At 41.6% G+C, this 53,942-nt stretch carries 48 protein-coding genes and 1 tRNA gene; 28 read left to right on the forward strand and 21 right to left on the reverse strand.

The annotated features are described in order from the left end of the window. Window positions 1-800: CHAT domain-containing protein (locus H7844_11560; protein MEO5357919.1), on the reverse strand; the 800-nt coding region annotated here is incomplete at its 3' end. Window positions 801-1,262: 462 nt separating this feature from the next. Here H7844_11560 and H7844_11565 point away from each other — a divergent pair. From H7844_11565 to H7844_11585, 5 genes are all read left to right on the forward strand, one after another. Continuing rightward, window positions 1,263-2,933, forward strand: a complete 1,671-nt coding sequence (locus H7844_11565; GenBank protein ID MEO5357920.1) for a glycosyltransferase family 39 protein — start codon at window positions 1,263-1,265, stop codon at window positions 2,931-2,933. Between the two features lie 96 nt (window positions 2,934-3,029). Beyond that, complete coding sequence (locus H7844_11570) at window positions 3,030-3,821, forward strand: adenosylcobinamide-GDP ribazoletransferase (GenBank protein ID MEO5357921.1); 792 nt, start codon at window positions 3,030-3,032, stop codon at window positions 3,819-3,821. A gap of 41 nt (window positions 3,822-3,862) precedes the next feature. Beyond that, entirely contained in the window at window positions 3,863-4,516 is a 654-nt protein-coding gene (locus H7844_11575) for a histidine phosphatase family protein (protein ID MEO5357922.1), read from the forward strand. Window positions 4,517-4,529: 13 nt separating this feature from the next. Continuing rightward, window positions 4,530-6,014 carry a cobyric acid synthase gene (locus H7844_11580; protein MEO5357923.1) on the forward strand — a complete coding sequence of 495 codons (1,485 nt, stop codon included), beginning with the start codon at window positions 4,530-4,532 and terminating at the stop codon, window positions 6,012-6,014. A 153-nt stretch (window positions 6,015-6,167) separates the two neighbouring features. Further along, window positions 6,168-7,379, forward strand: a complete 1,212-nt coding sequence (locus tag H7844_11585) for an MFS transporter (protein MEO5357924.1) — start codon at window positions 6,168-6,170, stop codon at window positions 7,377-7,379. A 7-nt stretch (window positions 7,380-7,386) separates the two neighbouring features. Here the strand turns inward: H7844_11585 and H7844_11590 are convergent, their stop codons facing one another. The 8 genes from H7844_11590 to rsmA form a co-directional block, all read right to left on the reverse strand. Beyond that, entirely contained in the window at window positions 7,387-7,938 is a 552-nt protein-coding gene (locus H7844_11590) for a hypothetical protein (protein ID MEO5357925.1), read from the reverse strand. Window position 7,939: 1 nt separating this feature from the next. After that, window positions 7,940-8,917, reverse strand: a complete 978-nt coding sequence (moaA, locus tag H7844_11595; GenBank protein ID MEO5357926.1) for a GTP 3',8-cyclase MoaA — start codon at window positions 8,915-8,917, stop codon at window positions 7,940-7,942. Between the two features lie 3 nt (window positions 8,918-8,920). Further along, window positions 8,921-10,036 carry a molybdopterin-binding protein gene (locus H7844_11600; GenBank protein ID MEO5357927.1) on the reverse strand — a complete coding sequence of 372 codons (1,116 nt, stop codon included), beginning with the start codon at window positions 10,034-10,036 and terminating at the stop codon, window positions 8,921-8,923. 275 nt (window positions 10,037-10,311) lie between these two features. Continuing rightward, window positions 10,312-10,830 (reverse strand): Uma2 family endonuclease, encoded by a 519-nt coding sequence (locus tag H7844_11605; protein ID MEO5357928.1) that lies wholly within the window; start codon window positions 10,828-10,830, stop codon window positions 10,312-10,314. Between the two features lie 181 nt (window positions 10,831-11,011). After that, complete coding sequence (locus tag H7844_11610; GenBank protein ID MEO5357929.1) at window positions 11,012-12,112, reverse strand: glycosyltransferase; 1,101 nt, start codon at window positions 12,110-12,112, stop codon at window positions 11,012-11,014. Window positions 12,113-12,203: 91 nt separating this feature from the next. Beyond that, the gene (locus H7844_11615) at window positions 12,204-13,145 is read right to left on the reverse strand and encodes a cysteine synthase family protein (GenBank protein MEO5357930.1); all 942 of its coding nucleotides are present in this window, start codon (window positions 13,143-13,145) and stop codon (window positions 12,204-12,206) included. Between the two features lie 304 nt (window positions 13,146-13,449). After that, window positions 13,450-13,647, reverse strand: a complete 198-nt coding sequence (locus tag H7844_11620) for a DUF1858 domain-containing protein (GenBank protein MEO5357931.1) — start codon at window positions 13,645-13,647, stop codon at window positions 13,450-13,452. 142 nt (window positions 13,648-13,789) lie between these two features. Next, window positions 13,790-14,557: a 16S rRNA (adenine(1518)-N(6)/adenine(1519)-N(6))-dimethyltransferase RsmA gene (rsmA, locus tag H7844_11625; GenBank protein ID MEO5357932.1), complete on the reverse strand. Its 768-nt coding sequence runs from the start codon at window positions 14,555-14,557 to the stop codon at window positions 13,790-13,792. Window positions 14,558-14,782: 225 nt separating this feature from the next. Here rsmA and H7844_11630 point away from each other — a divergent pair, with 225 nt between their 5' ends. From H7844_11630 to H7844_11675, 10 genes are all read left to right on the forward strand, one after another. Next, window positions 14,783-15,703 (forward strand): hypothetical protein, encoded by a 921-nt coding sequence (locus H7844_11630; GenBank protein MEO5357933.1) that lies wholly within the window; start codon window positions 14,783-14,785, stop codon window positions 15,701-15,703. Window positions 15,704-15,914: 211 nt separating this feature from the next. Then, complete coding sequence (locus H7844_11635; GenBank protein ID MEO5357934.1) at window positions 15,915-17,183, forward strand: MFS transporter; 1,269 nt, start codon at window positions 15,915-15,917, stop codon at window positions 17,181-17,183. Window positions 17,184-17,252: 69 nt separating this feature from the next. Continuing rightward, complete coding sequence (locus tag H7844_11640; protein ID MEO5357935.1) at window positions 17,253-18,386, forward strand: glycosyltransferase family 9 protein; 1,134 nt, start codon at window positions 17,253-17,255, stop codon at window positions 18,384-18,386. Further along, window positions 18,367-19,464, forward strand: coding sequence for a glycosyltransferase family 4 protein (locus H7844_11645; protein MEO5357936.1), 1,098 nt, complete (start codon window positions 18,367-18,369; stop codon window positions 19,462-19,464). The genes H7844_11640 and H7844_11645 overlap by 20 nt, the downstream gene beginning before the upstream one ends. Then, window positions 19,464-20,630: a glycosyltransferase gene (locus H7844_11650; protein MEO5357937.1), complete on the forward strand. Its 1,167-nt coding sequence runs from the start codon at window positions 19,464-19,466 to the stop codon at window positions 20,628-20,630. Before H7844_11645 ends, H7844_11650 begins: the two co-directional genes overlap by 1 nt. Window positions 20,631-20,774: 144 nt before the next feature. Continuing rightward, window positions 20,775-21,257, forward strand: a complete 483-nt coding sequence (locus H7844_11655; GenBank protein ID MEO5357938.1) for a hypothetical protein — start codon at window positions 20,775-20,777, stop codon at window positions 21,255-21,257. A 150-nt stretch (window positions 21,258-21,407) separates the two neighbouring features. Continuing rightward, a complete protein-coding gene (locus tag H7844_11660; GenBank protein MEO5357939.1) occupies window positions 21,408-22,610 on the forward strand; it encodes a P-loop NTPase in 1,203 nt (400 codons plus the stop codon). A gap of 694 nt (window positions 22,611-23,304) precedes the next feature. Then, window positions 23,305-24,054: a hypothetical protein gene (locus H7844_11665; GenBank protein ID MEO5357940.1), complete on the forward strand. Its 750-nt coding sequence runs from the start codon at window positions 23,305-23,307 to the stop codon at window positions 24,052-24,054. A 399-nt stretch (window positions 24,055-24,453) separates the two neighbouring features. Continuing rightward, window positions 24,454-24,861 (forward strand): DUF5618 family protein, encoded by a 408-nt coding sequence (locus H7844_11670; protein MEO5357941.1) that lies wholly within the window; start codon window positions 24,454-24,456, stop codon window positions 24,859-24,861. A gap of 520 nt (window positions 24,862-25,381) precedes the next feature. Next, window positions 25,382-25,858 (forward strand): hypothetical protein, encoded by a 477-nt coding sequence (locus H7844_11675; GenBank protein MEO5357942.1) that lies wholly within the window; start codon window positions 25,382-25,384, stop codon window positions 25,856-25,858. Between the two features lie 322 nt (window positions 25,859-26,180). Here the strand turns inward: H7844_11675 and H7844_11680 are convergent, their stop codons facing one another. From H7844_11680 to H7844_11695, 4 genes are all read right to left on the reverse strand, one after another. Next, complete coding sequence (locus H7844_11680) at window positions 26,181-27,287, reverse strand: glycosyltransferase family 4 protein (GenBank protein ID MEO5357943.1); 1,107 nt, start codon at window positions 27,285-27,287, stop codon at window positions 26,181-26,183. A 195-nt stretch (window positions 27,288-27,482) separates the two neighbouring features. Then, window positions 27,483-28,334 carry a cyclic nucleotide-binding domain-containing protein gene (locus H7844_11685; protein MEO5357944.1) on the reverse strand — a complete coding sequence of 284 codons (852 nt, stop codon included), beginning with the start codon at window positions 28,332-28,334 and terminating at the stop codon, window positions 27,483-27,485. Window positions 28,335-28,563: 229 nt separating this feature from the next. Then, window positions 28,564-29,298, reverse strand: coding sequence for an FHA domain-containing protein (locus tag H7844_11690; GenBank protein MEO5357945.1), 735 nt, complete (start codon window positions 29,296-29,298; stop codon window positions 28,564-28,566). 3 nt (window positions 29,299-29,301) lie between these two features. After that, on the reverse strand, window positions 29,302-30,099 hold the full coding sequence (locus H7844_11695) for a Stp1/IreP family PP2C-type Ser/Thr phosphatase (protein ID MEO5357946.1): 798 nt from the start codon (window positions 30,097-30,099) through the stop codon (window positions 29,302-29,304). Between the two features lie 247 nt (window positions 30,100-30,346). On the opposite strand from H7844_11695, the gene H7844_11700 reads away from it, so the two are divergent. The 5 genes from H7844_11700 (at window position 30,347) to H7844_11720 (ending at window position 37,431) form a co-directional block, all read left to right on the forward strand. Beyond that, window positions 30,347-31,681 (forward strand): serine/threonine-protein kinase, encoded by a 1,335-nt coding sequence (locus tag H7844_11700; GenBank protein MEO5357947.1) that lies wholly within the window; start codon window positions 30,347-30,349, stop codon window positions 31,679-31,681. 307 nt (window positions 31,682-31,988) lie between these two features. Beyond that, window positions 31,989-32,273 (forward strand): hypothetical protein, encoded by a 285-nt coding sequence (locus H7844_11705; protein ID MEO5357948.1) that lies wholly within the window; start codon window positions 31,989-31,991, stop codon window positions 32,271-32,273. Beyond that, a complete protein-coding gene (locus H7844_11710; protein MEO5357949.1) occupies window positions 32,222-34,567 on the forward strand; it encodes a PAS domain S-box protein in 2,346 nt (781 codons plus the stop codon). Before H7844_11705 ends, H7844_11710 begins: the two co-directional genes overlap by 52 nt. 70 nt (window positions 34,568-34,637) lie before the next feature. Then, complete coding sequence (locus tag H7844_11715; protein MEO5357950.1) at window positions 34,638-35,939, forward strand: diguanylate cyclase; 1,302 nt, start codon at window positions 34,638-34,640, stop codon at window positions 35,937-35,939. A gap of 40 nt (window positions 35,940-35,979) precedes the next feature. Continuing rightward, on the forward strand, window positions 35,980-37,431 hold the full coding sequence (locus tag H7844_11720) for a PAS domain S-box protein (GenBank protein ID MEO5357951.1): 1,452 nt from the start codon (window positions 35,980-35,982) through the stop codon (window positions 37,429-37,431). Between the two features lie 48 nt (window positions 37,432-37,479). Here the strand turns inward: H7844_11720 and H7844_11725 are convergent, their stop codons facing one another. Next, on the reverse strand, window positions 37,480-37,797 hold the full coding sequence (locus tag H7844_11725) for a hypothetical protein (protein MEO5357952.1): 318 nt from the start codon (window positions 37,795-37,797) through the stop codon (window positions 37,480-37,482). A 514-nt stretch (window positions 37,798-38,311) separates the two neighbouring features. Continuing rightward, the gene (locus H7844_11730) at window positions 38,312-39,526 is read right to left on the reverse strand and encodes an HD domain-containing protein (GenBank protein ID MEO5357953.1); all 1,215 of its coding nucleotides are present in this window, start codon (window positions 39,524-39,526) and stop codon (window positions 38,312-38,314) included. Window positions 39,527-39,923: 397 nt separating this feature from the next. Here H7844_11730 and H7844_11735 point away from each other — a divergent pair, with 397 nt between their 5' ends. Both H7844_11735 and H7844_11740 read left to right on the forward strand, forming a co-directional pair. Then, window positions 39,924-41,423 carry a leucyl aminopeptidase gene (locus H7844_11735; protein ID MEO5357954.1) on the forward strand — a complete coding sequence of 500 codons (1,500 nt, stop codon included), beginning with the start codon at window positions 39,924-39,926 and terminating at the stop codon, window positions 41,421-41,423. Beyond that, on the forward strand, window positions 41,401-41,799 hold the full coding sequence (locus H7844_11740; GenBank protein ID MEO5357955.1) for a cupin domain-containing protein: 399 nt from the start codon (window positions 41,401-41,403) through the stop codon (window positions 41,797-41,799). Before H7844_11735 ends, H7844_11740 begins: the two co-directional genes overlap by 23 nt. Window positions 41,800-41,851: 52 nt before the next feature. Here H7844_11740 and H7844_11745 read toward each other — a convergent pair whose 3' ends face one another. The 6 genes from H7844_11745 to recN are packed head-to-tail and all read right to left on the reverse strand — an operon-like array spanning window position 41,852 to window position 46,541. Further along, a complete protein-coding gene (locus tag H7844_11745; GenBank protein MEO5357956.1) occupies window positions 41,852-42,460 on the reverse strand; it encodes an ABC transporter substrate-binding protein in 609 nt (202 codons plus the stop codon). Between the two features lie 26 nt (window positions 42,461-42,486). Further along, a complete protein-coding gene (mlaD, locus tag H7844_11750) occupies window positions 42,487-42,936 on the reverse strand; it encodes an outer membrane lipid asymmetry maintenance protein MlaD (protein MEO5357957.1) in 450 nt (149 codons plus the stop codon). A gap of 48 nt (window positions 42,937-42,984) precedes the next feature. After that, window positions 42,985-43,734, reverse strand: a complete 750-nt coding sequence (locus H7844_11755) for an ABC transporter ATP-binding protein (protein MEO5357958.1) — start codon at window positions 43,732-43,734, stop codon at window positions 42,985-42,987. A gap of 44 nt (window positions 43,735-43,778) precedes the next feature. Next, the gene (locus tag H7844_11760; protein MEO5357959.1) at window positions 43,779-44,558 is read right to left on the reverse strand and encodes an MlaE family lipid ABC transporter permease subunit; all 780 of its coding nucleotides are present in this window, start codon (window positions 44,556-44,558) and stop codon (window positions 43,779-43,781) included. Between the two features lie 24 nt (window positions 44,559-44,582). Continuing rightward, window positions 44,583-44,798, reverse strand: coding sequence for a 4Fe-4S binding protein (locus H7844_11765; GenBank protein ID MEO5357960.1), 216 nt, complete (start codon window positions 44,796-44,798; stop codon window positions 44,583-44,585). Window positions 44,799-44,807: 9 nt separating this feature from the next. Beyond that, entirely contained in the window at window positions 44,808-46,541 is a 1,734-nt protein-coding gene (recN, locus tag H7844_11770) for a DNA repair protein RecN (GenBank protein MEO5357961.1), read from the reverse strand. Window positions 46,542-46,879: 338 nt separating this feature from the next. Between recN and H7844_11775 the strand changes: the two genes are divergently transcribed. The 6 genes from H7844_11775 to H7844_11800 all read left to right on the forward strand — a co-directional run bounded on the left by H7844_11775 (window position 46,880) and on the right by H7844_11800 (window position 53,555). Next, a complete protein-coding gene (locus H7844_11775) occupies window positions 46,880-48,805 on the forward strand; it encodes a ferrous iron transporter B (protein ID MEO5357962.1) in 1,926 nt (641 codons plus the stop codon). A gap of 19 nt (window positions 48,806-48,824) precedes the next feature. After that, window positions 48,825-49,574: a metal-dependent transcriptional regulator gene (locus H7844_11780; GenBank protein ID MEO5357963.1), complete on the forward strand. Its 750-nt coding sequence runs from the start codon at window positions 48,825-48,827 to the stop codon at window positions 49,572-49,574. Window positions 49,575-49,766: 192 nt separating this feature from the next. Continuing rightward, window positions 49,767-51,509 (forward strand): hypothetical protein, encoded by a 1,743-nt coding sequence (locus H7844_11785; protein MEO5357964.1) that lies wholly within the window; start codon window positions 49,767-49,769, stop codon window positions 51,507-51,509. Between the two features lie 89 nt (window positions 51,510-51,598). Then, on the forward strand, window positions 51,599-52,366 hold the full coding sequence (locus H7844_11790; GenBank protein MEO5357965.1) for a UbiA family prenyltransferase: 768 nt from the start codon (window positions 51,599-51,601) through the stop codon (window positions 52,364-52,366). 44 nt (window positions 52,367-52,410) lie between these two features. Continuing rightward, on the forward strand, window positions 52,411-53,442 hold the full coding sequence (locus tag H7844_11795) for a glycosyltransferase family 4 protein (protein MEO5357966.1): 1,032 nt from the start codon (window positions 52,411-52,413) through the stop codon (window positions 53,440-53,442). A gap of 40 nt (window positions 53,443-53,482) precedes the next feature. Beyond that, window positions 53,483-53,555, forward strand: a tRNA-Val gene (locus tag H7844_11800). Window positions 53,556-53,942 lie beyond the last annotated feature (387 nt).

Consider the following 53,942-nt stretch of genomic DNA (forward strand, 5'->3'; position numbering starts at 1 on the left):
AAGAGCTTGCCGGTTATGCCTCTTAGAATCCGCTCGGAGCCGCCCTGAGCGGTTTGACACGATGACAGCACAACAAGCGGGATTTTATAGTTGGGATTTGAATTAATCACTTTTGCAAATTCATCTTCATCTACAAGCTTTTTCTTTAGATTATAATGGTCTTCCAAAAGCAAGTAACCCCGCCCTTCATGAAATGTCCCGTGGCCTGAAAAGTGCAAAATGTGGTATTTGTTGGTCTTGATTTTTGATTTCAGCGCCTCAAGTGAGCCGTCATCAGTGTAGTCTATTTCGACATGGCCGGTTTTAAGAAGCGGCTCGAAGGCTTTCAGTATATCATACTCTTCTTGTTCATATGAAAGCCGTGATTTGTAATCCAAATCAAGCGGGGAGGAAATCATAATAAGAATTTTTAACGGGGCTTCTATATGCGGTGTAAAATCTGATAAGTTTTTATCAATTACAGCAGCCGGCGTTTTTAATATATGGAGGCTTTCAATACTGCCAAGCGGAGTATCTGTCTCTGATTCCTCAGCCATTGACCACGGGAGATTCAGGATTTCGCTGTCGGAGTCTATGAGCCGCAGAGCGTAATGATTGCCGGTTGCAAGTGCATCTTTGACAATGGCCTTGACCTCAGAGTTGGCGTTGATGATGTATGAAAGCTCTTCTTTTAGCGGCTCAAGGATTTTTTTATCAGCTCTCCCCCTGCTTTCCATCTCTCCGGCAAATAGCAAGCCGAGTTCTTTTAAAACTTTCCTTTGCTCGCCGGAAATATTAAGTGTAACGCTTATCCATGGCATTGATACCCTCCTCCCCTGTCATAGTTAACATCATGCGAATTTAATTTAAACAGGAACACATTTCATACCAAGCTGAATTTATTAAGTATATCACAGGTGGCTGGGAACAGGCAACTTGGTATTACTTCTTATTATCTCCTTTAATTTCAACTCCTTTACTCGTTTTGCTTACCTCTATGTCGGTTTTCGGAATTGAAGTTGTTTGCAATGGCATTTATTGCTTGACAAATTATAAACTCATCATCTTTTCTATAGAAAAATCAATATATATTGTCTCATTATTGATGTACTTATTATATTTTTTAAGGAGGAAAGCCTTTGATCTAAATGAGCAAAAAAATCTATAAATCACTCTAAAATTTGAGAAATCCAATCGAGAAATTCCCAACTTTCCACACAACATAGTCAGTATGCGCTTCCGATTTCTTTTTTTAATAAAAAATATATTACAATAAAATGCAAATGAATTTATCTAAGCCCGATACACGCCGCACTGAGTTTTACACATGGCTGTTGCTTATAGTTGCAATGGCCTTTATAACGGCTGTAAGAATCAGGTTTCTGGATTTTCCCATGGAGCGGGATGAGGGGGAGTATGCCTACATAGCAAGGTTGATTCTTGAGCGCCTTGAGCCCTATAAGTACGCATACACTATGAAATTACCCGGCACGGCACTAATATATGCTTTCTTTATGTCTATTTTCGGTCAAACCGTAAGAGGTATCCACATTGGGCTGCTTATTACCAACCTTGCCACAATCGTTGTCATCTATATGCTGATTAAACATGTATATAATGCAACCACCGGTGTTGTTTCAGCAATGTCCTATGGGTTTTTCACCCTTAGTTATTCTTTTTTAGGTTTTTCCTTTCACGCCACTCAACTAATCGTCTTGTTTTGTACACTCGGGCTGTATTTCTTAATGATAGCCCTTAGAAAACAAACCTCTACATTCTATGCAATTGCCGGTTTTTTTCTGGGCTGCGGTTTTTTAATGAAGCAGCACGGCATATATTTTCTGTTTTTTGCCGTATGCTATTTTTTATATCACAACCGGTTAAACAGCCCACAAACCCCTGTCATATTATATATTAAGCAAAATGCTAAATATGAGTTTTCAAAACTATGCTATCTGCTTGCAGCTTTTTTTATACCCCTTATTTTAGTTGTTATGTGGGTTTATTCCATGGGGGATTTCCAGAAGTTTTTCTACTGGACTTTTGTTTATGCCAATAAATATGTTTCAAGTGAAACTATCAGTTCTTCAGTTCCCAGAATTAAGGTATCCTTGCGAGCTGTCTTTAAAGGTTTCCATCTGCTTTGGATATTGGCTTTGTTAGGATTTATTTTACAGTTTTTTATAAAATTACCAGCTGTGAAAAAGGTTTTTACCAATTTGCTCTTTTTTTTTACCGTCTTTGCCGTTTCAGCAGGGCTATATTTCAGACCACACTATTTTATAATGATGCTGCCCGCTGTGGTTATTTTTATCGGCATAGCTGTACAACGCCTTAATGAGTTTCTTACTGAAAAATTTAAACTTCCCAATGTTGCCTTTATAATATTTTTAATTATTGTTGCCACAGGATTTTGGGCAGATAGAAATTACTTTTTTAAATTGCCGCTCCCCCTAATCTGTAATACGATTTACAAAAACAATCCATTTAATGAAGCACCGCAAATTGCGGAACTCATCACCGCCCACACCGGTAAAGACGACCGTATTGCAGTCTTTGGCTCGGAGCCGGAAATACTTTTCTTATCAGACAGATTATCTGTTACCGGATATATATATACCTATGGGCTTATGGAAATCCATGATGGAAACATGATTATGCAAATGGAGTTAATATCTGAAATCATGGCAAATCCTCCTAAACTGATAGTTTATTGCCATGTTTATAAATCATGGACTCCTCGTAAAAACTCTCCACAGTATATATTTCAATGGTTTGACAAAAACATTTATAGCAGGTATGAAAAAATAGCTGTCATTGATTATGTGGAAAACGGCAAATACTCTTATATACAAGGTAATGATGCAAAAGAATATAGCCCTGTATCTGAGGACTACATTGAAATATTAAAACAAAAAGATGGAATTAATAAAAACTTTATCTGGCTTATGTAATAATAATTTTGAATTCTATATCGGATTTCGAGGGCGAGAAAACCCTTTCCCCAAATTCAATTTTTATGTTAATATCCACCAGCTTTTTGTACATCAATGATAATCAGAATTATAAAACGAATAACGGCAGGGTTTCAGTTTTTAACGATAATTCCGCTGCCTCAGTTTCTATACTGCGATGATACGGTAGAAATCGGCAAGAGTTCTGCATGGTTTCCTGTTACAGGTTTGGCTATTGGTCTGATGTCTGCTATGGTTTGGTTTGCTGCAAGGAGTGCTCTCCCTCTGGAGGTATCCTGTTTCATGGTGGTTGCTGCAACGATTTTAGTAACCGGAGGGCTTCACCTTGACGGCCTCTCCGACACATTTGACGCTATCGCTGCACGAAAGCCGCAGCAACAACGCCTCGCTATTATGAAAAGCGGCTCTGCCGGCCCTATCGGAGCCACCGCCATTGTAGTGGTTATTATTCTTAAGTATCTCCTTTTAAAAAATGCAATTGCTCAAACCGGCCTATCCCCTTTATATGTTCTCTCTGTGTTTCCCGTTGCTGGAAGGTTTGCCGCTACATCATGTTTGTTTCTGGGAAGGAGCGCAAAAGAAGACGGACTGGGGTATATTTTTATTTCCAACACAGGGCTTGCCGAAATTCTTCTCTCCGGTTGCATCTCCGTACTGATAACTTCTGCGGCTAATTATATTTTTAACGCTCAGACGGACCCTTTTAGCATCACAGGCCCGCCTGTTTTGATTTTTACTGCGGTGTATCTTTTCAGTGTGGTTGCCACAGTGTTTTTGCAAAGCAAGTTCGGCGGGTTAACCGGAGATCATGCCGGGGCTATTATTGAGGGCGGTGAACTTATCTTTCTGTTTGCTTGTAACTGTTGAAAAGTTATCAAAAATAGTGCTATGATTTATCAATAGTAACAATGGCAACCAGAGTATATCTGATAAGACACGGCGAGACACTTGGCGCTGAAAAACGCATGTACAAGGGACAGACCGATGTGCCGCTCTCTTCAGAGGGTGAGGCGCAGGCGGTAAAGGCCGGTGAATTTATAAGAGGTCACCTAAAAAGCCGCACCGGTTACTCAGGATTAAGCGAACGCTCAGCACAAACCACAATTGAGGCCGTTTATTCCTCTGACCTAAGCCGTTGTGTAAAAACCGCTGAACTTGTCGGTGGTTTTTTCAATCTCAACCCTGTGCCGGTACCCGAATTTCGTGAAAGGAATTTCGGCCTCTGGGAGGGAATGACCTTTGAAGAAATAGACAAAAAATACCCTGACGACTTTGCAAACTGGGCAAAAAACCCGCTTAAATTCAGTCCTGCCGGTGGGGAAAGCACAGAAGACGTCACCAGGCGTACAATGCCGGCACTTAAAAAACTCGTTAAACTTCACTTAAATAAAACAATTGTAATCGTAGCCCACGGCGGCGCAAACAGAGTCATACTCTGTAATTTGCTGAAAATCCCGCTTCGCCATATTTTTCGGATTGAGCAGGATTTTGCCTGTGTTAATGTCGTGGAAATTCACAGGAATCTCCCTGTAGTACTGTTGTTAAATCACACTCATAGGTAGAGCAGGCAATACGGTGGCCTCTGCAATAATGGTTCAGGGTACCGGCTCGGGAGCCGGTAAGAGCCTTATAGCCGCCGCACTGTGCAGACTATTTAAAAATGCCGGATACAGGGTTGCACCATTTAAATCACAGAACATGGCCTTAAATTCATTCGTCACGGCAGAGGGTGGAGAGATTGGACGGGCACAGGCGCTTCAAGCCTGGGCGGCAGGGATTGAACCCTCAGTTTATCATAACCCCATACTGTTAAAATCCGAGGGAAGCGCCGGTTCTCAGGTGGTAGTCATGGGTAAGCCATTTAAGACAATGTCCGCCTCTGATTACTATAAAAACAAGGAGCTGTTTTGGCCATATGTGGTAAGCGCATGGGAGGAGTTAGACAGACGGTACGATGTAGTTGTCATAGAGGGGGCCGGAAGCCCTGCCGAGATAAACCTCTCTGACAGGGAAATCGTCAACATGGCGGTAGCAAAGCTAACATCTGCTCCGGTTTTGCTTGTCGGGGACATTGACAAGGGTGGTGTGTTTGCCTCATTATACGGCACTGCAGCACTGCTTAAAGATGATGCAGCGTTTATAAAAGCCTTTATCATTAATAAGTTCCGCGGAGATGTAAATATTCTAATCCCAGGCAACGAGATGATTCACAATCTAACCGGCATTCCAGTGATAGGGGTAGTGCCTTATACAGGTGGTCTGCAGCTTGAGGAGGAGGACGGTCTGTCACTGGGCAGCCGGTTCACAGGCGGGAATACAAGCACTGCCGGCTTGAAAATCACTGTCTTACGGCTCAATTATATATCCAATTTTACGGATTTCCATGCTCTTTCCTGTGAGCCCGGAGTTGAGCTTGTATATAGTTTAAGGCGCACTGACATTTTGAATTCTGATTTAGTGATAATTCCCGGCACTAAAAACACAGTGAAGGACCTGTTGTATCTTAAAGAGACCGGCGTGTCGGACTCACTAAAGAGGGCGGCTGAGACGGGAATTCCAATAGTGGGGATGTGTGGTGGTTATCAAATGCTGGGCAGCGTGATAAGGGACCCTGATATGGTAGAAAGCAGGCACACCGAGGTAGCAGCTCTGGGCTTACTTGACATTGAAACGGTATTTGAACCCACAAAGGTGACATCTCGTGTAAAGGCAAAAAAAGCGGGCATCATACCTTTTATAGACGGCGAGTTTGATAATCTGGACTGCTATGAGATACACATGGGGAAAACTCAGGAGGGAAACCTTTTTGAGGTAAAAGACGGCGGGCGGACTTACTCAGACGGTCTGGCAAAGGGTAACGTCTGGGGGACATATCTTCACGGGATATTTGATAATGACGGCTTCAGAGATGCCCTGCTTAACGGTCTCAGGGCTAAATGCGGGCTGAAAAGCACCGTAAGCGGTATCAACTATAAACAGCTCCGTGAAGATGCGATAGAGCATTGGGCTGCCATTGTTGCCCGCTCACTGGATATGAATTTCATATATTCTCTGTTGTAATTACAATTCTAACTCAAAAGTAAACGCAGGCGGCTGGGAACAAGCGACGCCTCCCCTGATTCCCCTTTAAGGGAGACGCCCCGGAGCTTGTGACAAAGCCAACAAAGTTAGACAAATGAATTAGAATAGGAATTAATGGTAAGATAATGGAAAATGGTAGTATCAACAACAGAGAATAAACCCAGGTTTTCAGCATTATATGTAAAAGAGTTTAGACACTATTTTATAGCGCAGGCGATATCACTCTCAGGGACGTGGATACACCAGACGGCGGCAGGGTGGCTTGTGTACTCAATGACGAAATCATCACTCTATCTGGGGCTTTTGGGTGTGTCTCTTTCACTTCCTATTTTGCTTTTTACCCTTATAGGGGGGGTCTTAGCTGACAGATTTAAAAAGAGAGAGCTTCTTATTCTGACCCAGGCGCTCTCCATTATACCTGCCACTGTTTTTGCCCTGCTGTTGGCTTTTAACATTATAAATATATGGGAAATCTTAGCAATTTCTTTTTTTCTGGGTGTTATAAACTCAATAGACACTCCGGTTAGACAGTCGTTTCTTATTGAAATTGCAGGAAGAAACAATATTCTCAACGCCGTTGCTCTAAGCTCTGTTATTTTCCATATGGCACGTATGGCAGGCCCTGTGATTGCCGGATTTGTGATAAGCCATTTTGGTTTTTCGATTTGCTTTATCTTAAATGCCGTTACCTTTCTGCCTGTCGTATATGTGCTTATAAAGATGACACTCAGGTGTGACGATAAAAAGCCGGCCAAACAAAGTCTGTTGAAGGACTTTTCCGATGGCCTGGTGTATGTTATCAGGTTTCGTCGTATTGCCTTTATTTTGGTGACAATAACGGTTTTCAGCCTCTTTTGCATACCATATGGTCATTTCATGCCGGTTTTCGTTGACAGGGTGTTTCATTCAGACGTTGTAGGGCTCGGATATCTGATGTCTGCAACAGGAGCAGGCGCTTTTGCCGCCGGTTTTGTGATTGCATATGCCGGTGATATAAAAAATAAGAGAAAACTTATGTCCATAACAGGACTTATCTTTCCGCTTTCTCTTTTTGCATTTTGCTTTGTTAAAAACTTTACACTTGCAATGTTTCTGCTGGCCCTGGCAGGCTTTAACCTGGTCTCTTTTTTAGCCGCCGCCAACAGCTACATTCAGCTTAAAGTACAGGATTCAATCAGGGGCAGAGTTATGAGTGTTTACACTTTGATGTTTTTGGGAATGGCACCGGCAGGCTCTGCGTTGATTGGCTCTCTTGCCCAGGTATGGGGGATAGAGAAAACACTGGCTCTTACCACAAGCATCAGTCTCACCGGTTTTCTGATTTTCAGAAGAAAATGGAAATGATAAGTTATCACCGTGCCTTTATGAAAATCCTGATAAAAAACAGCACAACAAGTGAATATACGACATTAATTATAGTAAAGGTTACAACGGAATTCACCAGTTTAACTCTTGTCTCAAGCAGGTGTTGAATTGAAAATACTGTTTCGTTAGCCACATTCCAGCATTCCTCACTTTTTTTAACAACTTCCCTCACTGTGGCACCGGGCATATTATTTTTATGGTTTGACAGCAATGTTTTAAGTTCCACCCATGATTTGTTTAGTTTTGTTATGCTCCTGTCATACTCGTTTTTGTTTTTATCGCTTAGGTGGATACTGTCTTTTTCCAACAGAGCTTTAATAATCCAATCCACATCAGTAGCCAGTTTTTCGTAATCTTCCTCATTCATTTCCAGTTTAACGATTCTCTGAATAGTGCCTCTTGCCATACCGGCATAGTTTATAATCCGGTGGTCGTTCTCGATTTCGCTCACTTTTACAAAAACAAATAATGTATTTGATAACAACATCAGAAACATCAGAAAGGCAACTAACCAGATTCTATTAGAAGGGGTAATCATTTTAGCCTCCTATGTGGGAAAGATTTGACAGGTTAAACTTTGCATCATGTCTTTCCGGTTTTAGTTTTGCAGTGTTTAAAATAAGTGATTTAAGGGTCTCTTTATCGGCGCCGTTTCTAAGAGGAGTTTTGAAGTCAACTTCAATATTGGAAAAAAGACATGGGCGGAGTTTGCCGTCTGAGGTAAACCGCAGTCTGTTACATTCGCTGCAAAACTGACAGGTAACGCCGCTTATTACACCTATTACACCGCCGGAGTTTTCAAATGTATAGTATCTTGCCGGACCGTGTCTTCTTAGCTTTACAGGTATAATGGGGCCCATCGCTTTTAACCGCTCCATGATTTCACCCATTGATACCAGTTGACTGTCCTCACCGCCGCCGCTTATACATACAGGCATCAGCTCGATGAATCTGACTTGATAGTCACTCTGCATGGCAAGCCGTGCGAAGTCCTCAATTTCATCATCATTTACTCCCCTCAGAGGTACCATGTTGAGTTTAATGGGTAAAAGCCCTGCCTCCTTCGCTTTTTTGATCCCATCAAGCACGCTCTCCAAAGAGCCGCCGCGGGTTATATCACTGTATTTACCGGGGTTTAGCGTATCAAGACTAACGTTTACACGGCTAAGGCCGTTGTCATGGAGTTGTTGTGCATATTTTGCAAGCAACTGGCCGTTTGTGGTCAGACTAATATCGTTTATTGTGCCGGGGGATTTTATTGCTCTTATAAAATCATGCAAATCCTTCCTCAGTAATGGTTCTCCGCCGGTTATCCGTATTTTTTTTATTCCAACATCCGAGGCCGCCTCAATGAACCTGAGAATTTCCTCAAAGGACAGAATATCATCTTTTTTCAGTACATCCGTGCCGTCCTCCGGCACACAGTATATACATCTGAGGTTACATCTGTCCGTTATGGATATTCTGATGTAATCAATGACCCTTCCAAAGGAGTCTCTCAGGAGCGAATCTTCCAAGTGTCATTTCCCAAACGGACATACAGGATATTTACACTCCGGGCAGCTCAGGCAAAACCCGCCGTGTGCCATCTCAGCTAAAGCACGCCTGTCTATAATCTCTCCGGAAAGTACCCTCGGTAAAAGGAGATCAAACACTGTTGTTTTGTTATACATCCCGCAGGCCGGCATACACATTACCGGGATGTCGGCGCCTCCCAAATTGCCATACTTATCGCCCCCGACATATGCTATTAAGAACATTGCCCCCGGCAGCACAGACGTTCCGTAGTTGTACAGATTAACTGGGAGGTTTTTTACCGCTATCGGTGTGATGTCATCGGGATCAACCGACATCCCGCCGGTTGTTATCAGCAAATCAGCGCCGGCATTCAGTAAATACATGAGTTTGCCGTAAATATAGTCAACATCATCGGGAGCATATATATGCTCCATTATTGTACCTCCGAAGGCGGCTAATTTGCGTTGTATTACCGGCAGGAAAGCATCCTTTATCCGGCCATAAAACACCTCGTTACCCGTAATAACAACACCGGCACGCGGTTTTCTAATCTCTCTTATTTTAAGTACCGCCCCGCTTTCGGCGCTCTTTGCCGCAGCCACTGCCTGCTCAACCAGACTGCGTTTTATAACAAGTGGTATCGCTCTGACGCCACCCAGTTTGACGCCCGTTGTGACTACTGTATTGGTGTGCAATGTAGCACACATCACATCTTCAGCCATATTAAAACTTGTGAGGGCGGCTTTATCAATTATTACAAGGCCGTCCCTGCCTGCTATAAAATCAATCTTGCCCTCTTTGGGCTCTCCTGATGGATAAACGCCTGTTTCCTTTGAGTTTCCTATAAGCGCATTTGCCAGTGTGTGTGCGGCGTCGTCCTCGTGAAGTTCATCATCACCTATTTGCAACAGATAGATGTTGTCCTTGCCAAGCCTCTGTAAATGCTCTATGTCTGCCTTAGTTATTACGTGGCCTTTTTTAAATGCCCTTCCTTTAAACTCCCCCGGCCTTATTTCCGTTATGTCATGAGCTAATATGCAACCTTCCGACATGTGCACGGGAAGTGTGGCAAAACCCTTTTTGTTTTTCTTTGAGTTTATGTTATCTGATTCACACATTGTTGATTCACTCGCTATACTCACTTACATTAACATATTACAAAGGTATTTTTGTTACATGTGAGCTGGAGAATTTTTTTAATCATTATATCTAATACCAAGTTGCAGTTGGAAGTATAAGAATTGGCTGCTCTCCGGGCATCCTCGCGCAGCGGCAGGGCAGTGCTACCCCCTACAGTTTGATAGAAACAGCATAGACAAATAAACTTGGTATAAACGCTTGTGTTGTGGCGTTGGGATATCCGGAACTCTACCTTTAGACGGTAGAAAGGGAGTTACTCAAAAACATCAGTAATGTTGACTTGAAGGCCTTCAATGACTTTAGATATAACAAATCCTTCAATAGCCGCAAAGGAGTGTAATTTATACTTATCACCAATGATGGTTAATACCTCTATAGTCTGTGGCTCCGGCATAACTATCCAGTACTCAGGCACCCTGTAGTTCTCATATATCACCTTTTTAACTACCGTATCCATCTCATAACTGCCTGAAGATATTATCTCACAAACCATATCCGGTACGCCTCTTATCCAATCCTTAGCAATACTCAGGTTTTCCTTTTTTATAAACAGTATATCAGGTTGAAGCCTGTTAATCCCTTCTTCAAAGATTATGTCAAGCGGAGAAAAAAACAATTTCCCCAATTTATTTTTTCTGATATGTTGGTTTAGTATATTATACAAATTAGCCGCTATATCCTGATGTTTAAAAAATGGACTAGGTCCCATTATTTCCTCTCCATTAATAATTTCAGTTAAGTCTAAATCTGTAAATATAGTTTCCGTAAGCATGTTTTATCTTAGCGTCAAACTAACGGTTTTGTCAATTATAGTATAGTGGATTCCAAAAGTGAGACAATCAGTTAAAATAGAGCTGGTTGTAATCATTGTTTTTCGTATGATTGTGTAAAAACTGATAAAGACATCTGATTAGCCTATGTGGTGAAAATACCCCAACCCACTGCTGAGGGGTTTAAACAACCGGCTTTTTAAATCCGACGGAGTCCAGCATGCGTTTGATTTTATTTTTTCTTAAGCTCTCTGCTACTAATATTGCCTCTATATCCCCAAAATCTCCGCCGATAAAATCATTGATGTCATGCAGGGGAAGCCCGTTAAATGAGTTAGCTTTAACTGAGATGTCTATGAAAAACTTAACATCCATACCTTTTTTTCTGCACTTTTGGAGATACATCACGCCCTCGGGGCAGGCTCCAAATATAGCAATAGTCTTAGCAAACCTCAGAACAAGAAACCGTTGAATAAACTCGGCAGTGTTTATGATTTTAAACTTCAGGGCATATACCAAATTGGCCGCCTTACCGATTAAGCGGTTAAAACGTATGATATCTATATAATTAAATTCTATAAATATCTTAAAATGCTCAAAAGCCGGCAGATGCTTCCAGTATGTTTTGGAAAAGACATAGGAATTCATTTTAAACCGTACATTTTCTTTGGACTTTGTAAAATCAAAGCGGCGATAAGTAGCAAGCAAGGCGTCAATTTTGTAAAACCTGTAGTGCAGGGCGGATTTCAGAAGAAAATCCCAGTCCATGTTATAGTGGTTTGCGGTATTAAACGGCCCCACAGTGTCAAGCACCTCTCTCAGAAAGAAATATCCTCCCGGGTTATGGCAAAATGCGTTAAATTTCCACCATCTGAGCATTGTACTAAAATCAACCGAGGGGGTGTTAATCCAAAATGTTCCGTTTTCATTAAGTACCCGTACATTTCCAACGACAAACTTCTCACCCCTGAGAAAATATGGCACTACGGAGTTAAACGCTTCCGGCTCGAAATAATCATCGCTGTTTAAGTAAACGATAATGTCTCCTTTGGACATAGCAAACCCTTTGTTCATTGCATCAGATTGCCCATTGTCGGGCTCTGAAATCCACCTCAGGTGTGGGTAGTTGTTGAGCACTTCTGTTGTCCCATCCGTTGAACCGCCATCTGCCACTATATGTTCAAAATTTGGATACCCCTGCCGAAGTACGCTCTCTATGGCGTCCCTTATATATGCAGCGCTGTTTAAAGAAGGTGTTATAACTGATATAAGCGGAGTGTTCACCGGTGGTTGTCCATTATTTGGACAGGTGAAAACATTGCTGTGCCCTTAGGTAACAAACTTATTGTAGCAATGTGCATAATTTTATAGTTATTTAGGGCGGGCAATCTGCGCATATGGACTTAAACAGTGTGGTGCTCAGGTATCTATCTCCTCTGTCAGGCAATATCACTACAATTACGCCGTCGCTCATGCCCTCTGCGACTGTTACGGCTGCTGCGACCGCCGCCCCGCTGCTCATACCTACAAACAGCCCCTCCTTTACCGCCAGGGTACGCGCCATTGTAAAGGCAACCTCATCCTCTACATTTATCTTGTCATCCAGTTTTGACAGATCCAGTATTCCTGGCACTATGGACTCCGCCATGTTTTTGAGTCCCTGAATTTTATGTCCCAGCAGAGGTTCCACCCCGATTATCCGAATCGAGGAGTCATACTCTCTAAGCCTCCTGCCCGTACCCATGAGCGTTCCGGTAGTTCCCATGCCGGCCACAAAGGCACTTACCTCCCCTCTGGTTTGCTCATACACCTCCACCCCGGTTGTTTCGTAGTGTGCCCTGATGTTGGCAGGGTTGTTAAACTGATCCGGCATAAAGTAGCATTGTCTGTTGTCATCATATATCCTGTGTGCCATGCGGATGGCACCGTCTGTGCCTTCACTGCCGGGACTTAGAATCAGCTCCGCCCCAAACGCCTCCAGAGTCATCCGTCTTTCCATGCTTACACACTCAGGCATGACAAGCTTCACCCTGTAGCCCCTCGTTGCCCCTACCATGGCTAACCCTATACCGGTGTTACCACTTGTGGGTTCAAGGATTATTTTGTCTTTTGTCAGCACCCCCCGGTTCTCCGCATCTTTTACCATATACCACGCTATCCGGTCCTTAACGGAGCCGCCCGGGTTGTTGCCCTCCAGTTTGGCCATGATTTTTACTTTACGGTTGGAGGTTACGTTTTTAAGGGATATAAGCGGAGTATTGCCTATTGCGCTTATAACACCGTCTGAGACTGTCTCTATCATTTTTCCCGGCTCCATTGGGCTCTCTTATCTATTTCCGGCTCAGAGCCGAAAGCCGGCTTCTTTGAATATTAACATAAAGGCTCTCCACCTGCTCCTGAGTTTAAAACACAATGCTATTATAGCATTTACAACATCAGCATTTCAAAGCTCAGAAGTCTATCAGGCAGGGAATGCTTAACTAGTGTGCACCGTGAATAAGAGGCGGCAGGCAGCGCACACAGACAACCTTCTTCTGCCCCTCATGATAACAGTCAAAATACACTCTCTGTGTGTCCTGGGTCCCGCATACGAAACATTTTAATTCCATTGTCATAGCTCCTTATAATGAGTTTATTTCATCCACTATCTTCTGGGGATCCAGATTGTGCATCATAGCGCCGAAAGATATTGATTCCACGTTAATCCCCTGGCATGTGAAGCAACCGTTACCAAAGTGTTTTTCTATCACATCCCTTGCCCCCGGTACATCCTTTATAACCTGCCCAATCAAAGAGTCTTTCGTTATTTTCTCAGCCATAGCCACCCTCCTAAAGGTTATCACAGTTTTTATATCTATATTTTAATAAATCTGTCAGTACATACATATGAGCTGTATCATACTATGAAGGTTTTTGTCTTTTTGTAAAAGTGGTCTTGACAAAGGGGGGGCGCTATGCAGCTTATGAATTATTATAAAGGCTGTTTGCAATAGCGCCAAACTCATGCACTGAGAGAGTTTCCGGCCTTGCCTTTTCATTAATTTTTAATTCTGAAAGGACGTCTCTTATAGAGGGAAACGGTGCTTTTAGACTGTTTAAAATGGTTTTTCTCCTTTTAGAAAAAGCAGTTTTTACAGTTTTATAAAATATTGTTTCATCATGTAACTTTATTGCCGGCTCCTTTAGCATATCAATCACAATAAAGGCGGAATCAACCGCAGGTACAGGCCTGAAAGCGCTTGCCGCAATGGTAAACATAACCCTCGGCAGGGAAATGTACTGGAGCACCACAGAGAGTGCGCCGTAGGTTTTACTTCCCGGAGGGGCTGCTATACGCTGTGCGACCTCCTTTTGCATCGTAAAGGCCATTGAAAGCAGTTTCGGCCTTTCCGTAACAAGTCTGAAAATCAAAGGTGTCGTTATATAGTAAGGGATATTACCGGCAGCCTTAAAATTTGCAATGCGACAATAGTCAAAAGTCATGGCATCCCCGTGGACTAATTCAATATTACTCTGAGTTGAAAACCGTTCCCTTAGTCTTTCATAAAGATGGCGGTCAAGCTCGATGGCAATGACATTACCGGCTTGTTCGATGAGTTTGGCTGTCAGGGAGCCGGTTCCCGGGCCTATCTCTACAACCATGTCATCAGTTGTAATGCCTGATGCGGAAACAATATTTGACAAAATCGCCTCATCATAGAGAAAATGCTGGCCTAGTTTTTTTCCCATATGCTCCACCCCTTCAGAACAATAATGCCAAATAAAATATTTTTAAGATGCCATGTCAATTATATTTCTTTTTACTGATTTTATACAAATAAGATACTGTTGAGGAAAACATTCTGAAATTAAAAAATTTCCCCCCCAATGATTATGTAGCTCAATGTTCTATATCGGATTTCGGGGGGAAATATCTGATAGCATTTTTCTAAATAATTTTGATATAATGTATCTATGTCTGTAACAATGATACCGGAGATATTAACTGAAAATCTTGGACAGGAGGCTTCTGAAGCTCTTGCGGGGCTTATCAACGAAGTAAATATTGAAGCACGTAAGGATGCTCTGGCTTTAGCGGAGGAGCGCCTTGAAAGAAGACTTACCGTTGAGATTGGAAAAGTTAGAGAAGATATGGCACGTTTTGAGGGCAGGCAAAACGAGGCTTTGTTAAAATTAGAGGGTAGGCAAAACGAGGCTTTGTTAAAATTAGAGGGCAGGCAAAACGAGGCTTTGTTAAAATTAGAGAGCAGCCAAAACGAGGCGATAGCAAAGTTAAGAGAAGACATGGCACGTTTTGAGAGCAGGCAAAACGAGGCTATCGCAAAATTAAGAGAAGACATGGCACGTTTTGAGGGCAGGCAAAGCGAGGCTTTGTTAAAATTGGAGAGCAAGCAAAATGAGGCTTTGTTAAAATTAGAGAGCAGACAAAACGAGGCTTTATTAAGGTTAGAGCATAAGCAAAATGAGGCTATAAGTAAAGTCAGAGAAGAAGTGGCACTTTTGGAAGGCAGGCTTCTCGATGCTATAACAAAGTTAGAGAGCAGACAAAACGAGGCTTTATTAAAGTTAGAGCATAAGCAAAATGAGGCTATAAGTAAAGTCAGAGAAGAGGTGGCACTTTTGGAAGGCAGGCTTCTCGATGCTATGACAAAGTTAGAGAGCAGCCAAAGCGAGGCAATGCTAAAATTAGAGAGCAGGCAAAACGATGCTTTATTAAAGTTAGAGAGCAGACAAAGCGAGGCAATGACAAGGTTGGAGGGAAATCTGCGTTTAGACATTGAAAAATCCGGCAGGGAAAATATTAAATGGATGTTTTTATTTTGGATCGGCCAGCTTGCTGCAATCGCCGCTATCTTTAAATTCCTGATTAAGTAAGCATTTCTTATTTGGTGCTATAAATCATATTACTCAGTTTGCAATTATACCAGGTTGCATTCATCCGATTAGCTTTGTTGGCTTCGTTGAAAACTCCCAGCCGCCTCGTTACTCGTTTGACTGCAACTTGGTATAAAAGCAATCCCCCTCAAAAAACCGGAAGTGATTAATCGCAGTGATTTAATATAAAATCAATATGTAGTTTTACTTTATGAAAGAAAGAAGAGCGAATCTGCAAAACTCCTTTTTTGACGGAGTCTTTTTTGCCCTTATGACGGGTTTTACACAGGATTTCTTTGTGCCATTTCTGCTTAACATGGGCGGCGGCACACGCCATGCAGGGTTGATATTTGCCATCCCTAACCTTGCAGCTTCCATTTTACAGGTTAAAGGGGCGGACCTTGTTGAAAAATTAAAATCCAGAAAACTTGCTATTACCATTTTTGTCTCTCTACAGTGTGTAACATTGGCTCTTATCGCTTATTTTTCCTTTACGCCTGGGGTTTCTATATGGGTTTTCATAGTGACGGTTACAGTCTTTACCGGTTTTGGCTCTCTTTCACTTCCTCCATTAGGAAGTCTTGTAACTGAATTTGTACCAAAACGGCGGTGGGGAAAGTATTTTGGATGGCGAAACAGAATTATGGGTCTCATTACAGTAGGAGCAGCCTTTTTAGCCGGTTACATACTAAAATTATGTAAACCCATTGAACTGATTCTGGGTTTTTTCATTATCTTCGTTTCCGCTCTGCTCTTTAGGCTCATCTCCCTCTTTTTTCTTGTTAAGCTCAAAGAACCGCCCTTTCACGCAGAAAAGGAACACTATTTTTCCTTTAAGGATTTTCTTAAAACCGGTGGAAATTTTAAGAAATTTGTTTTTTTTACCGCTTCCATGAGCTTTTCCATTCACATGGCAGCCCCCTATTTTGCTGTTTTAATGATAAGGGATTTTAACTTCAGTTACCTTCTTTATACGGCAATAATCAGCACCGGCAATCTCGCTATATTTTTTATGACTAAACGCTGGGGGCAGGTTGCAGACTCTGTCGGCAATGTAAAAATTATGAAATTAACCTCACGCCTTATCGCCTTTGTGCCCCTGTTCTGGATATTTAACCACAACCCTGTGTTTCTCTTTGCCGTACAGCTCTTTGCCGGTACCCTCTACGGAGGATATCTCCTTGCTACAACAAACTACGTCTATGACCTGTCCTCCTCCCAAAACCGCTCACGCTCTATCGCTTACTTTAACGCTTTTAACGGTATTTCTATATGCGCAGGAGCCCTGCTTAGCAGCTTTTTGGTTAACTACCTGCCCCCTGTCTTTGGTTTTAAAATTCTCACTCTGCTTTTGCTCTCATCCCTTATGAGAATTACCGTCACATTTTTTATCCCTTTTAAAATTGAAGAGGTTCGGGCGGTTAAGAATGTAAATAGTTTCAAACTTTTCTTTTGCATACTGTCAGGTAAAAAAACATAGCCCTGCACGGTTTTAACGAAAAGACCGCTTCCTTTCATTATTCAAAAATGATATACTAACAGCCGTACCATGAGGTTGAATCCTGTTGACGGCATTGTTTATATTTTAATGAGGCTGGTTAAAAAATTCTTTGACGGAAGGTTAAGCGGAATTGAGCATTTTGATCAGACGCTGGTTAAAAGAATTTTAGTTGTCTCATCAACAGCTCTTGGTGATACGCTGCTTTCCACCCCTGCAATAGCAGCTCTGAGAAAACGCTACCCGGATGCTAAAATCATGGCCCTCATCCACCGCAATTACATGGAGCTCTTTACCACCAACCCCCACATTGACGAGTTTCTTCCCTTTCACGGCGGATATAAAAGGTTCATGGCAACCGTAGTGCATCTTCGTAAATTCAGCCCAGATACCGCATTTATTCTTCATGGCAACGAACCTCAGGCAACCCCCCTGGCTTATATGTCCGGTGCACGGTTTATTTTTAAAATTCCGGTTCCCTCTCAATATGGGTTTCTATTAAGTAATAAGAGCAATGGTTTTGACGACAGTCCATGGTTGCATCATGCCACAGCCGTGCGTCTTAAAACGGCCTCATTTGCAGACTGCCGGGAGGATGATTTTAAAATGGTGCTGCCGGTTAACCCCAGGGACTCCGGTGTTGTAAGAGGCCGCCTCAGCGATCTGGGATTTCAGGGCAGGCATATCCTAATCGGCTTTCAACCCGGTGCGGCTCTTAGTTATAAAATGTGGCGGCAGGAGAATTTCACCGCTCTTGGAAAAAAACTCACAGAGCTTAGCTCTGATATCAGAATAGTAATTACCGGCAGCAAAGGTGAAAAAAAACTCTGTGCCAAAATTGCAGAGGATATAGGTGAAAAGGCGGTGGCACTCTGTGGGGAGCTTCCGTTAAAATGTCTGGGTGCTCTTATAAAAGAGCTGGACGTCCTTGTAACAAACGACACCGGCACTATGCATGTGGCAATTGCCGTTGGCACAAAAACTGTGTCTCTCTTCTGTCCGTCTAACCACTGGGGGGTCGGTAGAGCCTATGATTTCCATTTGCACAAGATAATCTATAAGGAAAAACCCTGTAATCCGTGTGTTACAAAAAACTGTAAACACCCGCACTGTATGGAGCAAATCGCTGTGGTGGAGGTCTTTGCAGCCGTAGAGGAGTTATTACGTGAAAATAGCAATATATAACCTGACAACCACAACTAAAGCCGGAGGGGTGGAAACCTTTGTTTGCGGCATAGCATGCGGGCTTGCCAAAAGAGGACATGAAATTCACCTCTACGGGGGAAAGTCCGATAATAATTTGCAGATTGACGGTGTTAAAGTTTTTACATATCCGTATCTAAGCAGAGAGTCAATACCGCTTTTGGGCTCACGTCTCAGAAAATTTATTGAACGGCTGTCGTTTAGCTTCTTTGCCCTTGCACCTCTTATGAAACACTCCTATGACGCAATTTACATACATAAGTCTTTTGACCTTCCGGCAGCTCTCTTAGTACGAATGATAACTAAAGCAAAGGTTTTTTTCCATAGCCATGGGACGGAGTTTTTCCCGGGCTATGGTAATCTTGTAAGATGTGTTGACAAGTTTTTTTCGTGCAGCCGCTTTAATGCCTCAGAAGTAGAGCAGGCGGCAAAAATTACGCCGACTGTCATTTATAACGGCATAGACACGGATTTATTTAAACCCTCGGAGCCTGATGAGAGTTTTGTAAAAAAATATTCTCCGGCAGGAGAGAGAATTCTTATCAGTATTTGCAGACTGGTCGGCTGGAAAGGGTTACAATATGCCATAGGGGCGTTGCCCGATATTTTGAAAAAGCACAGGGTCAGATATTTGATAATCGGAGACGGTGCGTACAGGAAATCACTGGAGAAACTGGCAGCGGAACTTAAAGTTGACGAAAATGTTATGTTTTTGGGTACAATAGCAAACAAGGAATTGCCGCAGTACTATGGACTGTCTCATGTGGCGGTGTATCCGAGTGTTTCTGATGAAACCTTCGGGATATCGATAGCTGAGGCTATGTCTTGTGGTGTGCCGGTTGTGGCTGCGGGGGTCGGCGGAATCCCTGAGGTACTCTCGGAAGATGCCGGAGTACTAATTGCCCCCGGAGATGAGCAAGCCATAGTAAAAGCTGTTGACACTCTGCTTTCAGATGACTCATTACGCATCACACAGGGTGCAAATGCAAGGCGGCGGTGTCTGAGTAATTTCAACTGGGACACCATCACAGAGTACTTTGAAAAGGAGGCACAAACATAGTGGTTAAACGGGTGGTAATGGTAGCCCCGCCTTTTCACGCAGTGCCTCCCCTTAAGGGCGCAGCAGTTGAAATGTGGATGTGCGAGGTCTCAAAGAGGCTTTTCTCATATGAACCACATATAATTTCCATCTCCACCCCCTGCTACCCTGATTATGAGTACCGTGACGGAATTTACCACCACCGCATTCACTTTGGAAAGCTGTACAAACGGTTGTTTCAAAAACTGACCCGCTTGGATCCGCTTTCTTACCCTAAACGAATTTTAAAAATAATCAGAGAACTTAACCCTCAAATCGTTCACCTGCATAACTCGGTTAAGTGGTTTTTGCCGGTATTGAAATCTTTAGAGGGGCAGCCAGTAAAAACAGTGCTGCATCTTCAAAATGAATACCCAGTGGAGACGGCAGTCAATGTTGACGCTTTTTGGGCTTGCAGCCGCTACATTATGAACCATTACGAGGGCTCATCAATTAATGCACGCAGCAGTGCATGTGTTTATAACGGCGTGGATTTGGCTAAGTACCGCTATTTTAAAGATGTGCCCGCTGAAAGGGAGGAAATACGTGAGCGGTTTAATATAAAAAGCGGCGATTTTGTTGTTTTATACGTGGGGCGGGTGTCAGAGGAAAAGGGGGTAGAGCACTTCATAGAAACAGCGGCAGTTTTTCGGGATATAAAAAATGTGAAGTTTTTTATAATCGGAGAACTTCAGCAGGGGGATTTAAGGAGCAGCAGGGTAAGGTATGGCATGGAAATGGTAAAAAAAGCGGAAAATCATGGTAGTAGAGTAGTCTTTACAGGAGTGTTTCCTCCGGAAAAAATGCATCTCCTTTATCTTTTGGGGGACGTCTTTGTGCTGCCGTCAAACTTTGCAGACCCCTTTCCGTTTGTAGTGCTTGAGGCAATGGCCACAGGCCTTCCTGTCATCGCACGAAAAAAGGGCGGGGTGCTGGATTATCTCACAGAAGGAGACAATGGTTTTTATATAGATGAAAATGATATATGCGGCAGCATTTCCGGCAATATCAGAAAATTACTTCAGGACAGCGCCTTGAGAGAGAGAGTTGGGCTAGCGGGGCGGCAAACCGTTAAGGAACGTTTTAGCTGGCAACGCATAGCAAGGGATTGTGAGGACAATTACCAAACACTTACAGAGAGCAACTAATACCAAGTAGCAGTCAAAAGAGTAACGAGGCGGCAAGGAGAAAGCGACAAAGGCGTACTATTTCGTACGTCAAGGAGCTTTAGACGAAGCCAACAAAGTTAATCGAATGACTGCAACTTGGTATAACGGAGGTGGCAGAGCCATATGAAAGAAAACAGATATGAAGAGGCACAGGTGGATGTGCGTGCCCTTGTGGGGGAAATTGTGGCGGAGTATATGCCGGAGCTTATAAATGTAAACATAAAAGTGCTGTTTGATGTTAAAAAGAGGACGAGCAGGGGGGCTTTGGTTTTCAGCAGACTTCAAAAGTGTAACGACCTCCTGAGATTTTTGACCAAAGATGAGGCCGGAGGCGGCGAGGGCTATGATTTTATATTGTATCTTGATAAAATTACATTTAACCACGTTGACCGGGATGACAAGATACGCATTATAAGACATCAGTTGCGGCACATTGAGGTTGACATAGAAAACCCTGAAAATCCATATAAAATGGTTCACCCCGATGTGCGGGATTTTTTCATAGAGCTGGAACTGAACAAGCACGATATAAGATGGGCTGAGCGTGTCTCGGAGGTGGCAGCCTCACTTTATGAGGCAAAAACCGAGGCTGAGGCAAAGATTTGATGATTTTCACGGGACCCTTTAATCACCTTCCCCCAGCCTCTCCCGTCAAGGGATGGGTGAAAGGAAAGCAACATCACCATCAGTGGAAGGATGGGGAATTATCCTAAGAAAAACAATGATTTGGAGGGAGTTTCTCAGGAGGGTGCATCCATGAAAATTGACCGGAAAGCAAAACATATCCTTGCCGTGGCCGGTGGTAAGGGTGGTGTGGGCAAAAGTGTATTTTCTATAACACTTGCGACCTTGTTGGCAGGTATGGACAATTCCGTATGCCTTGTTGACCTTGACCTTGGAGGGGCAAATCTTCACACATATCTGGGCATTATGGGCAAAACCATGTCATTAGCCCATTTTTTCCAAAAGAAAGTAAAAACCCTTCAGGACGTTGTTGTTGAGACCCGCATTAAGAATCTTAGTTTAATAAGCGGAGTGCATTATTTGCCGTCAATGTCAAACCCTGCCTCGGCGGTTAAGATAAAGCTTCTGCGTCATATAAGAGCACTTGATGTTGACTTTGTAATAATTGACCTTGGTGCCGGAATGGATTTAAGTACCATGGATTTTTTTATAAATTCCGATAAGGGATTTATTGTTACAGTACCGGAGCCTGGAGCAGTTATGAATGCATACAGATTTATAAAGGGAGCTCTTTTCAGAAAACTCCACGGTGTGTTTAAAAACCACGTTGAACTAGGTCCTGTTATTGAGTCTATGGCTGAGACCTCAACATATGATGATTCCCTTATGCTTAACTGGTTTATAGAGAAAGTGCTAAAAACCGATCCTGAAGTCTATCCGCTTGTTATGGAAGTAAGTGAGAGTTTTGAGCCTTTTTTAGTTCTTAACAGGGTAGGGCGGCAAGAGTCCAACCGTCTGGTAAGCAGCCTGCTAAATCACTGTTTTACAAAGTACGGAGTTAAGTTAAAATATGTTGGAAATATTCCGGATGCCCGTGAAATAAGTGCTTACCTGCTTGACATTCCGTCTTTCTTACAGGCTAAATCGGGAGCACCTTTTCATAGCGCATTTAAGAGTATAACCAGAACGTTTCTACTTGATTTTCATGACTCAAAGGTTATCACAGAGCGTCTCAAAATGAGAGCGGAGTACGATGACCATGACATAGATGAGCTGTCAAACATTATAGAGAGGCAAACCGCAGACATATTTACCGGCTCCAGTAAGAAACTCTGGAAGTTACGGTTATTTTTTAAACCTCTTGACGTTGTGCGTTACTTAATAAGCAAGGGTGTAAAAGAGGAAATTTTTTTTGAAGTAAAGCACGGCACTTTTTCCAGAAAATCTGATACTAAAGAGGGGAAGCCCCAGAGCCCCTACGCGGGTTCACAATGATGGCAAGTGCCTGTTATTGCAGTATTTTTGTTCGCCATTGCGAGGGCCATTAGCGACCATGGGGAATCCCATTTAGGGGAGGGCAATCTCAGCCTTTAAAAATGAACGGAATTATGCACATCGCTATAATTAAGATTGTTTTAATAAAAAAAATAAAAACACTTGACATACTTACTATCTTTTTGATATAAATTAGAAATGCGTAATGTTCTAAATTATTTTAAGGTAATTTTTAATTTAGTGATTTTTTTAGTTGACAAATCATAATAGTTTCTATACAATAGCAAATATGAGGTTTTTAATGAGGTTTTTGATAAGAGCAGTTAACATAGGCCCGGAGACGGTAAGGTTGTTGATATGAAAGGCACCGTTGCTTCAAAGGTGGACAGTTTCCGGATGATGAGAGGCGTTATTTGAAAGTGATGTTTAATGATGTTTGGGATAGTGTTTATTCATGGAAAGTAGGGAAGAGAAAATTAGTATTGATTTATTTTAGTGTGCTATTGACAAACAGTGAGCGTTTAGGTTACAGTTCTGCTTAGCGGAGCTGAAGGGTGGAAATATAAATAGATTAAGGAAAATACATGATAAGAAAGGGGGTGCAAGGGTCCAGATTAAATTAAAGCCTGCGTAGCAGGATAATTTTATGTAGCTTGAATGTTAGGGAAAATCAAAAGTTTAAGGAGGCATTCTAATGAAGAGAAGTTTGGTTTATGTTTTATTGTTAGCACTTGTGTTAACTGGAGTGGGAATTTATGGCGCAGGCAAGGTTGATGCAGCCAGTTATGTAAGATACTTTCTGCCTTATCTTCACACCAATACCAACAACGTTGTATATTGTGTTGTTTCAAACAACGGCGGCATGTTTGATAACGTAACTACTGCTACATTTAGGGTTGCTGCCAATTCAGCCGGTACAGCAACATCAACAACCGGTGAAACACCTAGCCAGAACCCGGCAGCAACGTATCGTAATTTCGACTATAAGAAGACTTCACAGATCTCATTTACCGGTCAGGCCATCTACGTAGGAACCAGCACAACTGCACCATGGGATCTCAGCAACGTTACAGATACCAGTGGCGGATATAGCGGCGAGCTTACATTTGTATCAACATTGGTTGGCTCAACCGGTACCACCACCGGTGACAAAGTGGCCTCTCTGCTGAACTGTAAAAAACTTGGTATGGCTTGTTTCCAGGGCACAACATCACCAAAACGTAATCTCGTAGGTTATACTTGTGAGGCCGGTACTTATGACGGTACTACTTTCAGGGTTTATAAGAGCATTTCCATTGTATCATCCTTCTCTCCTACTTCAACAACGGGTGGTACTGGATTCGCAAGTGGCGCATCCGTTGTCTCCTGGGTACCAGGTGGCGTGAACGTTGACGGATCAGCTCCAAGTTCAGGCATGGACAACGCAACAGACTTATCATACTAATTTAAGTTGAAATAACATCACAGAAAGGGGCAGCTTAGCTGCCCCTTTTTTTTTGCTTTTTTTTGGGGGGGGAAGGAAATTAATGATAAAAAGGGATTGATACCATGTAGCCGTCAAAAAAGTAATTTAAGGATAAAGAAGAAAGGACTGAATTCCCTCTTGGAGGCGGGAATTCCAAAGGAGGGCTTATTCCTTTGTCTGTCATTCTCGTGAAAACTGGAATCCAGATTTTTATTAGCGGAGTTGACTGCAAAGGCAATTTGATATTATTTAATAAAATAAATTACAATGGAATATAGGGAAAATATTAACTGTCAGAAAGGAAAGTTTACGTATAAGCGGACGAGCCAAACCGCTTTATTTGAACAAGTAAAACAATCTATTTAAGGAGTAATCTAAATGGCGCGCCGGTCTAAAACACATGCACCAGGAGAGGCTTTAAGGTATTTAGCCAATGCACGGGAGATATTAAGTAAGTGTCAGATAGATGGTGACTTTTATAATGATGTCAAGCCTGTAAGAGAGGCTTTTGGTACGGCTTATTTGTCTATCTTGGAGGCCATAGACGAAATACTGCTAAAGAAAGGCCTCTCTATAAAGGAACTTCCACAATCTGTAGACAGCTATAGAGCAGCCTTGCAAAAACATATATCCGTACATAATGGAAAGCTTTTAAAAGACTTTGAGCGTCTTTATGGAAGTCTTCATATTGCTGGTTATTATCGAGGCTTGATAACTGAGATAAGTGCTGTTAAGGACTATTTAAAAGCTACTGAACGGTTTATTAAAAAAGTAATCGCTGAGTAAGCTAATAGAGCTTTACGGGTTCAGTTACCGAACAGCGTTTCAGGCACAGAAAACGCTCTATGTCTTTTACTCGTTCAATGAGAATTGCTGCGGAAGAGTGGGTTGACACAAGACCTTTTCTATACTAATTTGTTATAATTATTCATGGGGTTTACAGAGATAGTAAATGCAGTTAAGGAAATAGGGTTTGTGCCGGTATTAGTTGTACTTATGCTTTTGTTTCAATTTAGAACGATAGTCAGCTCGAAAAATATAATGAAATGCTTGTAAAACATATCCTCAATATGAAGGGGGTAAACAAAATGGAATTAAAAACGGCAATAGAAATATTCTTTCTGAGAGTCATAGCTCTAATAGGGATAATGACTGAGAGAAAGGTATCTGAGACAGAAAAGCATATGAAAGAGCTTCTCGGAAGCAATAAATAGATAGTTTCACAATAGAGTGCTGAGCGTTATCTATTATGGTGACATGATTTGATATATTAAGGCAGGAAACAATTTTTAGGAGGGCAGCGGGCATGGAAGACAAAGAGCAGGAGAAGCCGTTAACAAATAAAGATTTAATGGAAGCCTTAAGGCAAGTTATACCGCCGGTCGTAGAGAGAATTGATTCTTTACACTCAGAAATGAATAAAAGATTTGACAAAGTAGAAACCAGACTTGATAAAGTAGAAACTAAACTTGATAAAGTGGAAACTAAACTTGATAAAGTAGAAACCAGACTGGATAAAGTAGAAACTAAGCTGGATAATGTGGAAACCGAGCTTGCCGGTATAAAAATAGAACTAAAAAGCATAAAAAGCAGGCTCACCACGCTTGAATCAAGGCTGGACGGTGTAGAATACAGACTTAACGGCGTAGAGTACAGACTTAACGGGATAGATAGAGAACTTCTCAAAAAACCGGATAGTGACGATTTTATTAATATTATCAAGCGTGAGCTTGCAGGGTATTCTAAATACGATGAAAACAGGCATAGTGGCGAGGTTAAGTAGATATTGTAATCAGAATGTATGACGTTATACCAAGTTGCAGTCAATCGATTAACTAGTGTCTAATTGCGTAAATTAACGATAGTATTTTTGATAAGTGATAGTTTTATAATGCTCAGCAAAATTACATTGCCAAAGAGCTGTATCGAGATTGCCACACCACCTTGCGGGGGTTCGCAATGACGGCATGGGCTGTTTTATCTGTCATTACGAGGAGCGATAGCGACGTGGTAATCTCCTCTTCTAAGAAATTAATTAGAGCTAAATGATATATCGTTTACTTTTGCAGTTAGACACTAGGATTGACACAGTTTGTCGAACAGTCTCACGGGCACAATTTAAGCAGAAAGTTTTCAAAATCACCGGATAGTTTTTCCCACTTATAATCTGCCGCCCACGCTCTGCCCTTTATCCCTAGTGAGTGTCTTGCCTCTCCATCTTTTAATAAAACCTTAATTTGGTTGGCGAGGCTTTTGTAATCTCCACTCTTAAAAGAAAAACACAGGCCATCTTTGATAAGCGCCTCAAGCTCTTCAATGTCACTTACTATTACTGCTTTTCCCGCAGCTAATGCCTCTGTAACGACAATCGGTTGTACCTCATACCGAGAAGGCAGCACTACAACCAGAGCATCGCTTAAATAGTGAATTTTATGCTCTTTTTCCACCCACCCGGGAAGCAATATATTGTCTTGTACCCTTTGATGTAATTTTGAAACAACACTTTTAAGTTGCTCCATGTCCCTGCCATCACCGGCAATTATTAACTTAACCTCAGGGTTAGACTGATAAACCTCCTCATAAGCTCTAATAAGCAAATCCAGCCTTTTTGTGTGAAGATCAATCCGCCCTAAATACAGTATATAATCACTCTCAACAGGGTCAGCTTCCAGAAATCTTCCATCAATACCATTAGGAATAACTGTCATGTTATTATTTTGTCTCAAATTAAGTCTTTTAGCGGTTACTCTGTTGACAAGAATCAGGTTTTTATATTGTTTTGGGAAAATGTGTTCGAAAGCAAAAAGAATTAGAGCATAAAGCGGGTTATATTTTCCAAAATATTGTCTGCCCGTAAAACCCTGAATCTGTACAACTACAGGGCGTTTTTTATAAAGAAACAAAAATGTCGGGATTGCAGGTGAAAACTCCTCTATTATTATGTCATACTCATGCCCATTTAACCTTACATAGATGGAAGCAAAAAAGGCATAAGAAAGAAGCGCTACTGCGAGACTTTTACTTTCTATCCCGCAAAAAATATGCTTTATTCCCTCAATAACACCGTCTTTAGCTCCTGGATACTTCTTACACAGCAGCGTGACGTCATGAAGCTTACCTAAATATTTGTACATTTCATAGGCCCTTACGCCTACCCCCCCGATTCCAAAATAATCGCCTTTACTTTCATAAAGCAGATGAAGAATTCTCAAAGTATCAACCTTCCTGTTGTTGCCACGGTTTGTTTTATACCAAGTAATGCCAATTCTAATTCATTTGTCTAACTTTGTTGGCTTTGTCACAAGCTCAGGGGCGCGCTCTCCCCTAAAGCTTTGTATTAGTATTAGCTGCGCTTTATGCCGTAAATCCCACATTGCTGCTTTTTCGATATGGCGGGAATCAGGCTTCTACTGTCTGGAATACGAATAAAGCGCAAGCTCTTTGATTTTAGAATCAGCCTTTCTTAAGCGTTCACTGAATACGTAAGCCAGCTTCTTAAACACCTTCAGAGTTACAATATCATCATAACCATCCATGATTTTCTTATCAAGTTCAAACAACATGACATCCTCATCAGCCCTTGCCCTTGCCGAGCGTGTTGAGTTCTCAAGTATGGCCATCTCACCAAAACAAGCTCCGGGGTCCAGTTTGTGCAAAACCTCCTCCAGCCCTTCACCAAGCACCTTGATAATGGAAACATTTCCCTCTATTAGCACATAAAACCTGTCCCCTTGTTGACCCTCATCAAAAATCAAGTCATTTCTCTTGTATTTTCTACACTTTGCCACTTTAAGGAGCTTAAAGACATCCTCATCCGCCATAAAAGAAAAGAAATCAAGTTTTCTAATCTTAGTAAATGTGTCGGTTACAGCCGAGGGTATGCTTCTGATTGCGTCATTTATACTCTTAAGCAGTTCATTCATCTGAAATGGATACTTTAAGACGGAACTTACTCCATTATCGTACAGATGTTTTAATTCGTTAGCATTAATATCTTCACTGAGAATTATCAAAACCCTCAACTTAGCAAGATTATGATGAGATTTAACTGCCTTTAATAAGTTTTCGTTATCAGCTTTAAGTGCCTGACGATCTATTATTATGAGATCGGTTTTCTCTCTTATCAGATAACCAATAATACTTTTTGGGTCATGCTGTACATTAACATTTATAAAGCCCAGATAATTCAGAGATCCGGTAATAACATCTTTCTGGGAGTCATTTAAAGCTGTCACAAGTATTTTTATGTTTTTTTCCATACCCATTCCCCTTTCAAACATTTATACAAAGATAAAATATTTTATTGCTCAAATCAAAAAAATTAAACACAGACATATACTAATTTAAAACTAAAAAGGGGCTATATGCAAGGATTAATTTTGAAAACGTGGCGGAAGTTCAGGAGAACATTTCTTTAAGCAGTGGGTGTGGCTGAAAAATAAGCCTTTCCTAATAAAGGATAACTGAGGAAACAATGGCAAAAGCTCATTATTCTTTAATGAAAAATTGAAGCTTTAAACCACTTACCTCTACTATATCTCCCTCCTGAAGCTTATGCTGTCCTTCAACTTCTTTTCCGTTAACTTTTATCCCCTTGCCTCCGGTTGATGAACTCACGGTATATCCGTCCTTTCTTCTGTTGACAAGAGCGGCAATTTTTGGAGCAAATAACCCTTTTAACTTAATTCCGGCGCTACTGTCCTTTCCGATAGTTGTAATACGGTCTGTAAGGTCATATTCGGTCTTCTCTGTGGAGCCTTCAATAACTATAAAACCCCCCGTAACATCTTTTACAGAGGGTGTCTGAGTCTGCTCATGAGGCTTTACCGCCCCTTTAGAGAGTATTTGCTCTTTTACTTTTGCATCTATAAGAATGGTCTCATCAAGGAGGTCTCTGTCTTTAGATGACCCTGCCGGTTTTGGAGCCGTCTCCTGTTTGTCTGAAATAAAACTAAGCGTATGCTTTCCTATAATTATTACATCAGCATCCTGGAGGGCATGGACAGAAATTTTTTTTCCATTTACAAAGGTACCGTTAAGACTGTTTAAATCTTCTATGTAGTACTGGTCATCTTTTTTAAACACTCTGGCATGTACTCCGGAGACGGCAAGATTATCCACGTGTATGTCATTAGTAGGCTTACGCCCGACAGTTATGACATCTTTGTCCATTGCTACTTCCTTGATAGCAGCCTCCTTAAATTTCAACAAAATCTTAGCCATCCCTTACCTCCTGATCCATTTAAAGAAATTATACATGAAAGAGAATAGTCTCTTTTTATAAACATACCCTATAATTACAGTTATGTTATCCCTGCCGCCTTTTTTATTGGCAAACCCGATAAGCCTGCTGCTTATCTCCTCAGGGTTGTCTGAAGACTTAACAACAAGTAAAATAGCGCGTTCGGGAACCATAGTGTAAAGGCCGTCTGAACATAGCAGCAGTACATCGCCGTCGTATATAGTCATCTCATCAGTATCGGGCTCGACCTCGGCATTATAACCTAAAGAGCGAGTTATAACATTTCTCATTCCAACATCATCAGCCTCTTCTTTTGTGAGTATCCCGCGTCTTATCTGCTCCGCCACTAAAGAATGGTCATCAGTGAGAGCCTCAATGTTATCACCTCTTATCAAATACAACCGGCTGTCTCCTACGTGGGCTATCCCAACCCTGTCACCTCTGACCAGAGCAGCCACCACCGTTGTTGCCATGCCGGTTAAACTATCATCGGTTTTTGACAGGTCATGAATTTCCTGATTTGCTTTCTTTATAGCGTCATAGAGCAACTCTGTAACACTGAGTTGTATATCTTTACCTTGCACGTTTCTTCTGATATAATCACATATTGATTCAACCGCCATCTTACTTGCCAGTTCGCCTCTCTGTGAGCCGCCTACCCCGTCAGCTACCACATACAAGCCAATAGAGTTGTCTATACAAAAACTGTCTTCATTTTTCGACCTCCTGAGACCCACGTCAGATTTGCCGGCTGCCTTTACTATCATAGATTCTTTTGACATCTAACCTCTGAATTTATTTGCGACCCGCCAAAAAAATTTGAACATTTTCTATTTTGCTCCTCTATAATTTTTAGCCTTAAAATTATGTATTATATCTAAACATTCAATATTTTTCAACTAATATTAGGTATTTTAACATAATAATTAAAAGTATAAATTTAACATACCAGCGCAACCAGTTAAAAAAAAAGAGAATCCCTGTTTTAATTTTAACTTTTTTTGAAACACTTCAATTATAATATAAGCTATGATAGGGAAAATAGGCAGGTATGAAATACAGGGAACCCTTGGTGAGGGCTCTATGGGGATTGTTTACAAAGCACACGATACCATTATCGAACGGATAGTTGCTATTAAAACGGTAAAAATGAGCAACAAATCTAATCGAATCGAGCGTTTCTACCATGAGGCTAGGGTTGCCGGCAAACTGACACACCCTAACATTGCTATGATACACGACATAGGGGAAGACAATGCAGTACACTTCCTGGTTTTTGAATATGTTAAGGGTAAAACTCTGAAGGATATCATAACAAACGGCAACGAAATATCCTTACTTGAAAAGCTGCGTATTCTTGTGCTTATATCCCGTACCTTACACTATGCCCATCAACGGGGTGTTATCCACAGGGATGTCAAACCAGCCAATATTATGCTGGTTGCCGATAAACAGGTGAAGATCATGGACTTTGGCATAGCAGTCTTTGCCGCCTCTGAGGTCTCAAGTGAGGACAGGTGTATGGGGACTCCATACTATATGGCTCCTGAACAGATAAAGGGCGCTGTTGTGGACAGAACAACCGATATATATTCTCTTGGCGCACTTTCTTATGAATTCTTAACGGGAGCAAAACCTTTTATAGCCGATACTCTTGATCAGCTCTTTGACAAAATCCTAAAAGAAGAACCGTTTCCGCCTCACTTTATGAATTCCGATATAGGTGAGGACGTAAGTAACTACATTCTTAAGGCTATGCAAAAGCAAAAAGAGCTGCGATACCAGACAGCCGGTGAGTATGCGGATGCACTTGAATTTTACATAAACCGTGCTGAGATAGAGTTAAATACCGTACCCCCGTCTGCACTGGATTTCGACAAAAAGCAGCTTGTTGACACACTTAAACGGCGTTATACTTTTTTTGCTGATTTTTCAGATTCTGAATTGCTTAAGATATTTAGTATAAGCGGCAAGAAATCCTATAAAAAGGGAGATGTTATCTTCAGAGAGGACACGATAGGGGATAAGCTCTTTGTAATAATAGCCGGTAAAGTAAGAATCACTAAAACTTTTCCAAACAACACTGAGGAGACTTATCTTTCCACACTGGGGCAGGGAGATTGTTTTGGGGAGATGGCCATCATGGATTCATCCCCCCGCTTTGCCACGGCCACTGCTCAGACTGACTGTATCCTCATAGCCATCAGCGAGGTAATCCTCAGAACCTCTGAGCCCAATTTATGCCTTAAATTATACAAAAACCTTGCTGCCGTACTATCTGAAAAACTAAGAAGAAGTGACACGAAAATTAATGAATTATGGATAAAACTCAAACAATTGGATTCCGCTGCTGTAAAGAAATAAATCCAATTCAAATTCATTTGTCTAACTTTGTTGGCTTTGTCACAAGCTCCTAAACGTTTCCTCTAAAGCAACCGTGATGTCAAGTAAAATTTTTAAAAATGGTTCTTTTACTCACACAAAACGGGAAGGAACCAGTTTTTTATAGTGCGTTTGCCCTGGGGAGTATTAACGACAACTTGCTTTGTTTTTCAAATATAGGCTACTATTTAATATATCTGTACAAGGCGGCTAAGGGATTTTATTTAAAAAACTTTTTTTGTTGCTCTGATACAGGAAAATTGTATAAGAGCACTGAGGAATAGCGGTAATGGATATAAAAAACAGCTCTGTAAATAACTACGCTGATACTAATAAAAACATATACTATGCAAGTCTGTTTTTAAAAATCTCCGAAATCGCCTCAATTATTGTTCTTTCTATAGGGTTAATCGTATTTGCAGAATTGCTTTTTAAGTCTTATAATTTAAAACTGCTCTGTTGCAAACATGATATGATGAGGGTAAACGCAGCCCTGGCTTTTATTCTAACAGGCATTTCTTTATGGTCTTCACAAAACAGTGGACTTTCCAATCTGAAAAAAAACTTTCTTTAATCAGCGCTTTCTTAGTTTTTTTAATCGGATTTCTTACCTCTATAGAATACTTTTTTAATGTTGATCTTGGCGTTGAAACTTTCTTATGCAGCGAAAAAAACTTTTTTGAAGGTACTTACGTTCATAATAGAATGGCACTTAACACTGCGTTAAATTTTGTTTTGACGGGAATCTCCCTCATGTTAATAGATATGGAGACGAAAAAAGGGTTAAGTCCGTCACAACTTATTATATCAATTGTGGGTTTTATAACTTTAATGGCACTTGAGGGGCATATTTACAATGTTTCAAGTCTCTACACAATGACTGCATTCGCTGCAATGCCGCTGGATGCCTTAATAACATTTATAATTGTATTTGCAGGTGTGCTTTTAGCAAGACCTGATAGAGGTATTATGAAAATAGTAGCCTCGGACACATTAAGCGGTATAATAGCCCGCAGGATGCTTGCAACAGTTATAACGATACCTTTTTTAATTGATATTATAGTATTTTTAGGTAAATATATAGGTCTTTACGAAGCGCCTCTAAGCGATGCAATGGCAATGATGTTAACGATGACAGTGCTGATTTTTATAGTCTTACAGACTTCAAAAATGATCAATACCGTGGAGATAAAAAGAAAAGAAGCTGAAGAGCAAATAGAATTTGTTGCCAGATTTCCCGGCGAAAATCCTAATCCGGTACTTCGTGTAATGCCAAATTCCCAGATCATTTACTCAAACAAAGCAAGCCAAAACCTCTTGCCGTATATTGCCGTCAAAAATAACGATATTTTCTCGCTTAACGATAAACCATGGGAAGAAATGATAAATGACGCACTTGTCAATAAAACGATAACAGAAGTAGAAATACCGATTAGCGGCAGCACCTTTCTTTTTACAATTAAACCAATGCCGGATATGAACTACATAAATCTCTACGGATACAATGTAACTCAGCGCATAAAAGCCGAGGAGTCATTACGTAACAGCGAATGTAAATACAGGAAATTGATGGAGCAAGCTGCAGACGGTATAATGCTTGCCGATCTGGAAGGTAACTATACCGACAGCAACACCAAAGCCTGTGAAATGCTTGGGTTTACCAAAGATGAAATCCTGAAGCTTAATGTAAGAGATATTGTCGATACGGAGGATTTAGCTAAAAGACCGTTAGCCTTTGATAAATTGAAAACAGGACAAACGGTAATGACGGAGCGTAAATTGCGCCGTAAAAACGGTACTGTTTTTGATGTGGAAATAAGCGCTAAGATGCTTCCCGACAATCGCTTTCAGGCTTTCATCAGAGATATTACTGAGCGTAAATCTATGGAGGCAGCCCTTAATTACGAACGTAACAAGTTATTAAACATACTGGACACTATGCAGGACGGAATCTATATAGTCAATCAGAGATTCGAAATAGAGTATGCAAACCCCGTAATAATCAATGAGTTCGGCAAATTTGAAAATACAAAATGTTTTTCTTATTTTCACGGACTTAGTGATACATGCCCTTGGTGTAGAAACATGGAAGTGTTTAAAGGTGAGACGGTTCACTGGGAGTTTACTATGTCAACAACTCAAAAGACCTACGACATTTTGGATACTCCTTTAAAAAATCCTGACGGCAGTATATCTAAACTGGAGATTTTCAGAGACATAACTGATCGTAAGAGCGCCGAGGAAAAACTTAAAAAAAACATTATAGAAAAAGAACTGCTCCTTAAAGAAATGCACCACAGAGTAAAAAATAATCTACAACTAGTTTCCGGCCTCTTAGGACTTCAGCTATTGCAAATTGAGGACAACACATACCGGCATATGTTTGAAGAAAGCCAAAACAGAATAAAATCTATTGCCTTGATTCATGAAAAACTCTACAGCTCAGAAAACATTGCCCATGTAGATATGAAAGATTACATATCTAATCTTTCGACCGACCTTGTTTCGTCTTTGGGAAAGAAAAATAAAGAGATTTCGTTAAATCTGGATATTGAAACTATTTATGTCGGCATTGATATTGCCATACCATGTGGATTGATAATAAACGAACTTTTTACAAATATATTAAAACACGCTTTCCCTGGAGACGAAACCGGTCAAATAAATATCTCATTAAAATTAATTAATGATACTGAATTTGAACTCATTTTAAGCGACAACGGCACAGGTTTACCGGAAAATATAGATTTAAAGAAACCTCAAACACTTGGCTTAACAATAGTAGGCATATTGGTTGACCAACTTAAAGCTGTTATACTTTTGGACAGAGCTATCGGCACAAAATACACCATTAGGTTAAAAAAATAAAATGTTTATGATATTAACTTCGATTGCAAAAGCATTTATATAAGATGTTCTATCGAAAGGAGATGTTATTATGGTTAAAGCTAAAATAATGATTGTTGAGGATGAGGGCATAACGGGACATTTTATACAAAAAACGTTGGAGACTCTGGGTTACATGATCATATCTGTAGAGAAATCAGGTGAAAGTGCGTTAAAGAAAATAAGTGAAAGCAAACCGGATTTGGTATTGATGGATATAAAACTTAATGGTGCTATGGACGGAATAGAAACTGCTGAAGAAATAAAGGACAGATTCAGCATTCCTGTGGTTTACTTAACCGCCCACTCGGATGATGCAATGCTTGAGCGGGCTAAAATAACCGAACCATTTGGTTATGTTATAAAACCGTTTGAAGAAAGGGAACTGCATTCAAATATAGAAATGGCTTTGTATAAACACAAAGCTGAAAAGAAGATTATAGGTTTGGCATATTACGATATGTTAACCGGACTTCCCAACAGAAATCTTTTCTTTGACAGACTTAACCAGTATATTAAGCAGGCTAAACGTAGTCAGGAATCTATTGCGCTTTTGATGATAGACCTGGACGGTTTTAAATGTGTGAACGACAGGATGGGGCATGACGCCGGAGACCATGTGCTCAAGGAGGTAGCTTTGAGGCTGAAGGAAACTATCCGTGAAGCAGATACAGTAGCACGCATGGGAGGCGACGAATTTATAATTGTTGTTACAAATCTCCTGAGCCCGGCTGATGCAGCCTCTGTAGCCACAAAAGCTATTTTATCTATCGGAAAACCATTTAATCTAAAATCTTTAAGCTGTGCCGTAGGCGCCAGCATCGGTATTTCCTTATACCCGGATGACGGCACTGATAATGAAATATTACTAAGGAAAGCCGACATAGCCATGTATCGAGCAAAAGAGAATGGTAAAAACCGCTTTTTTTTCTTTAATGATATATATGAAAAAACTGCTGTTGGCATCCTGGGCTTAGTAACTTTTGCATTAGATTTTGTACTTCAAAAAAATTTTGCATGGAATCATAATGATTGGGTCAACTTTTTATTGTCAACAGAAAAGAAAGGGTTACACGTAACAAAAGATATAGAGACCAATTTGGGTTTATTGTCGGAAAGCCTGAAAAAGCTATTCCAGTTAATGCCGGAATCCGACATAAACCACGTGTCTTTTATATGCAGGAGACTCGTACAATTTGTAAGAGAAAACAAAGGCTTCTGGCTTCATCCTGAATGGGAAACCCTGTTGAAGACTTTTGAATCAGGCAATATAAAAATGTCTATAGCCGGGGAACGTGCTATCGGGGAACTTGTAAAGAATATAAAGTCTCTGTATACTCTGGTAGGAGGTTAATCATACTATGCACCTGATGTGATTAAAAGGAGATGTTATCATGTCTAAAGCTGAGATAATGATTGTAGAGGATGAGGGAATAACAGCGCGTTATATACAAAAAGCATTGGAGACTTTAGGGTATACGATCAAATCTGTAGAGAAATCAGGTGAAAGAGCGTTAAAAAAAATAAGTGAAGATAAACCTGATCTGGTATTGATGGATATAAAACTGCAGGGAAACATGGATGGAATAGAAACAGCAGGGAAAATAATGGACAACTTCAACATACCAGTGGTTTACCTGACAGCACATTCGGATGAGGCAATACTTGAGCGAGCCAAAATAACAGAACCGTTTGGATACATTATCAAGCCTTTTGAAGGCAGGGAACTACGCAGCACAATAGAAATGGCCCTTCAAAAGCACAGGCTCCAAAGCCGCCTCAAGGAAAGCGAACGATGGCTCTCCACGGTACTAATGAGTATCGGGGACGCCATAATAGCCACTGACAGTGACTACTTCATAGTGTTTATGAACCCGGTGGCAGTGCATGTGACGGGCTATAGTCAAGAAAGCGCTCTCGGCAGACACATAAACGAGGTTTTTAAACTGCAAGACAAAGCGGAGGAGCATTTTCGTAACGCTAACGAATGCAGTATCAGGATAGATATGAAAGACAGGATTGTTTTAACAAAGACCGGGAACGAGATTTATATTAACGGCTGCATATCTCCGATATTAGATGAAAGCGGCTCAGTAGAAGGTATAGTCGTTGCTTTCCATGACATTACAGAGAAAAAACTCTATGAGGAGACTCTTAAAAGCCAGAGAGAAAGTTTTATTTCTGTTCTTTTGCATGACCTAAAGACCCCTGTGATTGCCATTAAGGGCTACTTAAACAGGTATCTTGAGGGTAAAGCCAAGACCGACAAAGAAAAGACGGAAGCAGTAAGAATCGCAAATGACGCCTCCGGAGATGTACTTCATATAATTGAAGCAACCTCTGAGACACTTAGAAACAAAAACGCACTACTTTCATTTAACCCTCAAGAGTTGAGATTTAACGAAATATTAGCCTCAGTCCTTATGAATTATATGCCTGAGATGGAAAAGCGAGGCATTGAGCTGATAGTTAATGGACGCCCGGGAATACTCAAACTTGGGGAATCTTCATTTTCTATTATGGCCGATCTGTACCAGATTAAAACCATGACGGAAAACCTAATCGGCAATGCCATAAAGTATGCAAAAAGACTAATAGAAATAAAACTGCAACAAACCGCAGATGAAGTATTCTTGTCTGTGGAGGATGACGGCAAAGGGATTGCGGGTGAGTTCCATGAGAAGATATTTGAGGAGTACTTTCAGGCACCTGAGAGTGAAAAAGGTACGGGGCTTGGCCTCTACAGCGTTAAACGAGTTGTAGAAAAACACAACGGAAAGATATCTCTTAAATCCACACTGAACATTGGCACCTGTTTTGAGGTAAAAATTCCATGTGTTAAATGACCGGTCTTGCTTGCAGGGTCTTCATTTTTTCATAAATCCCTGCCTTTGCTACTTAGTTTTAGCAAGAGATTTGATGTATGCTGCGATGTCCTTCATTTCCTGAGAATCCTTTGCTAATGGCTTACCCATCAGTGGTCCCTCTATGCACTTATTGACCATATCCTCAAGACCCTTTGTTTGTAAAGCTGCACCATCAATACCTTTTCCGGCAGGATGACAGGAATTACAACTTTTCCCACTGGTACTTCCACCTAATTTTATGCTATTAAATAGCTTTTTCCCGTTTTCAATATCTTGTGCATACAAAACGGTAGGAAATACAAACATCACAAAAGCTAAAAATACGACAACTCGAAATCTTATCATATGTTCCTCCCTTTTTATTAATTTCACACTGCTCTATTGTGTGCACAATTGCCTGATAGATTATTACACGAATAGAATATTTAAATCAATAGGTAAAGGCCAGGGCAAACGCACTATACCTCATATCAAGTCCGAAGCATTGTTGCCTTGTAAAATTTGACATTTTTACCTACCTGAAGGCTACCCTGTTTAAGGCCACGGGGGCTTATTCTTTCTTTTACCCACTCAAAACGTGAAAGAACCTAGTGTCTAATTGCAGAAGTTTGCGATAGTTTTTCAGAGTTATATCCTTTTTATAATGGCTTGCAAAATTTCGTTGTCAATGAGTTTTACCTTTAAGGGCTGAGATTGCTACACCCCTTTGGGGTTCGCAATGACGGCGCTGGGCTGTGCGTTGACGTTTCTATCCGTCATTACGAGGAGCACAGCGACGTGGTAATCTCCTCTTTTAAAAAATTAATCAGAATTATTTGAAATATCTATTACTTTTGCAATTAGACACTAGTTACTTATCCTAACAGGCCAATCTGTTTCTGCATATGAGTTTTTTTGTTGCGTAGGTTATGGTTTTATTTATTTTATTGTCTTTGACGTCCTGGAAAATGGAAACGATTTCTTCATAACTTATATTATTAAAAACATCTACGACCTCGGGGTCGAAGTGTTTTCCTTTGTCTGAGTTAATAATCTCAAGAGTTTTTTCATAGGGTATCGGTTCTTTGTAGGGGCGTTTGCTCATAAGAGCGTCAAAAACGTCAACTATCGCAAAAATCCTTGCAGTTATTGGTATTTCCAGCCCTGCTTTACCGTGCGGATAACCAGTGCCATCCCACTTCTCGTGGTGATTTAAAATTACGTCAGCTGCAAGCGAAAGCACCTTTACGTCGCTGACCAGCTCATAGCCTTTGATCACATGTGTTTCAATTATTTTTCGCTCTTCCGGGGTTAATCTTCCGGGTTTGAGCAAAACACTGTCGGGTACGCCTATTTTTCCTATGTCATGAAGATATGCGCCTATAATGAGCTCTATAGTCACCTCATCAGAAAGCGAGAGACTTTGCCCAATGCGAAGCGACAGGGCAACAACCCTTTCGGAATGTCCCTCTGTTTCCATGTCTCTTAATTCCAGTGCTTTTGCAAGGCTCCGGATTGTGTTAAAATAAGCCAGCGTTAGTTCACTATAAGTTGATTTTAAAATGTTTTGATAATCAATTATTTCCTTAACAACACCCTTAAACCTTCCAAACAGAAACAGGTATATCAATACGGGTACCAACAGTGATATTATAACTATTGCAATCGTATGCACTCCCCAGAAAGTAATCGGTGTGGTTTTCCTGTAAACCTCCACGATACCGCACAATTTACCGTTAAAAAAAACCGGCACATACATCTCTATCAGGAGGCCGAAGGTTGAAAGGTATTCGTTTTCCCTTTTTCGCACATGTTCTGTGTCCACTTTGGGTTTTTTCGAGGTAATTGTTTCTATTAAATCATCATTGTCTGGAAATTTCCTGCCTATCAGGTTCTTATCCAGATAAGAGTACACGACTGTCAAGTCCTGAGCCCATATTTTGAACTCTACAAGGTCGCTTAATTCCATAAAGTTGTTGACCTTCATGAAAAGATTACTGTAATTGTCTTTATTATAGATCAGTTCCTTTACGTCAAAAGTTATTTCCTTAGCTATAAAACTGTTTATAAGATTAACAGATTGATTTTTATACATAATGATATTTGCATAATATCTCAAAACAGGAAAAACTATTGATAGAATAACAGCTATAAGCAGAGTTATCCAAAAACTTCTGCGATAAAATGCTCTTAAAAACTCCTCCGGCTGCTCCTGTTGCATATTTAATCAAAGCATATTAATTAAACGAAAGTAAAGGATTATAATTTTTTAACCGGCAATAAAATGTTATACTATTATTTTATGTAATACCAAGTTGCAGTCAGAAGTAAACACAGGCGGCTGGGAGCCGGCGACGCCTCCTCTGAAGGGGATTCCCCTTTTTAGGGGAGAGTACGCCCAGGAGCTTGTGACGATGCCGGCAAAGTTAGACGATTGAAGGCTACTTGGTATAATACAATAAATATACTACAGAGGAAAGAGGTGTAAGTAAATGGAAATAAAAATCAAAGATGCAGGTGAAACGGAGTATAAATCGGATTGTCTGGTACTTCCCTTTTTTGAGCCTGCCGGCATGGAACTCTACGGTGACATAGACGGTAAAATAGATGGCCTTATACAGAAGGTAATACACTCAGGCGAGTTTAAAGCAAAAGAGGGTCAAATCGTGCTTCTTTATGTAACCGGAGTGGTTTTTGACAGAGTGCTGCTTTTGGGATTAGGGAAAAAGACGGACATAACAGCTGAGAAATTAAGAAGGGCCGGTGCTAAAGCCTTCTTGCGGGCAAGGGAATCAAAAACGGAAACAGTAACGGTATCAGTAAGGGCGATAAGTGAGACGTTCATAGTGCAGGGAGTATTCAGCCCTTCCTATTATTTTGCAGAGGGTGCAATGCTGAGCCTTTACCGTTATTTAAAATATAAAAAAAGCGATGAGGACAAACAGGATGAAAAAGAGTTAAAAGAGGCTGTTCTGCTCTCTAAAGAGGTGGATTTTCCAATTCAGTGGCTTAATGTTAATGTTTCAGCAAGCACGTTTGCCCGTGATCTTGTAAATTCACCCTCAAAGGACATGACCCCTTCAACTCTTGCCGAGGTGGCAAAGTCCATAACGGGAAAAAATCTGAAGGTTAAAATTCTTGAACAGAAGGAATCCGAAAAAGAGGGAATGTGGTCATATCTGGCAGTGGCAAAGGGCTCCACTGAGCCTCCTAAGTTTATACTGCTTGAGTATAGCGGAGGCGGCAAGAGCAAACCACTGGCAATAGTGGGAAAAGCAATTACCTTTGACAGCGGCGGCCTGTCGCTTAAACCTGCGGATTCAATGGAAGACATGAAGCAGGACATGGCAGGTGGTGCGGCCACACTTGCCATATTTAAAGCAGTCTCATCCCTTAAACTTCCTGTTAATCTGATAGGAGTGCTGCCTGCAACTGAGAACATGCCCAGTGGACATGCAATCCGGCCCGGGGATGTTGTTACGGCTATAACCGGAAAAACGATAGAGATTTTAAATACAGATGCAGAGGGGCGGCTTGCGCTTGTGGATGCTATCGGCTACGTGATAAAGCATTATAAGCCGGAGGCCGTTATAGATATGGCTACGCTGACCGGCGCCTGCTCGATAGCTCTGGGTAACGAGGCTGTTGCAATGATGGGTAATGACGACAAACTTATGGATGAAGTCAGAGAGGCAGCCGGTGAAACCTTTGAGCGTGTATGGCAGATGCCGCTCTATGAGGAGTTCAAAGAGTATTTAAAGAGCGAGGTGGCGGATATTAAAAACATAGGTGGAAGGACTGGCGGCCTTATTACCGCTGCTTATTTTATAAAGGAATTTGTCGGAGATACCCCGTGGGTTCATCTGGATATTGCATCAACCGCTTTTTTAGCCAAACCTAAGCCGTATTTTGTTAAAGGCGCAACGGCGGTCGGCGTCAGACTGCTGTTGGAGTTAATCAGAAAGAGGCTTGAAAAAGCAAAGAAAGCATAAAGTGCAGCCTATAGTTAAAACACATTACAAAGAGGTTACACCTTATATTACAAAGGACGGTTCAGAGATACGGGAGCTTATGCACCCATCTGTACATGGAAATAAAAACCAGAGCCTTGCCGAGGCAATAGTTGCTGTGGGGAAAGAGACACTGCTGCATAAGCACATGAAAACTGAGGAACTCTACCATGTGTTATCCGGTGCCGGGCTTATGTATCTTGGTGGATGGGAGTTTACCGTAAATTCAGGGGATACGGTTTTAATAGAGCTGGGACTGCCGCATAAGATAAAAAACACAGGGAATGAACCTCTAAAAATACTCTGCGCCTGCTGCCCGCCCTATAGCCATGAAGATACTGTTATATTGTCAGGTTGATTGGATGCTACTTGGTATTAATCTCTCCTGACCTTTATCGTATGCTTAGTTTCTATTGGGTTTTTGCTTCGTTGCCTGCTTTCTTTTCTTTAAGCATTTTAACTAGTGCCTCGTAGGAGCCTGAGCTGATTGTCTTTGCAAACTGCGTTCTGTAGTTGCTGACAAGGCTTATACCCTCGATAACCACATCATAGACCTTCCACTCATTGTTTATTTTCATAAACTTATAGTCCATAGGGATTCTCTGGTTTTTTCTCACTACTACAGTTTTGACAGTTGAATAATCTCCATCAACGCTCTGCTCAACAAATAACACATCCTCACCACTGTAGGACTCTATTCGTGTAATATAGACATGCTCAAGAAGGTCCTCAAAAAGAGCGATAAATTCCTTCTTTTCAGCATCCGTACGTTTTTGCCAATGCACTGCAAGTGCTCGTTTCGACATCTCCTCAAAATCAAAACGGCTCTCTATAATGGTGCGTATATGCTTGCGTCTCTCCTGAGTTTTTTCAGTGCTTTTTAAAGAATTATCCTTCAAAACAGTGAGGATTTTCTCTATTATGATTTTTAAATATTCCTCCGGCCCCTGTGCAAAGACGGCACTGTTGAGAAGAAATACAAAAACTGTAACCATGGCTGCAATTTTTATAAGTCTCACGTTATCTGACACCTCTTTTTTAGTTTCTATTTAACATCGCCAAAGGCGTATTTTGAAATCAATTCCTCTATATCAACAGCCGATTCAGTTTCCCTGATTTTACCACCGTCTGCAAGTATGGTTGTTGAGCCTCCCGGGGCTATCTGTACATACTTTTCCCCAAGCAATCCTTTTGTCCGTATGGAGGCAATGGAGTCCTCGGTTATCTTAACAGAGGAGTGGATAAGCATGGTAATCTTTGCCTGATAAGTGCCGTCATCAAGGACGATATCTTTTACTTTTCCGATTTCCACCCCTGCTATTTCCACTGTGGTACCCTTTTTCAGCCCGCCGGTCTTAGTGAAAGAGGCTGTGACAATATAACCCTTGTCGCCCAAAAACTGCATACTCCCTAATTTTACGGACAAATACGCTAAAGATAGAATTCCTAAAAGCAGAAAAAACCCAACTGCCACCTCAACATCAAATTTCTTCACTGGTTACCCCCTTCTCTGTCATGGTCTTTTATGCCGCTCTCTCCCTCACTACACTGCTGTGCCACTACTGTACTCTGAGACCCTATTGCTGTAGCTGCCGCTGCCACAGCAGTGTATAAACCTCTTCACTTGTGGAATCTCACATTGTATGATTTCATCCGGTGTGCCGCAAAAAATTATTTTCCCGTCATAGAGCATTGCCACCCGGTCGGCAACATCAAAAATGTCTGGTATCTCGTGGCTTATTATAAGCCCTGTGAAACCATACCTCTGATGATTTTCAGCAATCAGCTCATGGATAGATTTCTTTAACACCGGGTCAAGGCCGGTTGTAGGCTCATCAAAAAATATAACTTTCGGATTTGAAATTATAGCTCTTGCCAGAGCCACACGCTTTTTCATCCCGCCACTTAACTCCGCCGGATACTTATCCTCCACATCTTTTAAATTTACATCACTTAGCGCCTTCTTCACACGCAGCGCAATCTCTGAGTCCATGAGGCGGGTTCTTTCCTTAAGCGGGAATGCTACGTTTTGATAGACGTCTAAGGAGTCAAAGAGAGCGCCGCTTTGAAAAAGCACCCCAAAGTCTCTGCGTACGTGATTTAACTCTCTCATTCCCATTCCGGTAATATCCCTGCCCCCTATTGAAATTGTACCGGAGTCCGGTTTCATCAGGCCTGTTATACACTTAAATGAAACACTCTTGCCGGCGCCTGATGTGCCTATGATGGCCATCAGCTCGCCCTTATGGATTGTTAAGTCAACACCTTTTAAAACCTCAACACCGTCGAGCATCTTTTTTAAGCGGCTTATTTCTATGTAAGGAGTATTTTCCACCATCAGATAAAATAAGATCCTAAGACGTAATCCCAAATCAGCACCACCACTGAGGACATAACAACAGCATCAGTTGTGGCTTTACTCACAGCCCGTGCTCCAAAACCGGATGCGCCCTTACCCAGAAAAAAACCTTTGTAACAACACACCCATGACACGATAAGGGCAAAGCTCAACGATTTGTAAAGTCCGATGTAAAGGTCCTTTCTTTCCACAAAACCTTCCATCTCACCAAAGTATATGCCGGAGCTTACCCCAAGGAGCTTCACACCAACCAAATACCCTCCATATATTCCTACAACGTCAAATATTGCCGTCAGCATAGGAAAGCATATCAGGGCGGCGATGAAGTTAGGCGTTATTATGTACTTATATGGGTTTAACGCCATTATGTAGAGGGAGTCAATCTGCTCGGATATTCTCATAATCCCAATTTCTGCGGTAAGTGCAGAACCACCCCTGCCTGTGACCATAAGGGCGGTAAAGACCGGTCCCAGCTCTCTGACCAGACTAAGAGCAATGCCCGGACCAAGGAGAGATTCAGCTCCGAATTTTCTTAATGTATAGAACAGCTGAAGAGCCAGCACCATACCGGTAAATGCCCCCGTCATAAGGATGACTCCCAGGGACATATAGCCGATAAACCATATCTGGCGAATAATCAGCTTCCATTTATAAGGCGGCGTCAGGGCGTAGTAGAGAGAGTTAAACAAAAAAACCCCTGAGCTTCCCAGCCCTTTTATAAAACCAATGAACCACCTCCCGGTGGGTCTTACAATCATATGATTAAGCATCCATTACCTCTTTTACTCTTCCGCCCATACCTCAATGGCCAGCTCCGGACAGATTTGTGCACACAGGGTACAGCCGGTACACATCTCCATGTCAGTCACATTCACTGTGAAGTAACCGGAGGAGTTCAGCTCCTCATCAAGACGGAGTATTCTCTTTGGGCAGGTGGTTATGCAAAGTTCACAGCCTTTACAGAGTTCAGCGTTTATCTCAATTTTACCTCTCATCAACGGTTTTCCTCAGAGCGCTTCCTTACTGAGGTTTTTGTCAAGCAGCTCTTGTGCGTGCTGCAGGGAAATATCTGTGATAGTGCCGCTTAACATGCGGGCAAGCTCACAGAGACGGTCGCGGCCGGTAAGCTGAGTAACCTCGATGTTAACAAAAGCACCTGTGTCGTCTTTAATTATTTTAGCATGGTTGTGTCCCTTTGATGCTATCTGAGGAAGATGGGTTATGCAAAGCACCTGGTGTTTATGGGATAGTTTTCTGAGTTTTTCCCCGACAGAGTCGGCGGTTTCACCGCCAATTCCGGCATCCACCTCATCAAACACTAAAACGGCAATGTCATCGCACTCTGAAGCGGCACTCTTTAACGCAAGCATAACTCTTGAAAGCTCCCCTCCTGAGGCTACTTTCTGAATAGGCCTCAAAGGTTCACCGGGGTTAGCGCTAAAAAGAAACTCCACTGTGTCAATACCGTCACTGAGAAAGACCATGGAGCCGTCATCGGCTGTGCCGCAGCTGACGTCCAGCTTAATTTCAAACCTTGCGTTTTTAAATGCCAGCTCCTTTAAAGACATGTTAACGTCCTCAGTGAGCGTGGCCGCCGCCTTTGTTCTATTTTCTGAAATATGTCGAGCTTGCAGCATAAGGGCAGCTCTTGCCGGGTTTATTTCAGCCTCAATGCTCTCAAGACGCTCCTCAGCATTCAACAAAGACTCCAGCTCTGATTTTGCATCATGCAGAAACCTATATATCTCCTCTGTGCCGTCTCCATATTTTTTTTCTATTTTTTTAATAAGTTCAAGCCGTGTTTCCACCTCATCAAGTTTCCCTGAGGTTAAATCCACGCTGTCCTTATAGCTTCTGAGCATTATGCAAAGTTCATTAACATAAGAAAGAGCCTCCTTTGCCATGTCGTAGAGCTCACCGCCTTTTTCATCCAGGCCATTGAGACGCATAAGGTTCTCTGACACTAATGAAAGCCTGTCATTTACAGAAAAATCTCCGGAATTCAGTATTTCGTAAGAGTTTTCACTCAATTCCTTTATGGTTGTAAGGTTTGAAAGTATAGTTTGCTCTTTAATAAGTGATTCTTTCTCACCTTGTTTAACAGCCGCAGCATCAATTTCATCTATCTGATAACGCAGCACGTCTATGCGCTGATTTCTTTGGCGGAGGTTTTCAGAGAGAGTCTCCTTTTGCCGGACTAAAGAGCGGTAGGCAGACAGTAACGCCTGATATTTCAGCACATCAGCGTTGATTTTACCAAAGGAATCCAAAAGGCGCATTTGTCTTGCCTTAGACATAAGGCTTTGGTGCTCGTGCTGGCCGTGGATATCAAGCAGTGAATCACCTATTTCCTGAAGATTTTGCAGATTAATCATATTGCCGTTTAAATAAACCCTACTTTTGCCGGCGGCGGATATGATTCGCCGGATAATAAGCCCCTCGCTTAAATCGATGTTGAGTTTATTTGCCGCCTCGTTTTCAGTAATATCAAAAAAGGCCTCTACCGTGGCCTCTGTTGTCCCGGTCTTTACCATGGCATTAGCTACCTTACCGCCTAAAACAAGCCCAAGTGCGTCCACAATTATCGACTTCCCCGCTCCTGTCTCTCCAGTCAGCACATTAAACCCCTCCGTGAACTCAAGCCTTAAGTTGTCCACTATGGCAAAATTTCTAATACTTAGCTCTTTTAGCAATGCCGCCTCTGAGATATACCGGCCAAATTTAACGTTACAGTATAGCATATCAGTTGACTAAAAATGCAAGTAATACCAAGTAGCACACAGGGCAAACGCACAATAAAAAAAATTGCCTTTGTAGTTAACTCTGTTAACAAAGAACTGGATTCCGGCTTTCGCTCGGAATGACAGAAAAAAGAAAATCCTCCTTTTGTCATTCCCGCCTACGAGCGGGAATCCAGTCTTTTCTCTGCATCATTAGATGATAAAAAAACTCTGCCGGAGTTAACTACATAAGCATTTAAAAAAATAAGCAGGGCTAAATGTTTACCTTGAAAATAATATAAAAGTTACGTTATACTCCCGCTATGGGACGGTTAGATAAAAAAACAGCCCCCAACTTGATGGATAAAGTGAGGAAGGTACTAATTCTTGGCCTTCCAAACAGCGGGAAAACACAGATTTGTAACAATCTCACAGGTACATACAATCTTGTTGCCAACTATCACCACACCACCATAGATGTTAACAGGGCATACTATGAGCACGGCGGAGTATTGTTTGAGCTTTATGACGTTCCAGGCCTGTACTGTTTGTATGCCAATTCTGAGGAGGAGCTTTTAGTCAGAAATCTGATATTTTCCGAGGAACCGGATGTCTTACTCTTTTGTCTGGATGCGAATCTTCTCAAGCAATCTCTGATGCTTGGCATAGAGCTGATGGAGCTGGGAATACCTATTGTAATAGCGCTTAATGCTATTGATGAAACCTCAAAGAAGGGTATCTGGATTGACACGGCAGTTCTGTCTTCCACACTGGGAGTGCCTGTTGTAGAGTCCATAGCGATAAGGGGAATCGGCACCAGAAAGTTGAAAAATGCTATAGAGAAGGCCCGTGTGCCAAAGGCGTCAATTTACTACGGCGATATAGTAGAGGCCGGTGTTGCAAAGGTAGTTCAGGAATTGCCTGAAGATTTTCCATTTAAACGTAAAACTGCTATGCTGCTTCTTTTAAATGACCGGTTTCTGGAAAAAGACCTTATCTCAACCTGCACAACAGACCAGTACTCAGATATTCAAAAAAGTATAACAGCCATAACTTCTCAGTTTGTCGGCAGCATTGGAAAAGCAATTTACTACAAACGTTCGGAATGGGTCGATCAACTATCGGAGAAAATAGTTAAAACCCAGCAGTTTGACCAACGGAGTATGGCAAAAACGTTTGCAAAGATGAGTAGAAATATTGTAACCGGAATTCCTATTCTGGGCATGATAATACTGATCACTTATTTTTTGGTGGTAAAAGTGGCGGAGAAAATAACATTCATAATGGAATCCTATCTTTGGAAACCTGTCATAGACAAAATAAGCGGCTTTGTAACATCGCCGTTTTGGTGGGATTTTCTCCTTGGCAGCCACGGGGTGCTTTCTCTGGGGCTGGGGGGAGCGGTATTAACCGTGCTGCCGATATTGTCGGTGTTTTTTATCGTTTTTAATGTTTTAGAGGATATAGGGTATGTGCCGAATTTGACTGTCTTAACCCGGCGCTTTTTTAGTAAAGTCGGTCTCAGCGGCTATTCTATAATGCCTATCGTGCTTGGATTTGGCTGTAAAACAATGGCAACCTTTACAACGAGAACTATCTCATCTGATAAGGAAAAGTACATAGCCATATTTTTAATAGCTTTTGCCCTTCCTTGCGCTCCGCAGATAGGGTTAACTATGGGAATGATGGGTAAGGTTGGTTTTAAGGCTTTTATGATAGTTCTTGCGGTGCTGCTGTTTACAGAGCTGACGGCAGGAGTTTTACTAAATTTGATTATGAAAGATGACACAAAAAATACATATCTTCAAGCCCTGCCGGCAATAAGAATCCCCAATGTGTTTGCGGTGTTAAAAAAAACCTACTACAGGCTTTATATGTTTTTGAAAGAAGCGCTGCCGATTTTTTTGTTTTCAGCAGTTGTGCTTTTTACATTGGAAAGAACAGGGCTTCTTGAGCTTACCAAGAGGTTGCTTGCTCCTGTGATAAATAATTTTCTAGGGTTGCCAAACGACATGGTGGATGTGTTGCTTTTAGTGTTGGCAAGGCGTGAGGCTGCCGCCGCTGTGATTATGGACCTTATAGACAAGGGGCGGCTTAATTTTAATCAGGCTATCGTAAGTGTAACGCTTACGACTATGTTTGTCCCGTGTTTTGCCAATCTGGGGGCCATAATAAAAGAAATTGGATTCAGAAGGGCCATGATAGCGGCTTTTTTTATAACAACATCTTCTATCTTAATAGCGGGAGCATTAAACAAGATTTTATTATTCTTTAACCATGGATGATAGAAAGGGGGAATTAATTATGAATAATTGCACTGAGGCGGATGAATATCTGGAAAGCCTCTGGTATATAAATGAAAAAAGTCAGGGAGCGGTGTCGGATATATGTGAGCACAATGTCAGCAGGTTAAGTGAAGATACGCGTGGCGGGTTAAGTGATGAGATAATTGAAAAATTAGTTTCGGAAAATTTTATAGAAATAGATGAGGCCGGTAAGTCAATAAAGTTGACTCCTAAGGGGCTTGAGAGGGCAAGACATATAGTGCGAGCACACCGTCTTGCTGAGCGGCTTCTTTACGATGTCATGGGGAAAAACATAGAGGATGGGGCTTGTGAATTTGAGCATATCGTGACGATGGAGCTTGTTGACAGTATTTGCACACTGCTGGGGCACCCTAAGGAGTGTCCTCACGGGCTGCCTATACCACAGGGTAAGTGTTGCGAACTCTCGGCTAAATCGGTCAACAGCTCGGTGATACATCTGGATGAACTCGATATTGGTAAATATGCACGCATTGCCTATGTTAACTGTCCAAATGACCAGCTTATACACAGGCTTAACGGCCTGAGCATCAGACCAGGTGTTACCGTTAAGCTGCACCAGAGCTATCCAACCTTTGTTATCGAGTGTGAGGGGATGCATATTGCGCTGGATAACGAGCTGGCTGAGAATATTTGTGTCTGGCGTGAAAGCGAATTTATTGATGGCTCTAAGCTTGTTGCTAAAACAAAAAAGAGAAAGTTTCCGTTTTTGGGCAGACTGAAGAAATGAGGGTATCCGGAGCTGGTTTGGTATTAGTCTGCCTTTAATGGATAATTGGGCAGGCGCAATGGCCTGCCCATGCAAAGGATTTGTGTATTAAATGTAAAAGTGCAAGTTTCTTGGATTTGTGCCTGGTGCTACTGCCATTTAAGCCCTGCTGTTGAAATACTGCTGGCAGTTTTCTTATAATACGCTAAACCTATGATGATGCCTGCCGGTGAAAATAGCAAAAGCTGCCTGCCTTATGCCGGCAGCTCCAGTGTTGTAGTTATAGCGGCTGTTTTAGCTCTTATCACCCTTGCTGTGTATATGCCGGCACGTTCCAACAATTTCATATCCTTTGATGATGACTCCTACATTACTGAAAATCCTCATATCAAAGACGGTATTACACTTAATGCTCTAAAATGGGCATTTACAGAACACTACAGCTACAACTACCATCCTCTTACGTGGGTTACCCACATGGTGGATGTCTCTCTCTACGGCTTAAAACCGCAAGGACATCACCTGACAAATGTCTTCTTTCACGTCATCAATGTGGTAATTGTCTTTTTGACTCTTACCTATCTGACCAATCGGCCACGTGCAGCTCTCATAGTCTCGGCACTGTTTGCACTTGCCCCGGTTAATGTTGAAACCGTGGCGTGGGTATCTGAAAGAAAAAACCTCCTTTCAACCAGCTTTTGGTTTTTAACCATACTCTCCTATGCTTATTATGTAAAACTGGGCGGCTCTCTGAGATACACCCTTACTGTTATGTGTTTTCTTTTAGGACTGCTTTCAAAGGCAATGCTTGTTACGCTTCCATTTGTTTTATTGCTTCTGGACTTCTGGCCGCTGCAACGTTTTGCTACAAAAAATATGATACAGTTATCAATTGAAAAACTCCCGCTTTTAGGACTAAGCCTTGTCTTTATTTTTGTTACGATATTTACCCAGACAACCGGCGGTAACGTTGTACCCCTCTCTGTGCTCCCCTTTGATATACGTCTTGAAAATGCCGCTCTGTCATACATAAGATATCTTGGGAAAATTTTCTGGCCTTCCAATTTCTCAATTTTTTATCCATATGTTATATCTAAATCCGTTGTGCCTGCCATTTGCGCAGCCTGTGTTGTTATATTCATAACAGTATTTTCAATCATAAAAAGACAAAGCTACCCGTGGTTGTTCACAGGCTGGCTCTGGTTTACGGTAACCCTCATACCTGTAATTCAAATAGTGCAGACCGGATGGGCATCCATGGCGGACAGATACGCATATGTCCCCCAAATCGGTATATTCATCACCCTGTCATGGTCTCTTACTGTAGTTTTGGAGGAGAGAATATTTTTACAAAAACTATCTGTTTTAGTATTTGCAGCAATACTTTGCTTTTTGTACATTACCACATCCATGCAGTTAAAACACTGGAAAGATTCCGAGAGTCTTTACTTGCACGCAATGCAGGTAACAGATAATAACTATGTAGCCTATGGAGAGTACGGACTTTGTCTTATGAATAAGGGTAAAGTGAAGGAATCAATCCCGTATTTTATGAGAGCTCTGGAAATACTGCCCGGTAGTCCCACGCTAAATTACTATACATGGAAGGCATACATTACCAGCGGCAACGTGAAGGAGGCCTCAGGATATTTTTTAAAGGCATCCCCGCTGATAAGAGTGGAAAACACACCTTCAATAGCAAAAATGCTTGGAATTTCCCTGCTAAAGAATAAAAAATACGGCGATGCATATGCAAGCTTTTTAGAGGCGCTTAGATTTGCCCCTGCAGATACCGGCATCTATGAGGGACTTGCACAGGCACTTATCGGCCTTAACAATCCAACAGAGGCGCTTTTGTATATTGAACAGGGATTACAACTGAAACATGATGCCCCTGTACTTTTAAAACTCAGAGGTGAAATATCCGAAACGATGCTGAGTGAGACAAAAAAGTGATAAGGAAGTTTCCACTTTATTTAAAAATAATGAGACCCAAACATTGGGTAAAAAACCTCTTTCTGCTTTCAGCTCCATTTTTTGGAGGTGTGATATTTATAAAACAAAATATACCGGTAAGCATACTGTCACTGATTAGCTTTTCATTTGCCTCAAGTGCCATGTACATCTTTAATGACCTGAGAGACTGCAAGGCTGACACTCTGCATCCGCAGAAGGCACAACGCCCCCTTGCCTCAGGGGGTATATCTAAATCTGAGGCGGCATGGTTAATTGCAGGGCTAACCATTATGTCGGTTGTATGTTCCTTGTTTTTAAATAACGGCGTTACAGTGTGTCTTTGCCTGTATTTGATACTACAGTTTGGCTATAGCATGTACTTTAAACATATAGCCGTGCTGGATTTATTTTTTATAGCATCGGGATTTGTGCTAAGGGTGTTTGCAGGTGGAGCTGCATATAATGTGGAAATATCCAAATGGTTGTTTCTAACAATGTTTATGGTTTCTCTGACGCTTGCCGCCGGCAAACGCATTGCCGAGACGGCGTTTCTGGAGCTGGATGCGGCAAAGCACAGAAGGGTTCTGAGCCTCTACCCCTCAGGGCTGCTTAATGAGGTGCTTATAATAACCTCCTCCTCCGCCCTTATATGTTATATGCTTTATACGATAGAGCAGCAGAGCAGGCTTGTGTTTACAGTTCCGGTGGTAACATTCGGCCTTATCAGATACATGGCTCTGTCAAAGGTTAATCAGGGAGACCCTACTGATGCGCTTGCTCATGATCCCCAGTTGGCGGTAACCGTTGTTGTATGGCTGGCACTTGTTGCACTATTTAGATATGGGGGGCTTTCTTAGGTTGCTTAGTCCTTTGACATGACAGCAAGCATAGGGTGTGTATTATGAAAATATGTTTTTTTAGACATTCATTGTTAAGCCGCGGCGGGGATAAGATGGTAGTGGAGTACGCAAACTATCTTCACGCCGCAGGGCATGATGTAACAATATATGCAAACGTGGTTAAAACCGTCTTTGATGTTAAGGCCAAAATAAAAGTTATATCATTGTTTAAGGGGAAATGGGCAAGCCTGATTAGGGCTGTGACTCTTGCCGGAGATTTTGACGTTATCATAACGGATATCATAGTTATGGCTGCGCTATGTTCAATAAATAACAGGGGGAAGGTATTGTATTTTGCTCAGGACTATGATGAGTCCTACTATGCAGGCTCTTTGATGAAATCCTTGATACGAGCATTGTATTTTCTGTGTTTGAGAATTTGGAGGGTACCGTCTGTGGCGGTTTCCGAACATTTAGGCACACTGCTTAGGCGGCGCTTTAAGGCGGCTGTCAGAGTTGTAACTAACGGTGTTGATGATGAGATGTTTTACCCTGATGCCGGCAGTGGATACCTTCAGTTAAAGGGCGCTGCTAAGGTTGTTTTAGTGTTGGCACGGAGTGATTACAGAAAGGGATTTGATGTGGCTCTGAAGGTGCTGAAACGTTTTGCTGAGGAGATTGAAGCTGATAAGATTAAAGTATGGGCTGTGGGGGAGAGGGTGGAGTCAGGGATTAAGATGCATAATTTTGGATATGTTCCGCCACGTTTAATGCAAAAAATAATGTCCACAGCCGACGTGCTCCTTTACCCAACCCGCCATGAGGGACTACCATTATTTGTCTTAGAAGCAATGGCGTGTGGCTTAGGTGTGGTTGCAACGGAGGCTTCAACGATTTTAACTAATATGAAGGATTCCTTAGTGTGCCCTGTTGAGGGGGTTGACTGCCTTTATGAAGGGCTCAAAAAACTCATCATTGATGACAATCTCAGGGAAACACTAAGAGCTGGAGCTAATAACACAGTCAAAAAATATAGTCTTAAAAACAGTAAGAAGGGATTTGAAAACGCACTTTTAGAAATATTTAACGGGTAGTTGACGCAAATCTTTAAAATTTTATACAATAGCCATAGACAGGCGCATAGCTCAGCGGTTAGAGCGCTACCTTGACACGGTAGAGGTCGGGGGTTCGAGACCCCCTGTGCCTATTTTTTAATAAACATCTTATACCAAGTTGAGACGTCATACGAATGTTACTGGTACATATCGGACAGCTCAAGATTGTCTTATAATTTTGGCGAGGAAGAAATTATCCACCTGTCAGATTAAATATCGTAGCTACTCCATCTTATCCAAAAACTCCTTCTATTCATCCACCGAGCCGGCTTTCTTAATAAGGTTTTTAAATGTTTCTAATTTGTCTAAATGCTTATGTAGTTAACTCCGGCAGAGTTTTTTTATCATCTAATGATGCAGAGAAAAGACTGGATTGTCGCTCTGCGTGGGGTTGCTAACCCCCGGGAATGACAAAAGGAGGATTTTCTTTTTTCTGTCATTCCGGGCGAAAGCCGGAATCCAGTTCTTTGTTAACGGAG

The organism is Nitrospirae bacterium YQR-1 (assembly GCA_039908095.1).
Lineage (GTDB): Bacteria > Nitrospirota > Thermodesulfovibrionia > Thermodesulfovibrionales > Magnetobacteriaceae > Magnetomonas.

Bases quoted from the DNA above. Each gene is read 5' to 3' on its own strand.
- H7844_11565 (MEO5357920.1), top strand. From the start codon at position 1,263: ATGAATTTATCTAAGCCCGATACACGCCGCACTGAGTTTTACACATGG.
- H7844_11570 (MEO5357921.1), top strand. From the start codon at position 3,030: ATGATAATCAGAATTATAAAACGAATAACGGCAGGGTTTCAGTTTTTA.
- H7844_11575 (MEO5357922.1), top strand. From the start codon at position 3,863: ATGGCAACCAGAGTATATCTGATAAGACACGGCGAGACACTTGGCGCT.
- H7844_11585 (MEO5357924.1), top strand. From the start codon at position 6,168: ATGGTAGTATCAACAACAGAGAATAAACCCAGGTTTTCAGCATTATAT.
- H7844_11590 (MEO5357925.1), bottom strand. From the start codon at position 7,938: ATGATTACCCCTTCTAATAGAATCTGGTTAGTTGCCTTTCTGATGTTT.
- H7844_11600 (MEO5357927.1), bottom strand. From the start codon at position 10,036: ATGTGTGAATCAGATAACATAAACTCAAAGAAAAACAAAAAGGGTTTT.
- H7844_11605 (MEO5357928.1), bottom strand. From the start codon at position 10,830: ATGCTTACGGAAACTATATTTACAGATTTAGACTTAACTGAAATTATT.
- H7844_11615 (MEO5357930.1), bottom strand. From the start codon at position 13,145: ATGGAGCCGGGAAAAATGATAGAGACAGTCTCAGACGGTGTTATAAGC.
- H7844_11620 (MEO5357931.1), bottom strand. From the start codon at position 13,647: ATGGCTGAGAAAATAACGAAAGACTCTTTGATTGGGCAGGTTATAAAG.
- rsmA (MEO5357932.1), bottom strand. From the start codon at position 14,557: ATGGGAAAAAAACTAGGCCAGCATTTTCTCTATGATGAGGCGATTTTG.
- H7844_11630 (MEO5357933.1), top strand. From the start codon at position 14,783: ATGTCTGTAACAATGATACCGGAGATATTAACTGAAAATCTTGGACAG.
- H7844_11635 (MEO5357934.1), top strand. From the start codon at position 15,915: ATGAAAGAAAGAAGAGCGAATCTGCAAAACTCCTTTTTTGACGGAGTC.
- H7844_11640 (MEO5357935.1), top strand. From the start codon at position 17,253: ATGAGGTTGAATCCTGTTGACGGCATTGTTTATATTTTAATGAGGCTG.
- H7844_11655 (MEO5357938.1), top strand. From the start codon at position 20,775: ATGAAAGAAAACAGATATGAAGAGGCACAGGTGGATGTGCGTGCCCTT.
- H7844_11660 (MEO5357939.1), top strand. From the start codon at position 21,408: ATGAAAATTGACCGGAAAGCAAAACATATCCTTGCCGTGGCCGGTGGT.
- H7844_11665 (MEO5357940.1), top strand. From the start codon at position 23,305: ATGAAGAGAAGTTTGGTTTATGTTTTATTGTTAGCACTTGTGTTAACT.
- H7844_11670 (MEO5357941.1), top strand. From the start codon at position 24,454: ATGGCGCGCCGGTCTAAAACACATGCACCAGGAGAGGCTTTAAGGTAT.
- H7844_11675 (MEO5357942.1), top strand. From the start codon at position 25,382: ATGGAAGACAAAGAGCAGGAGAAGCCGTTAACAAATAAAGATTTAATG.
- H7844_11685 (MEO5357944.1), bottom strand. From the start codon at position 28,334: ATGGAAAAAAACATAAAAATACTTGTGACAGCTTTAAATGACTCCCAG.
- H7844_11690 (MEO5357945.1), bottom strand. From the start codon at position 29,298: ATGGCTAAGATTTTGTTGAAATTTAAGGAGGCTGCTATCAAGGAAGTA.
- H7844_11695 (MEO5357946.1), bottom strand. From the start codon at position 30,099: ATGTCAAAAGAATCTATGATAGTAAAGGCAGCCGGCAAATCTGACGTG.
- H7844_11700 (MEO5357947.1), top strand. From the start codon at position 30,347: ATGATAGGGAAAATAGGCAGGTATGAAATACAGGGAACCCTTGGTGAG.
- H7844_11705 (MEO5357948.1), top strand. From the start codon at position 31,989: ATGGATATAAAAAACAGCTCTGTAAATAACTACGCTGATACTAATAAA.
- H7844_11710 (MEO5357949.1), top strand. From the start codon at position 32,222: ATGGTCTTCACAAAACAGTGGACTTTCCAATCTGAAAAAAAACTTTCT.
- H7844_11715 (MEO5357950.1), top strand. From the start codon at position 34,638: ATGGTTAAAGCTAAAATAATGATTGTTGAGGATGAGGGCATAACGGGA.
- H7844_11720 (MEO5357951.1), top strand. From the start codon at position 35,980: ATGTCTAAAGCTGAGATAATGATTGTAGAGGATGAGGGAATAACAGCG.
- H7844_11725 (MEO5357952.1), bottom strand. From the start codon at position 37,797: ATGATAAGATTTCGAGTTGTCGTATTTTTAGCTTTTGTGATGTTTGTA.
- H7844_11730 (MEO5357953.1), bottom strand. From the start codon at position 39,526: ATGTATAAAAATCAATCTGTTAATCTTATAAACAGTTTTATAGCTAAG.
- H7844_11735 (MEO5357954.1), top strand. From the start codon at position 39,924: ATGGAAATAAAAATCAAAGATGCAGGTGAAACGGAGTATAAATCGGAT.
- H7844_11755 (MEO5357958.1), bottom strand. From the start codon at position 43,734: ATGCTCGACGGTGTTGAGGTTTTAAAAGGTGTTGACTTAACAATCCAT.
- H7844_11760 (MEO5357959.1), bottom strand. From the start codon at position 44,558: ATGATTGTAAGACCCACCGGGAGGTGGTTCATTGGTTTTATAAAAGGG.
- recN (MEO5357961.1), bottom strand. From the start codon at position 46,541: ATGCTATACTGTAACGTTAAATTTGGCCGGTATATCTCAGAGGCGGCA.
- H7844_11775 (MEO5357962.1), top strand. From the start codon at position 46,880: ATGGATAAAGTGAGGAAGGTACTAATTCTTGGCCTTCCAAACAGCGGG.
- H7844_11780 (MEO5357963.1), top strand. From the start codon at position 48,825: ATGAATAATTGCACTGAGGCGGATGAATATCTGGAAAGCCTCTGGTAT.
- H7844_11785 (MEO5357964.1), top strand. From the start codon at position 49,767: ATGATGATGCCTGCCGGTGAAAATAGCAAAAGCTGCCTGCCTTATGCC.
- H7844_11795 (MEO5357966.1), top strand. From the start codon at position 52,411: ATGAAAATATGTTTTTTTAGACATTCATTGTTAAGCCGCGGCGGGGAT.